54 protein-coding genes, 2 tRNA genes, 1 pseudogene and 1 riboswitch (2 of these 58 running past the window's edge) are annotated in these 57671 nt (G+C 34.1%); of the genes and pseudogenes, 6 read left to right on the top strand and 51 right to left on the bottom strand.

Annotation, left to right across the window (positions count from 1 at the left end):
• From BMY18_RS02255 to BMY18_RS02185, 15 genes are all read right to left on the bottom strand, one after another.
• On the bottom strand, positions 1 to 630 hold the 5' portion of the coding sequence (locus BMY18_RS02255) for an undecaprenyl-diphosphate phosphatase (protein ID WP_092450133.1). The gene continues 216 nt to the left of window position 1, outside the view; 630 of the gene's 846 nt are visible here — the first part of the coding sequence; it begins with the start codon at positions 628 to 630; the stop codon falls past the left edge of the window.
• 140 nt (positions 631 to 770) lie between these two features.
• On the bottom strand, positions 771 to 2111 hold the full coding sequence (locus BMY18_RS02250; protein WP_242940937.1) for an MATE family efflux transporter: 1341 nt from the start codon (positions 2109 to 2111) through the stop codon (positions 771 to 773).
• Between the two features lie 125 nt (positions 2112 to 2236).
• Positions 2237 to 2431: a hypothetical protein gene (locus tag BMY18_RS02245; RefSeq protein WP_092450131.1), complete on the bottom strand. Its 195-nt coding sequence runs from the start codon at positions 2429 to 2431 to the stop codon at positions 2237 to 2239.
• Between the two features lie 145 nt (positions 2432 to 2576).
• A complete protein-coding gene (locus tag BMY18_RS02240; protein ID WP_092450129.1) occupies positions 2577 to 2957 on the bottom strand; it encodes a YkvA family protein in 381 nt (126 codons plus the stop codon).
• A gap of 129 nt (positions 2958 to 3086) precedes the next feature.
• Complete coding sequence (locus tag BMY18_RS02235) at positions 3087 to 3887, bottom strand: ABC transporter permease subunit (RefSeq protein ID WP_170841262.1); 801 nt, start codon at positions 3885 to 3887, stop codon at positions 3087 to 3089.
• A 1-nt stretch (position 3888) separates the two neighbouring features.
• Positions 3889 to 4776 carry an ABC transporter ATP-binding protein gene (locus BMY18_RS02230; protein ID WP_092450126.1) on the bottom strand — a complete coding sequence of 296 codons (888 nt, stop codon included), beginning with the start codon at positions 4774 to 4776 and terminating at the stop codon, positions 3889 to 3891.
• Between the two features lie 27 nt (positions 4777 to 4803).
• Positions 4804 to 5322 (bottom strand): DUF3021 family protein, encoded by a 519-nt coding sequence (locus BMY18_RS02225; protein ID WP_092450124.1) that lies wholly within the window; start codon positions 5320 to 5322, stop codon positions 4804 to 4806.
• The gene (locus BMY18_RS02220) at positions 5315 to 5764 is read right to left on the bottom strand and encodes a LytTR family DNA-binding domain-containing protein (RefSeq protein WP_170841261.1); all 450 of its coding nucleotides are present in this window, start codon (positions 5762 to 5764) and stop codon (positions 5315 to 5317) included. Before BMY18_RS02220 ends, BMY18_RS02225 begins: the two co-directional genes overlap by 8 nt.
• Before the next feature lie 195 nt (positions 5765 to 5959).
• Complete coding sequence (locus tag BMY18_RS02215) at positions 5960 to 6376, bottom strand: hypothetical protein (protein ID WP_092450121.1); 417 nt, start codon at positions 6374 to 6376, stop codon at positions 5960 to 5962.
• A gap of 56 nt (positions 6377 to 6432) precedes the next feature.
• Positions 6433 to 7536 carry a hypothetical protein gene (locus BMY18_RS02210; RefSeq protein ID WP_092450119.1) on the bottom strand — a complete coding sequence of 368 codons (1104 nt, stop codon included), beginning with the start codon at positions 7534 to 7536 and terminating at the stop codon, positions 6433 to 6435.
• A 425-nt stretch (positions 7537 to 7961) separates the two neighbouring features.
• Positions 7962 to 8888 carry a zf-HC2 domain-containing protein gene (locus BMY18_RS02205; RefSeq protein WP_092450117.1) on the bottom strand — a complete coding sequence of 309 codons (927 nt, stop codon included), beginning with the start codon at positions 8886 to 8888 and terminating at the stop codon, positions 7962 to 7964.
• Position 8889: 1 nt separating this feature from the next.
• On the bottom strand, positions 8890 to 9378 hold the full coding sequence (locus BMY18_RS02200; RefSeq protein WP_092450115.1) for an RNA polymerase sigma factor: 489 nt from the start codon (positions 9376 to 9378) through the stop codon (positions 8890 to 8892).
• An 864-nt stretch (positions 9379 to 10242) separates the two neighbouring features.
• Positions 10243 to 10314: transfer RNA gene (locus BMY18_RS02195), tRNA-Gly, on the bottom strand.
• Between the two features lie 192 nt (positions 10315 to 10506).
• Positions 10507 to 11685 (bottom strand): AI-2E family transporter, encoded by a 1179-nt coding sequence (locus tag BMY18_RS02190; protein WP_092450113.1) that lies wholly within the window; start codon positions 11683 to 11685, stop codon positions 10507 to 10509.
• 42 nt (positions 11686 to 11727) lie between these two features.
• Positions 11728 to 12906, bottom strand: a complete 1179-nt coding sequence (locus tag BMY18_RS02185) for an HD domain-containing phosphohydrolase (protein ID WP_092450111.1) — start codon at positions 12904 to 12906, stop codon at positions 11728 to 11730.
• A 246-nt stretch (positions 12907 to 13152) separates the two neighbouring features.
• On the opposite strand from BMY18_RS02185, the gene BMY18_RS02180 reads away from it, so the two are divergent.
• Positions 13153 to 13989, top strand: a complete 837-nt coding sequence (locus BMY18_RS02180) for a C39 family peptidase (RefSeq protein ID WP_170841260.1) — start codon at positions 13153 to 13155, stop codon at positions 13987 to 13989.
• Here the strand turns inward: BMY18_RS02180 and BMY18_RS02175 are convergent.
• Positions 13979 to 14746, bottom strand: coding sequence for an alpha/beta hydrolase (locus BMY18_RS02175; protein ID WP_092450107.1), 768 nt, complete (start codon positions 14744 to 14746; stop codon positions 13979 to 13981). The genes BMY18_RS02180 and BMY18_RS02175 overlap by 11 nt on opposite strands.
• Before the next feature lies 1 nt (position 14747).
• Positions 14748 to 15482, bottom strand: coding sequence for an alpha/beta hydrolase (locus BMY18_RS02170; RefSeq protein WP_170841259.1), 735 nt, complete (start codon positions 15480 to 15482; stop codon positions 14748 to 14750).
• 269 nt (positions 15483 to 15751) lie between these two features.
• Here BMY18_RS02170 and BMY18_RS02165 point away from each other — a divergent pair, with 269 nt between their 5' ends.
• Positions 15752 to 16477 (top strand): ThuA domain-containing protein, encoded by a 726-nt coding sequence (locus tag BMY18_RS02165; protein ID WP_092450103.1) that lies wholly within the window; start codon positions 15752 to 15754, stop codon positions 16475 to 16477.
• 357 nt (positions 16478 to 16834) lie between these two features.
• Here BMY18_RS02165 and BMY18_RS02160 read toward each other — a convergent pair whose 3' ends face one another.
• From BMY18_RS02160 to BMY18_RS02120, 10 genes are all read right to left on the bottom strand, one after another.
• Positions 16835 to 17500, bottom strand: a complete 666-nt coding sequence (locus BMY18_RS02160; protein ID WP_092450101.1) for a DUF3887 domain-containing protein — start codon at positions 17498 to 17500, stop codon at positions 16835 to 16837.
• 56 nt (positions 17501 to 17556) lie between these two features.
• Positions 17557 to 17892 carry a PadR family transcriptional regulator gene (locus BMY18_RS02155; RefSeq protein ID WP_092450099.1) on the bottom strand — a complete coding sequence of 112 codons (336 nt, stop codon included), beginning with the start codon at positions 17890 to 17892 and terminating at the stop codon, positions 17557 to 17559.
• Between the two features lie 406 nt (positions 17893 to 18298).
• Positions 18299 to 19960, bottom strand: a complete 1662-nt coding sequence (locus BMY18_RS02150) for an ABC transporter ATP-binding protein (protein WP_092450097.1) — start codon at positions 19958 to 19960, stop codon at positions 18299 to 18301.
• Positions 19960 to 21852 carry an ABC transporter ATP-binding protein gene (locus BMY18_RS02145; RefSeq protein WP_092450095.1) on the bottom strand — a complete coding sequence of 631 codons (1893 nt, stop codon included), beginning with the start codon at positions 21850 to 21852 and terminating at the stop codon, positions 19960 to 19962. The genes BMY18_RS02150 and BMY18_RS02145 overlap by 1 nt, the downstream gene beginning before the upstream one ends.
• Positions 21853 to 22250: 398 nt before the next feature.
• Positions 22251 to 22772: a helix-turn-helix domain-containing protein gene (locus BMY18_RS02140; protein WP_170841258.1), complete on the bottom strand. Its 522-nt coding sequence runs from the start codon at positions 22770 to 22772 to the stop codon at positions 22251 to 22253.
• A gap of 70 nt (positions 22773 to 22842) precedes the next feature.
• On the bottom strand, positions 22843 to 23463 hold the full coding sequence (locus BMY18_RS02135) for a hypothetical protein (protein ID WP_092450091.1): 621 nt from the start codon (positions 23461 to 23463) through the stop codon (positions 22843 to 22845).
• A gap of 175 nt (positions 23464 to 23638) precedes the next feature.
• The gene (locus BMY18_RS02130) at positions 23639 to 23974 is read right to left on the bottom strand and encodes a hypothetical protein (RefSeq protein WP_092450089.1); all 336 of its coding nucleotides are present in this window, start codon (positions 23972 to 23974) and stop codon (positions 23639 to 23641) included.
• A 534-nt stretch (positions 23975 to 24508) separates the two neighbouring features.
• Entirely contained in the window at positions 24509 to 24655 is a 147-nt protein-coding gene (locus BMY18_RS20915) for a hypothetical protein (protein WP_170841257.1), read from the bottom strand.
• Between the two features lie 480 nt (positions 24656 to 25135).
• Entirely contained in the window at positions 25136 to 26005 is an 870-nt protein-coding gene (locus BMY18_RS02125; RefSeq protein WP_092450087.1) for an XAC2610-related protein, read from the bottom strand.
• 72 nt (positions 26006 to 26077) lie between these two features.
• The gene (locus BMY18_RS02120; RefSeq protein WP_092450085.1) at positions 26078 to 26719 is read right to left on the bottom strand and encodes a hypothetical protein; all 642 of its coding nucleotides are present in this window, start codon (positions 26717 to 26719) and stop codon (positions 26078 to 26080) included.
• A 1015-nt stretch (positions 26720 to 27734) separates the two neighbouring features.
• Between BMY18_RS02120 and BMY18_RS02115 the strand changes: the two genes are divergently transcribed.
• A complete protein-coding gene (locus BMY18_RS02115; protein ID WP_170841256.1) occupies positions 27735 to 28451 on the top strand; it encodes a site-specific integrase in 717 nt (238 codons plus the stop codon).
• Between the two features lie 98 nt (positions 28452 to 28549).
• Here BMY18_RS02115 and BMY18_RS02110 read toward each other — a convergent pair.
• The 5 genes from BMY18_RS02110 to BMY18_RS02095 all read right to left on the bottom strand — a co-directional run bounded on the left by BMY18_RS02110 (position 28550) and on the right by BMY18_RS02095 (position 32864).
• Positions 28550 to 28621: transfer RNA gene (locus tag BMY18_RS02110), tRNA-Gly, on the bottom strand.
• Positions 28622 to 28787: 166 nt separating this feature from the next.
• Positions 28788 to 30599: an oligoendopeptidase F gene (gene pepF / locus BMY18_RS02105; RefSeq protein ID WP_170841255.1), complete on the bottom strand. Its 1812-nt coding sequence runs from the start codon at positions 30597 to 30599 to the stop codon at positions 28788 to 28790.
• A 181-nt stretch (positions 30600 to 30780) separates the two neighbouring features.
• Entirely contained in the window at positions 30781 to 30903 is a 123-nt protein-coding gene (locus BMY18_RS21480; RefSeq protein ID WP_278280964.1) for a hypothetical protein, read from the bottom strand.
• Positions 30904 to 31258: 355 nt separating this feature from the next.
• Complete coding sequence (locus BMY18_RS02100; RefSeq protein ID WP_092450081.1) at positions 31259 to 31801, bottom strand: isochorismatase family protein; 543 nt, start codon at positions 31799 to 31801, stop codon at positions 31259 to 31261.
• Between the two features lie 184 nt (positions 31802 to 31985).
• On the bottom strand, positions 31986 to 32864 hold the full coding sequence (locus BMY18_RS02095) for a DegV family protein (RefSeq protein WP_092450079.1): 879 nt from the start codon (positions 32862 to 32864) through the stop codon (positions 31986 to 31988).
• Between the two features lie 147 nt (positions 32865 to 33011).
• Here BMY18_RS02095 and BMY18_RS02090 point away from each other — a divergent pair, with 147 nt between their 5' ends.
• Positions 33012 to 33827 (top strand): GNAT family N-acetyltransferase, encoded by an 816-nt coding sequence (locus tag BMY18_RS02090; protein ID WP_092450077.1) that lies wholly within the window; start codon positions 33012 to 33014, stop codon positions 33825 to 33827.
• A gap of 113 nt (positions 33828 to 33940) precedes the next feature.
• Here BMY18_RS02090 and dapB read toward each other — a convergent pair whose 3' ends face one another.
• The 3 genes from dapB to BMY18_RS02075 form a co-directional block, all read right to left on the bottom strand.
• Positions 33941 to 34696: a 4-hydroxy-tetrahydrodipicolinate reductase gene (gene dapB / locus BMY18_RS02085; RefSeq protein WP_092450226.1), complete on the bottom strand. Its 756-nt coding sequence runs from the start codon at positions 34694 to 34696 to the stop codon at positions 33941 to 33943.
• Positions 34697 to 34797: 101 nt separating this feature from the next.
• Positions 34798 to 35682 carry a 4-hydroxy-tetrahydrodipicolinate synthase gene (dapA, locus tag BMY18_RS02080; RefSeq protein ID WP_092450075.1) on the bottom strand — a complete coding sequence of 295 codons (885 nt, stop codon included), beginning with the start codon at positions 35680 to 35682 and terminating at the stop codon, positions 34798 to 34800.
• Positions 35683 to 35816: 134 nt separating this feature from the next.
• Positions 35817 to 35990, bottom strand: a riboswitch (Lysine riboswitch).
• Between the two features lie 140 nt (positions 35991 to 36130).
• Positions 36131 to 36766: a single-stranded DNA-binding protein gene (locus BMY18_RS02075; protein ID WP_092450073.1), complete on the bottom strand. Its 636-nt coding sequence runs from the start codon at positions 36764 to 36766 to the stop codon at positions 36131 to 36133.
• 243 nt (positions 36767 to 37009) lie between these two features.
• On the opposite strand from BMY18_RS02075, the gene typA reads away from it, so the two are divergent.
• A complete protein-coding gene (gene typA / locus BMY18_RS02070; RefSeq protein ID WP_092450071.1) occupies positions 37010 to 38839 on the top strand; it encodes a translational GTPase TypA in 1830 nt (609 codons plus the stop codon).
• Between the two features lie 151 nt (positions 38840 to 38990).
• Here the strand turns inward: typA and BMY18_RS21595 are convergent, their stop codons facing one another.
• From BMY18_RS21595 to BMY18_RS02025, 11 genes and pseudogenes are all read right to left on the bottom strand, one after another.
• The gene (locus BMY18_RS21595; RefSeq protein WP_330385916.1) at positions 38991 to 39755 is read right to left on the bottom strand and encodes an ABC transporter ATP-binding protein; all 765 of its coding nucleotides are present in this window, start codon (positions 39753 to 39755) and stop codon (positions 38991 to 38993) included.
• A 99-nt stretch (positions 39756 to 39854) separates the two neighbouring features.
• Positions 39855 to 40412: pseudogene (locus tag BMY18_RS21590) on the bottom strand (ABC transporter transmembrane domain-containing protein); the annotation flags it as partial.
• A 15-nt stretch (positions 40413 to 40427) separates the two neighbouring features.
• Positions 40428 to 40775, bottom strand: a complete 348-nt coding sequence (locus tag BMY18_RS21585; RefSeq protein ID WP_330385914.1) for a hypothetical protein — start codon at positions 40773 to 40775, stop codon at positions 40428 to 40430.
• A gap of 97 nt (positions 40776 to 40872) precedes the next feature.
• Positions 40873 to 42426, bottom strand: a complete 1554-nt coding sequence (locus BMY18_RS02060) for a glycoside hydrolase family 28 protein (RefSeq protein WP_092450069.1) — start codon at positions 42424 to 42426, stop codon at positions 40873 to 40875.
• A 199-nt stretch (positions 42427 to 42625) separates the two neighbouring features.
• Complete coding sequence (locus BMY18_RS02055; RefSeq protein ID WP_092450067.1) at positions 42626 to 43732, bottom strand: glycoside hydrolase family 88/105 protein; 1107 nt, start codon at positions 43730 to 43732, stop codon at positions 42626 to 42628.
• A gap of 16 nt (positions 43733 to 43748) precedes the next feature.
• A complete protein-coding gene (locus BMY18_RS02050; RefSeq protein ID WP_170841254.1) occupies positions 43749 to 45671 on the bottom strand; it encodes a family 43 glycosylhydrolase in 1923 nt (640 codons plus the stop codon).
• 20 nt (positions 45672 to 45691) lie between these two features.
• Entirely contained in the window at positions 45692 to 46414 is a 723-nt protein-coding gene (locus BMY18_RS02045) for a rhamnogalacturonan acetylesterase (RefSeq protein WP_092450065.1), read from the bottom strand.
• Positions 46415 to 46654: 240 nt separating this feature from the next.
• The gene (locus BMY18_RS02040; RefSeq protein WP_092450063.1) at positions 46655 to 47521 is read right to left on the bottom strand and encodes a carbohydrate ABC transporter permease; all 867 of its coding nucleotides are present in this window, start codon (positions 47519 to 47521) and stop codon (positions 46655 to 46657) included.
• 12 nt (positions 47522 to 47533) lie between these two features.
• On the bottom strand, positions 47534 to 49039 hold the full coding sequence (locus BMY18_RS02035) for an ABC transporter permease subunit (protein ID WP_242940936.1): 1506 nt from the start codon (positions 49037 to 49039) through the stop codon (positions 47534 to 47536).
• A 143-nt stretch (positions 49040 to 49182) separates the two neighbouring features.
• Positions 49183 to 50736 (bottom strand): type 2 periplasmic-binding domain-containing protein, encoded by a 1554-nt coding sequence (locus tag BMY18_RS02030; RefSeq protein WP_092450059.1) that lies wholly within the window; start codon positions 50734 to 50736, stop codon positions 49183 to 49185.
• A 399-nt stretch (positions 50737 to 51135) separates the two neighbouring features.
• Positions 51136 to 51789, bottom strand: a complete 654-nt coding sequence (locus BMY18_RS02025) for a YigZ family protein (protein WP_092450057.1) — start codon at positions 51787 to 51789, stop codon at positions 51136 to 51138.
• 346 nt (positions 51790 to 52135) lie between these two features.
• Between BMY18_RS02025 and BMY18_RS02020 the strand changes: the two genes are divergently transcribed.
• Positions 52136 to 54829: a transglycosylase domain-containing protein gene (locus BMY18_RS02020; protein WP_092450055.1), complete on the top strand. Its 2694-nt coding sequence runs from the start codon at positions 52136 to 52138 to the stop codon at positions 54827 to 54829.
• Positions 54830 to 55317: 488 nt separating this feature from the next.
• Here BMY18_RS02020 and BMY18_RS02015 read toward each other — a convergent pair whose 3' ends face one another.
• The 5 genes in view from BMY18_RS02015 to BMY18_RS01995 are tightly spaced (at most 52 nt apart) and all read right to left on the bottom strand, a layout consistent with a single transcriptional unit that may run on beyond the window.
• Complete coding sequence (locus BMY18_RS02015) at positions 55318 to 55674, bottom strand: SpoVA/SpoVAEb family sporulation membrane protein (RefSeq protein WP_092450053.1); 357 nt, start codon at positions 55672 to 55674, stop codon at positions 55318 to 55320.
• 15 nt (positions 55675 to 55689) lie between these two features.
• The gene (spoVAD, locus tag BMY18_RS02010; protein WP_092450051.1) at positions 55690 to 56703 is read right to left on the bottom strand and encodes a stage V sporulation protein AD; all 1014 of its coding nucleotides are present in this window, start codon (positions 56701 to 56703) and stop codon (positions 55690 to 55692) included.
• 5 nt (positions 56704 to 56708) lie between these two features.
• On the bottom strand, positions 56709 to 57170 hold the full coding sequence (gene spoVAC, locus BMY18_RS02005; RefSeq protein WP_092450049.1) for a stage V sporulation protein AC: 462 nt from the start codon (positions 57168 to 57170) through the stop codon (positions 56709 to 56711).
• Positions 57171 to 57222: 52 nt separating this feature from the next.
• The gene (locus BMY18_RS02000) at positions 57223 to 57648 is read right to left on the bottom strand and encodes a stage V sporulation protein AB (protein WP_092450047.1); all 426 of its coding nucleotides are present in this window, start codon (positions 57646 to 57648) and stop codon (positions 57223 to 57225) included.
• Positions 57648 to 57671 carry the end of a stage V sporulation protein AA gene (locus BMY18_RS01995; RefSeq protein ID WP_092450045.1) on the bottom strand. 612 nt of this gene lie beyond the right edge of the window, so the window shows 24 of its 636 coding nt (coding positions 613–636); its start codon lies off the right edge, out of view; it ends in the stop codon at positions 57648 to 57650. Before BMY18_RS01995 ends, BMY18_RS02000 begins: the two co-directional genes overlap by 1 nt.

The following is a 57671-nucleotide window of genomic DNA, read 5'->3' as shown; positions in this document are numbered from 1 at the left end:
ACTTGCACCAAACATTACAGGCACTGCTAAAAAGAATGTAAATTCTGTAGCAATACCCCTAGACACGCCAACCATCATTGCTCCAATAATCGTTGCACCGGAACGAGAAGTACCTGGAAATACTGCTGAAACTAATTGGAAAAGTCCAATTATAATTGCATCTTTATATGTAATATCTGCAATCGATATAACCCTAGGCTTTTTGCCTGCATTTTTATTTTCAACTATAATGAACCAAATTCCAACTACAATCAATGCGATTGAAACGGTCTGGTAATTATAGAATAATTCATCAATTTTATCATCCCACAAAAGACCAACAACTGCTGCAGGTATACATGCAATCAATATTTTAAACCACATTACAAATATATCTTTTTTAATTACAGATTCATTACCCTTTCTTCGAATAGCGAATGGAAATAATTTGTTCCAGAACAGTACTACAACCGCAAGCACTGCGCCAAACTGAATTACTACCAAAAACATCTTCTTAAATTCCTCAGACATATTTTGATGGAGAAATTGATTCACCAAAATCATATGGCCCGTACTACTTATTGGTAACCATTCTGTAACGCCCTCAACAATTCCTAAAATAATTGCCTTTAAAATCTCAATAATCTGCATTTCCCTCTTACCTCATTTTCTTTTATTTTATAATTGATTTTTTAATTCGTTCGAAATTCATTCTGAATATTCATTCTGAAAATTACCTTTGAAATATTTTTTATAAAACAATATTATACTATATTCTAGTAAAATATACATCAAGATTGTATGTTAAGTATCTCATTTTTTCTCTTATAATAAAAATAGTACGGAAGCTCTGCCAGAAGCATTGCAATCCAACCAATAAAGCAAGCATATGCAACACCTGTCATTCCAAATCGAGGAGCTAGTATAAATACAGCTAACACACGAAAAATCATCTGAACTAGAGTACTTATCAAGGTTATCTTCATATTTCCCATACCACGGAAAAATCCCTGGATCACATTTGTAAATGCAGGTAGTAGATAAAATATTGCCATCAAATGCAGATAACTAGTACCCATTACTACAATTTGAGAATCGCCCCCTGTTGCGAATAATCTCATAATTGGTACTGCACCAAAATAGGTTACTGCGCATATAAACACCCAGTAAATCATTTCAAGCTTAATTCCTCCGTGAAAACCCTTCATAATACGGTCCTTTTTTTTCGCGCCACGGTTTTGCGCCACGAAAGTGGTAACACTTTGTGCAATGCTTTGTTGTGGTGTAAATGCAAAATCATCCACTCTATTTACCGCATTAAAGGTCGCAATCGCATCAATACCGAGTGGATTGATTACACCTTGAATGACCAATTTCCCGATATAGAGGCAACTTTGCTGTAGTGCAGTTGCCCATGCATAGTGAATCGTCCTTTTTAGTAATTTTGTCTCTATGCGCAGTTCATTTACTTTCAAACGTAGTAACGGCACTTTTTTATAAATATAACACAGACACAATATTGCTGACACCGCTTCTGCAATTATAGTAGCAAGCGCAGCACCTGTAACGCCTAACCCGAATCCAGCAACAAAAACCATATCAAGGCATCCATTTAACACCGCTGCAATCGCTAAGAATATAAGTGGTGTCTTAGAATCCCCGATACTCTTAAGTGCGGATGCAAATGCATTATAAAAGAAAGTAAATATAAGCCCCATAAGAATGATTTGCAAGTAACTTGTTGCAGAAGCAAGAATCTCTTCTGGCACTCCCATGATGTTTAAAATTGGCCTTGCCAACAAAATTCCAACGAAACTAATAATTAATATGAAAAAAGCTCCAAATACTAATGTTGTTGCAACTTCTTTTCTAAACTTTTCCTTATCGCCAGCACCAAAAAATTCACTCATCAGTACCGATGCTCCAAGGCATATTCCTATTATAAAAAATATCATTATATTCATAACCGGATTGGCTGTACCAACGGCTGCCAATGCTTCTTTTCCAGCATATCTTCCAACAATAATTGAATCCACTGCGTTATATGTAAGTTGAAAAAGGTTACCTAAAATCAATGGAATTGTATATTTCACCAAATGGCTAGAGATACTTCCTGTCGTCATGTTGTTCATTCATCTACCACCATTTATCCAAAAGATAAAGTTACTGCCATATTTTACTTTCGTAAATTACTTCAGTAACTTTAAGATTATATTTCTTTGTATATTTTATACAATTATGAATGTACTTCTAAATTCTACTTTGCCTGTTCAAACAACATATCTTCTAATGCTTCATCACTTTCATCAATCCAAACAGCTTCCTCTATTTCATTTAGCCCAAGAAACTTAGCTAAACTTTGTGTATCATCACTTCTACTCCACTGACTTGTATATCGATGAATTTCTTCAAATTCGATTTCTCCAGATAGGTATAATTCTTTAAAATTCATTGTATTTCTCCTGTCCATTGTGTATTTACTTAAATGCATTATAAACCCAATATTGAATTTACACAACCATCCAAATGCACTTCACTTAGCTGTATGATTCAAATGCACTTAACTAAGCTATATGATTCAAATGCACTTCACTTAGCTACCTTATAATTAATTTTATAATAAATAGTATAATCATAATCCAAATTATTATAATCGGAATCGCATAATACCATTTTTTAGTCTTGCCCACGGTCCATAGTTTTTCGGATTCCGCCCTACACTGTTCAAATACATCTTTGGGAATCAACTTTATGGTTAAGGCAATCATTGCTGGTAATATAATCATATCGTCAAGATATCCAAGTACTGGGATAAAGTCAGGGATTAAGTCGATCGGCGATAATGCATATCCAACTGTCATGGCTGCAAGTGCCTTAGCATACCATGGTGTTTGCGGATGTTTAAGAGCGACATATATGACTTTAATATCTTTTATTAAATTTTTTGCTCGTTCTTTAAAATTCTTTTTTTCATGCATTAAGCAAGCATAATAAAATATGCTTGCTTAATGATCTCCAATTCCATTTTTCTATTAGTTTTATATCTAGTATTACAATTAACTTTATATCTAGCATTATAACAAACAAAACATATACATAAAAGTAAATTATAACGAAAAATCTTTTTTCGTAAACCTTACGATTCCAGCCGTAAATAATATGATTGCAATGACTGCTAATGCAATATTATAGACCGCCACGCCACTTTCCCCTGCTATAATTTGATCCTTTGGAAACAAAGTATATAACGAAAAGAACTTTAAAACGCGCAATTTATCTCCCATATTAGCGAGCATCGTTATCAAGAAAAATACTAGCGGGATCCCTGCTCCATAGGAATAGAAGTTTTTAGAATCATTAAAGAAGCAGGCCGCAAAAAATACGATTCCAGCAATTGCTAATTGTAAGAGCAGTGTACTAGCATTTAAAATAATATACTTACTATAATCTAACGCTCCTGGAAACATTGATTCGCTGCACACAATACCAAATATGGTTATTACAGTCATTAGAATAACAACTCCTGCAATCATCGAGATTGCTTGCGTTACGATAATCTTGCGCCTTGAATTAGGTGATGCTAATAAACATGCCATCGACCCACTATCAACATAATTCATAACAAGACTATTTCCAATTACAATTATAAATATCAAAGGGAATACTAACATAAGGAACCCGTACAAATATATGTTTATAAATTCAATCAGATTTGTGGCCATCCCACTCATCCCGAACGCTTGTAGCATACCTGGCATTGCCTTTTGATAATCCTCTAACATACTCATAAGTGATGGAGTATACATATATATAATAACTCCAGTATACATTCCAAGCACTGCAATAAATATGATCAAAGGCTTAAGCATTTGCAATGCATTTCTTTTTAACAAAGGAAATGTTATCATCTTATTCACCATCCTTTCCGTAAAAGTGCATAAATATTTCTTCAAGTGACTGTTTTTTAATATCCAAATCTTTTATCTCATATTTCGTTAGCTTATGTAGGAATTCATTTACATTATTTTTTACTTTTATAGATATCTGTAATCCATCAATATCGACAATATCAAAGTTTTCTAGCTTAATCGCTTCTATTTCCTTTAAACTATTTAATGTAACACTAAAAATCTTACTTCGCTTCTTTGCTAAGCTTTCCATATTTTCAATTGCAACGATTTTGCCATCTCTAATAATGGCTGTTCTGTCGCATGTACGCTCGATTTCTTCAAATATATGAGAAGACATAAATATCGTCCTACCCTTTTTCTTTTCTTCCAATATCAAGTCGATAAAACGGTTTTGCATAAGCGGATCCAACCCACTCGTTGGTTCATCTAATATGAGCACTTCAGGATTTGTCATAAATGCAGTAATGATCGCAATTTTTTGCTTCATACCTTTTGACATCTTTTTCACTTTACCACGTGGGTCCAGTTCAAATAGCTCTATCAATTCTTCAATTCTCGTCGTGTCCTTAACGCCCTTCATGGCTGCAATGAAATCAATTAATTGTCTGCCTTTCAAATCATCTAAAAATGCGATTTCACCTGCAAGATATCCAAGATGTTCTTGGATCTTAGCCGCATCCTGAAAGCAATCCAACTCAAGAATAGAACAACTCCCACTATCGGGTCTAATAAATCCAAGTAAATTTCGAATGGTTGTTGTTTTCCCCGCGCCATTTGGCCCAAGGAATCCAAAAACTTCACCCTCCTTTACTTCTATATTAACATTGAAGATTCCTTTTCCATTCCCATAATCTTTTGTGAGATTATTAATATTAATTACTCCCATCTTCATCACCCTTTCTGTATTAATTTTCTATTTATTTTCAATTGATTTTTTATTTATTTTCTTTTTAGTTACTTTATTAGTATTATTGTTATTTATGGCGGTCTTACTTATCTTAAATTCAGTTAACATCTGATTCAAGCTATTTGTTTCATCCTTATATAAAAGTTGCAATCCAAACCATAACATAGCGTAATAGATTAGCATTATCACAAGAAACACAACTTCAATCCATTCTGGTAGTCCACGATACCAATTGAAAATCCTTCCAATAATCACTGTTAGTGTTACAGGGCCTACACTCCATAAAAGCGCCCTTATTTTAAATTCCAAATCAGAATATATTTTTTCTCTAAAGAATAACAATTTCTGCATCCAAGAAATAAAATAACTGAGCAAAAACATTTCAAATATAATCTCATACGGGACATCTTTTATTCCATATACATATAATTCCAAGCCAAATAAAAACACCATAGATATTGCATGAACACAAGCAAAAAATTCCACATCTGCTTCTGATCTCATCCATTTTTTCATCTTACTCATCTGCTCTGCCCTCCTTCAAATACGCCCGTAGCATTTTTGCGTAATGCCTAGATATTACAACTTCCTCACCATTTTCAAGTGATGCAGTAATCCTATTACCCATCTCACTTTTAAATTTTTCGATATAATTTAGATTTAGGATCATCGCTTTACTACATCTGAAAAATTCCTGATACTCAAGTAACTTTTCTAATTTCTCCAAGCTATATGTAACACTACACACGTTATTCTGCAAATACGCGAATATCTTGTTATCAACACACTCAAAATAATAGACTTCACTTGGTCTAAACAGATATGTTTGATTATCGCAAATGCCTGTTAACTTCTGATATTTAAATTCCAGCAATGATTTTATCTGCTGAACTTCTTCATCTTCTTCTCTACAACGGATTATTATTTCTTTTTCACTATTTTGAGTATACTCCACGCGAATATTCATAATGATTTTCTCCATGAAAACTTACATTTTTATTGTAATTTTTCTTCCTTTATTCTTTCTTCTTTCTTTCTCTTAATTTACTTTAATTTTGTTAAAAGTGCAATGCCCGATACGGTATGAGGTTATTTTCTAGTGGTAAGATGCATAAACACCCACAGGACAAACTTTTTCTGTCTGTTCTATGGGTGTATTATCTTATTTCATAGTATTGAATTTTTCAAACACATCTGCTATTGATTTATCAGCATGCTTGATAATCTTATATTTTGCTTTACCAATTTCTATATAATTGTCACTTATAAATACATCTAAAGTTTGTTTACTATCTTCATATATAGTAAATCGATACGACCAACCAGTCGATTTTGGGTTTAGAACTCTTATCATGCTAATTTGCGAAAGATAATTTGTAAGGTAGTCAATTGCTTCATTACCGATGACCATATGCGTATTCCCAGTATTCCCGCTCATTGAGGTGATTGAGCTTATTTGGGGTGAGTCAATATCACAAAATGATTTGATTGATTTTGGTCCCATAAATATTTTAAATAAAACTAACACTATAATGACTACAATAACTATAATCACAATTGGTTTAATTTTTGCCTTCATGGCATCCCCTCCCAATTCTATATATTATGAATCAATCTCATATTAATTGTGCAAAATCAATAACCATGCGTATTCCTAAATTCAGTCATATATGCATTCATTTCATCCCATGTCATCTTACAATTGTAATTATCCAAAAACTGCTGCCAATCAGATATTAAACCTTCTATTCCGTTTTGATTAAATAAATAATAGATACTATCATCATATCCATCCACCATTTTCATTACATTTTCAAGGCCATAGGTCTGTACCAGATATGTAACGAAGGAGTTACTGCATCCCACCCCAAAATTTGTTAAATCAAGAGATGAGGTTGTATACGATCCATAAGTGAATCCATACCAGAATAATCCTTTTGTTCCTATGTTTGATTTTAATTTAGGATTGTTCTCAAACATTTTTGAATGCTCAATTACATAGTTATGAATATCTAAACCGTAATTACAGGAATTAATTCCCATTCCTAGGAAGTTTTGCATGTATTCATTAAGGCCAGTCCTCAAAGGTCCTGAGTACGATCCAGATTTCGCACTATCTTTCTTATATGTAATTAGATCTGTCAGTGCATGGACGATCGGAACAATATTATGTTCAAACATAGCACTGCTGAGCGTCATCTCGTATATATACGCCTTCGGTGTATATTCCCTTAGTCCACCATAATTAGCACCGGGCATAGTTTCCTCAAATTCCTCCAAGTATTGCAATTTCGTATATTTTTCATAATACTCTTTTCCATGAACAACTAATTTTATATAAATAGTATCTTTGCCTTTAATTTGTTGACACCAGTCTTGCTTGTTCAGTAATTTGGCAATCTCATCAATATATTTGCATACTGCATCTTCAAACGCTCCTTGTGTTTTATACACTGCATTGGTTAAGTCATACTTTTCCCAATATTTTTCTTCATATAAAAATTTAATTTTAAATCCACATGCAATTTTATCTTGAACTGAATTTGTGACTGTTGCGCTTTCTGTTGTGCTTTCAGTACTGATATCTGACTTTGATTCAGTCGAGATAACTTTTTCCCCATTTAATGTAACTATTATTGCGATTATAGATATAATCAATATTACAGCAATTAAAATCACTCCTATTAATTGCTTTTTCTTTTTTAAAATGTTTCGCATCTTATCCTTACGTTTCCCCATTATTTTACCTTCCCATGGTTTTTATGTTTAATTAAAATAAAAAAAGCCACAAAAATAAATTAATATTTTTGCAGCCACAATTTATAAGGTAGAATTCTAACTTTTGTTACCTAAATATTTTCCCCTAATAAATAGACTTTAGCATGTTAATTTATCCCCAAATTTATAATACCTTATTGTATGGGAATTATCAATGAAAATATAGGAGTCAATTTGTTATTTAGCGCGGCTAACCAAGTGCTATAATAATAAAAATAGCCTAAAATCATTTTATATTTTCAGTATTTTTCAGTGAACTATATATGGGAATTTTAAAGTTCTGTCCAATCCTCAACTATAGCTTTTAATAAATAATATAATTCTTCCTTTTTTGTCAATCTCTCACCCCACTCATAGACAAGATTTACATTTACTCTAAATTTCACTTATTCTTTTATGCAAATCTTGGTCAAATCCTCCATCGAACCACTCCACCCATCACCATCTTCATTTAATCCATGAATATTAAAAATGGAATAATTCCCTGTTTCAATCTGGGATTTTGGATCCTTTATTTGTGTAAGATTTCCATCTTTTTTCACATAAAGCATATTAATATTTTCAAAGGTGCTTTCTTCATTAAGGTTTTCTACACTTCCCGAAAAATATATATCCCACCCGCAATAATTTTTTTTATCTAATAAGGATATATCTAAATCATTAAATAAACGTTTCGACTTCTCTAAGGTTGTTTTATTCATATATATGAGAGCATTGTCAGTTTTGTATTTTCTTACCTCAATTAATAATTTATTTTTTCCCACGAAATTAGCAATAATAATCTCATAAACAGAGTGCGTTTTGGGATCATACAAATTCATGGAGCTACCTCCACGAGAGATGTTTTTAATGGACCCATCCGTTATTACGGTAATACAAATATCACTAACGACAGTTTCATCGGATAAATTCCACTTATCCGTTACAATCCTTTCGACCTCGTTAAGTACATGATTAACATCCACTGGACTAATCTCTGTGTTTTTGAAGTTGGGATCCGGAAATAGTTTACTTAAACCTTTAAAATTAGAAAGGCAAAAGAAGGTCAGAAGTAAGGTTAATACTACAGCAAATATGGAAGTAATAACTAAATTAGTTTTATTTCTCTTTTTTATAGTTTTCAGCGGATTCACTTCATCTCTATATTTTAACTGTCCGCCATTAGGAATATCACTTTTTAGATTTTCCAATTCAATTTTACAGTCAATGCATTCTTGCAAATGCTCCTCCACAGACTTTTTTGACTCAGATGAACATGCATCGTCTATATACAATGGTAATAAATCCTTTATAATTTTACAATTTTGTTTCATATTAACCCTCCTCGTTTTCCAACATTGATTTTAGTTGATTTTTGGCTCTATAATACGTTACTCTTGCCCAGCTTTCTGATTTTGAAAAAATATCTGCTATATCCTTTAACGACAGTTCACTAAAATGTCTTAACATAAACACTTCCTTATAGGGTTCACTTAAATTATGTAAAGATTTGTGAATATGCTTTAAATTGTCTTTTTGTTCAAAATACTCCGATATAGAGTAATCAGATGGGATTGTCTCTGTTAGTTCAGTTGCATTGTATTTTTTTTTATTTCTAAGATAGTCAAAATAGCAGTTCTTAGCAATGCTGCATAGCCAGACGGATAATTGGGAATTTCCTTTAAAAGATTTTAAGTTTTTATATGCCCGATAAAAGGTCTCTTGTGTAAGCTCTTCTGCGAGATGAAAATCTTCCGTTATAGTCATAAGATATCCATAGACTTGTTTGGCGTATTTTGAATATACTTCCTCAAACTCCCTCATTTGACCACCTCCTAATGATAGTTAGACGGATTAATATATAAAACGTTACAAATAATTTATGCTTTATAGTTTTTTACTGGTTTCTACTGGTTTCTACTGGTTTCTACTGGTTCTAAGTCCCAGCTATTAACAGAAGATAAAATAATAAGGTTTCCTGCAATCGGTGTTTGTCACCTCTGCAACCAATTTTATCTACTAAATTTTACCATAACCCTATTTAATTATTAATTATACACCTAAAAGTATCCTTAATAAAAAGCCAAAAATTTATTTTTAATTATTTAACTTCCCTATTTCTTTTTTAATACAGTATATATGTAATTAAAAATATAATAAAGAAGGATTGATTAATAAATACATTTAATAAAGAAAGAGAACTCATTTTGTTGACACCCACAGAAGATGTTCTGATGGATGAATCAACCGTAACCCGCATCTTTAGCCTGACCTACACTAGTAGGAAAGACTTTTTAGCTCTGATTATTCTAAGCTGTAAGCCCGACGGTCTGATGAAGTAAGACGGGGTGCACTTTACCTAGCAACGCTTAGCTGTAATTGAAAAATACTTCAAAAGCCTTACGTCTCATGTCCCCATTCAAACAATCTAATTGCCAATGCTTTATAAACATAATATTCAAAAAGGTAATCAAGGGTAATCAAACTCTATAAAAACAAAAAACGCTCAAACCCTTTTAAATACTAAGGTTTGAGCGAATAATATGAAGCGCGAGACGGCGCACGAGGTCCAGTGGACCTCGGCTATGCGTGGACCGAAGCGAAGCGTAGACAATCGAACTTCGAGTCCAGGATTGGACTCGAAAAAGGTAAGAGGACATCCATTCGGATGTCCTCTTACCTTTTTTAAGCGCGAGACGGGAATCGGACCCGCGACCCTCTCCTTGGCAAGGAGATGCTCTACCGCTGAGCCACTCGCGCGTGTTGCATATAGTTGTGTGCGTCTTACAGGCACATTTAGTAATATACTATATGCGATTAATTTTGTCAATATATTTTTCTGTGTTGAGCCCACATTTTTCTGTGTTAAACCCACATTTCTATCCATTGTTGTGGCAATTGTCACGTCAATCGTTGTTCAGTAGATGTGTACATTTCTGCTTCAACTGATTCTTATTTCCTAATTTGCGTATCATCTTTATGTATTGTCCACTTTTGTTCAGAGATTTTTCTTGCAATCAGCCTTTTATCCACTGATTCTCTAATGAGTGTATAACAAACTGAACATAAAGGAATAAATATTATCATTCCAGCAATTCCCATCAGGTTAGCGCCAATTGTTACTGCAAACAATACCCAAATTGATGGTAGACCAACAGATCCGCCTACGACATGAGGATATATTAAATTCCCCTCTATCTGCTGCAATACAAAAAATAAAATTACAAATCCAATTGCTTGAACTGGACTAATGATTACAATCAATAAGAATCCAACAATCAAGCCCACCAATGACCCAAATATAGGCACAAGTGCAGTTAATGCAATCAGCACGCCCATCATCCATGCATACGGCATTCTAAATATTGTCATTGAAACAAAGAACATCGTTCCTAATATTACCGCTTCCAGGCACTGCCCCGATAAAAATCCAGAAAATGTTGTATTTGATAATTTGCCAACATATATAACCCTATCGACAACTTTCACTGGTAATATCGCATACATGATTTTTTTAGCCTGGCGACTTAACTTTTCTTTTTGAAATAATACGTATATTGCAAATGTAAAACTAATAAAAAATGTTATTATACTACTTAAAACTCCACCAACGATTCCGAATGTTGAATCAAGAAACCCAATTGCTACATTTTGTAGAAATTTCACGGCAGTGTTAGTCATCGTATCTAAATTAATATTATTCTGGTCTATCAATCCCTTAAATTGTGGCCACTGCGTATTTAAAGACTCTAGATATTGCTTGGCATCCGCATAAGCACTTGGAATCTGTTTAATTAATGAATTGCAAGTCCTTATTAACTCTGGAACAACAACTAGCATTACAACTAAAATAATGCAAACCACGATTAATATCGTAACAAATAATGAAATTCCTCTTTTTATACTGTTTGACTTTAATTTTAACTTTCCAAACAATTTTACCTCTATCTGCTTCATAGGTACATTTAGTATAAATGCAATCGCAGCACCTAAAACAAATGGAAACAATAGGTTTAACCCTGACTGAGCAAAACCGATAATACCCGATATATTCTGTAATCCAACGTAAAACAGAATTCCCGCAAACACTACAAACAACATATTCTTATTATTTTTATATATAAATTCCACTATTACTCCTATCTCCTACCTAATGTAAATCAAATTTAACGACTATTTAATGCATGTTACAAATCCATCACTTATCATAGCTAGCATGTATTTTACTATATTTGGGTCAAACTGTTTACCTGTAAACAGTACTAATTCAGACAGTATATTATCATCTTTTAGTTTTGGTCTATAACATCTATCACTTGACATTGCATCATATGCGTCTGCAATACATATGATTCTTGCAAACAAAGGTATGTTTTCACCTTGCAAGCCTAATGGATATCCACCTCCCGCATATTGTTCATGGTGATACATTGCGCCATCCCCAATTCCCGGGATTGCAGAAAAATCCTTTAGGATCTCTCCACCAATTGTTGTATGCATTTCAATGATCATTCTTTCTTTATCTGTTAATTTTCCAGGCTTGTTCAAAACATCATCTGATATCCCTATTTTACCTATATCATGCAGTAATGCTATGTAATAAATTCTATCTAGATCTTTATCTGCTATTTCCATACGCCTGGCAATTTCTTTTGCATATTTTGCAACTCTATTGGAATGACCTTTTGTGTATGGATCCTTGGCATCAATGATATTGGCAAAAGTCTTTAACGATTGTACTATAATTCTCTTATCCTGTCTCTGCTTTGCTTTGAATTTTCTTACTCGTAATTCAAAAGCACTATATACTATAATCATCATTAATACTACAACCAACATAATTGACAATATCCAAAATAATGGGTAATGCTGAATCTCATATATTTTATGCGCATATATTGTGATATTTTTTGCATTGAAATCGGAAGGTGTATACATGACAAATCCAAATGTGATTGAATTATTCTTAAGAACATTTACATCGTAATCGACTGCTTTAATTGTTATCCAATTATCTTCCAATATATACACGCCTTTCCAAGAACTATCAATATAACTCTGTTCAGGCACCTGTATCTCTATTTTCCAATCTGTAATATCGATTCCCGTATTATTATAAAACACTCCATCATATTGAGCACCTATACTACCATACGCATCTATCCAACTTTTCCCTTGATTAAATTTTACATAGAATTCGTTATCTTTACCATCCTCTTCGGAAACGTCTTCAACAAGTTTTATCTCATCATTTTTCTGTTGCTTTACAACACTCCCTAATATCAAAAATCCTAATCCGATGGCTAAAAGTATAGCCAGAATAACGTAAATAAAGTATCTCTTTTCTCTCATAGTATCCCCCACCAATGATTTCTAAAGTAATATTTTATATTCTACCCATATTTAATAATATATAGTATTAATTATATCATAGACGTTATTATATTTCTATTTCTATTTTAATTTCTATTTAGATTTTTATTTTGCCTTAAATTTTGATTCCCTTCATTGTCCAATACTAATTAGGTTCACTCTTTTATTTATTGCAATTAATTGGTATTTCTTATATAATTTGTATATGTTTTAAGGAGGAATATATTGAATAAAATACTTAAGAAATTTATTATATTTTTAAGTCTACTGGTAATTGCCAGCGGTACCTATTTTGCATACATTCATTTTTATAAACCATGGTCAGATTCTAAAAGAGCAAGTTTGGAAGCAGATTCCAATAAAGTCCTAGATGATGAATTATATATTGAACCAGACAATATTAAAGACCTTCAGTTATCTACGGATGCAGAAAATGTAGCGCCTTCTATCGCAGCAACATCTGCAGCTGCAAATGTTAAATCCAAGCAATTGCCAGTAGAATATATCAGTCAGCTTCCAGAACTACCTACTGGATGTGAGATTACTTCGCTAGCAGAAGTCCTTAATTATCTAGGGTACGAAGTTGATAAGGAATATCTTGCCGAAAATGATCTCAAGATGATTGATGATTTAAGTGGTTCCTTTAATTCTTATTTTATTGGTTCCCCATGGTCAGAAAGTGGTTGGGGCTGTTTTGCGCCTGCCATTACGAATGCTGGTAACAAATACCTCACCAGTATCAAATCTTCTAAAAAGGCCTATAACATCAGTGGTTCTACGCTAAGCCAGCTTTTGGCAGAAATTCGAAATGGCAACCCCGTTATTGTTTGGGTTACCACTAGATTAGATGAACGTACGATATTTGATAATATTGAAATGGATAATGGCACAATTTTTAAATGGCCTGAAAATGAGCATTGTGTTGTACTCATTGGATACGATTTAAATTCACCTCAGACTGTAACCGTAGCCGACCCACTCGCTGGTGTCGTAGAGAGGACTTATTCCCAGTTTAATTCAAGATATAATGAATTGGGTAAAAGGGCCGTAGTTATAAAATAGGCAATCCCAAATAATTCAAATAGCGGACAAGTTCTTCCTCCCAAAACGGCCACACATGTCCTAGTCCTTCTATTTGGTCATAGGTATAGTCATATTTATCAGGCATCTCTTCAAAGCATTTTTTTACCATAAGATTCATATCAAGCCAAGGATCTTCACTGCCACAAGCGTGATATATCCTTGGTCGTTCTATGTCTTGAAGTGCTAGCATATGTGCCTGATATTTGACACCATATTCATTTTGATTTAAATCGGTGTCGCCAAACAAGCGAATTCTGGTTTTTGATTTCTCCGAATTATCATTCGCAAAATCGGCATCTGCTTTATCGCCTGCTGAAAATGCACCAACAGAGCCGAATTTTTCAGGATATTTCAATGCAGTATGAAGGCAACCGTATCCACCGTTTGATAATCCGCAAATATAGTTGTCTTCTCTTTTAGAGGAGAGAATCGGAAACATATTCCACATAGTCTTTGGCAATTCGTCGCCTACATAACTTCCATATTTTCCACCGATATTCATATCCACAAAACATGATTCATGGACATTGGGCAGAATTGCCGCAAATCCTCTTTCATTTACATATTCCACAATTTTAGTATGATATAACCATCCGGTATGGTCACCGCTACCGCCATGATAGAGCCATAGCGTCTTTAGTTTCTTCTCTTTGGGAATCTCGTCTGGAAGAATTACATAACATTCCATATTATATTTTAAATTTATAGAAAATATATTTGTTCGAATAACTGCCATGTCACTTAACCTCCCTTTCCTGCACAAACCATTCTATAGCTCTTTTTATGCATTGATCCCAGTAATCAAAATCATGTTTGCCCTCTGTCTTTTCCATTCTGACAGAATATCCGAGTTTTTTCATATGAGCATACATCTCTTCATTCATTTCACAGCGATTGTCCTGTTCGCCGCACATAATCAGATATTTTATATCATTTGTGGATTGTTCTGACATATAAAATAAATCATTCTTGCTTTTCACTAATTCTTCTCGTTCTCCAAATACACGTTGCATATCAATACCCTGTGGGTGGTCATATCGCTGTAGGACGTCAAGTGTGCCGCTAAAGGAAGCCACGTAGCCAAACAATTCTGGATGGTTCAGTGAATTCACAAATGCTCCATAGCCGCCCATAGACATCCCTGCAATCATGCGATCCTGCTTGCATGCTGACAATGAAAACCAACGTTCGCAAAGTTCTGGTAATTCCTGACTGATATAATCCATATAGTTTTTTCCTTGGTTTTGGTTTACATAAAAGCTATTGTTTCCGGATGGCATAATAACTGCCACATTTTTACCTTCAACATAATCCGCAATTCTTGTCTTTAATAGCCATGTGGTTTTATCACCGCCTGCACCGTGTAAAAGATAAATCGTTTTATAATTTCCATGTCCTTGTGGCATCAGTATATCAACCGATACCGGCATGTGTAATACCTTTGAATCAAAATCTGCGCTAAGCCATGCCATTTTTTCTGCTCCTTTGATAGGTTTATATGATTCTGCCCTTTCCGAACAGTATAGCATGGATTAAATGGTTTTTAAATATTGGGAATAACTGATTTTATATCTTTTTCTTGCTATATAAATGCATATTACTTATAATTTATTTATATAATCCGATATTAATTTTACATTTATGTTTACAGATTTTCTTATAGTTTGTATTACAGTTTTTCTTATGGTTTGTATTTAAAAAAATTAATAGGTGCTAAACTCAGCACATGGAGGCATAACAGATGCGCATTCTTATATATAACGAAGGACGAGATGAAAAAATAAAGCCTGAAGTTCTTCAGGTTTATCCAGACGGGATTGGTGCAATATTAGCTGATATTATACGCGAACTGCCCGATTATGAGCTACTTGATATTCTCTCAATGTATGACATTGAGGAGAAATTGACGGATGAGATATTAGAAATGACTGATGTGTTACTATATTGGTCTCATGGTGGTAACAAACAGTTTTTAGATGAATTGGCTCAGCGAATCCAATCCCATGTTCTTCGTGGAATGGGTTTCGTCGTCTTACACTCTGCCATTGGTTGTAAGGCCTTTAAATCGCTTATGGGTACAACCTGTTCCATCCATTACCGACATGATGATTTCGAACGCATGACCTGCTGCAATCCGCAGCATCCGATTGCCGCAGGCCTCCCTCTTCATATCGAATTAGAAAAGGAAGAAAGCTACGGAGAATTTATTGATGTACCAAAGCCTGATGACATCCTATATCTTGGTTGGTTTGATAGCGGCGAGGTCTGCCGAAGCGTCATGACTTGGAACCGTGGTTATGGCAAAGTAGTCTTCTTGCAACCCGGCCACGAAACAAATCCTTCCTACCATAACCCCTTAATTCAACAATTGATTCGTAATTCTTGCACCTGGGCCACCCGCACATTTCACCTCCCCAATCTCCCCACCGACTTCCACCAAGACCCAAGCCTACAAGCGAATCTTTGATTCCCTTAGCTTAGTTGCAAACTAGGTTTTAGTCTTGGTCTTGTCCATGGTCTTGTCCTTGGTCTTGTCCTTGGTCTTGTCCTTGGTCTTGTCCTTGGTCTTGTCCTTGGTCTTGTCCTTGGTCTTGTCCTTGGTTTTATCCTTGGTCTTGGTTTTGGTTTTATTCCCGCTTAGATTTAGTGTCAAACCTTATTTATTAATATGTAAATGTGAAAAAGAATTTATAATTATGCATTTCGCCGCTGACCGGCTGAGAACAGCGCCTTATGCTGTTCGAAGGAAAGGCAAGGCAAATACATAATTATAAATTCTTTTTCACTCAACACCTAAATAGGTTTTATCATGTAACTACTTTATTTACTTGTGACCATCTCCGATATCATACATAATTCCCCATAATTTCAAGTTCTTATTAAAACTTAATGTATAAATCACGCTTCTATTTTCGTATAATGCTGTAATTTCTACGATTCCATAACTATCATCTTCATTATCTTCTTGATAAACATTGGAAGATATGATTTTTTGAAATTTTCCTAAATTTTGTGCCGTTAGCGCTTTTTTCACATTCGTTATCGTTTCCAACGGCAAAGTGCTTTCTAAGTTATTTTTTATATATTCATTTTTAATTATCGTATCATCCTCCTCATTGAGAAGCGTTACGATTTTCTCTGCCATATTAACAAAACTTGTTTCTCCACTTTTGCTAAATATATTTTTAGAGATTGCTATCTCTCGAAAGATAACGATTGTACTAAAAATTCCCAATAGAACTACTACTGCTACTATAAAAAGGATAATCACTTTTTTCTTACTTGGTTTCCCAAATTCAAGCAGGTTTTCGTTAAATTCATTCGCAAGTTCCTTAGGCAATCCCATTCGCGCTTGGATTTCTTCCCATGCTTCTCCATTTTCAAGGGCACTTGTGATATCTGCCTGTAAATCCTGACATATGGCCTTCTTTTTTGCTTTGGTACACTTAAGATATCTTGAAATTTCTTTTATATATTGTCCCTGACGCATATATCCCCCATTCTACCGCAATCGTCGGTCTACAAAATTATCATTATGAGTATCTATTATTCATGCAAGATTTCTATTACTTTATCAGAAAATCCATTCCATAAGATTTTTAACGCTTCTAATGTTGCTCTTCCCTCATCTGTAATTGCATAGTATTTTCTAGATACTTCCTTGCCTGAGGGTATACTCCATCTACTAACGACCAGTCCATCATCTTCCAATCGATATAAAATAGGGTATAAGGTGCCTTCCTTCAGCGTAAACACACCATCACTTTTATCTTTTAATTCATTAATTAATTGATATCCGTACTTTTCTTCTTTGATTAGTAATTGTAGAACCAGGATCTCAAAAACACCTTTTTTTAGTTGTCGCTCATAATTTTTATTCAATTGTTCACCTCTATTACTTTGTATTGCTTATGCTTCTTTAAATTACTTTGTATTGCTAAGTACATTATATTGCAATGCATTTAGCATGTCAATACTCGCAATTATCTTTTATTGCCTTTTATTATAGTCCATATCCATTTATTCTATTTCATTACCTTTTTACCATGAATTAATTTAACTATAATTAACAACATACAAAAGATAGGTATCATCACCAATAGAATACTGGATAAATCTTTGAGCAAATAGCTTAATAAATCTTCTCAAATTCCGTCACTTTTTTGCTATTCTCCATGCTTATATGATGAACGAAAAAGGACCCATCCGAAAGGATGAATCCTCGTCTCTGCCATGTATAATCACTTTTGTCGTCTTCATTCAGCTACATTTACATCTACATTACCATCTACATTGCCACCTGCATATCCGCAGTTGCAATCGTGCTTGGGCGATGGGCGATCATAATCGTTGTTCGGTCCTTCATCAATGACTGAATCGCCTCTTGAACCAAATATTCTGACTCATTATCAAGTGCTGAAGTTGCCTCATCGAGTAAAAGAATTGGTGCATTTTTAAGAATCGCTCTAGCAATGGCAATTCGTTGCTTCTCACCACCAGAAAGATTTGCACCACGCTCGCCTGTCAGGGTATCATATCCTTGTGACTGCTTCAAAATGAAGTCATGCGCATTTGCCACCTTTGCTGCATTCACAATCTCTTCCATGGTAGTTCCCGCCCTACCATAAGAAATGTTTTCGGCGATGCTAACATTGTATAAATACGGATCCTGCGGCACGTAAGCAATCAACTCCCGAAGTTTATGTAATCCCATTTTCTCTAATGATATCCCATCAATATAGATTTTCCCCATTTCTGTGGGATAAAATCCTAGCAATAGCTTGGCAAGGGTACTCTTACCACGTCCGGAATGTCCCGTAATTGCTACTGACATTCCTTTTTCAACAGACAAACTAAAATCACTCAAAACCTTCTTATCACTCGTAGGATATCCGAATGTTATATGCTCCATTGAAACATAAGCACGTTGATCTGTCCGTTCATTCACACTTTGTTCCTTTCCATGTTCTACATAAGTGTTCGGTTCCTCTTCCACATCCAGGAATTCAAAAACTCGCTCGGTATTTACCAGGCAATTGACTAGTTCCGGCACATATCTTCCAATCTGCAAAAAATGCCAGCTAAAGATTCCATACAACATATACAAGGCCGTCAATGAACCAAGATCGACTACTCCCTCTCCAATGTAATAAACCCCAAGTCCCAAAAACACTAGCGAACAAAGCAAATTAAATGCATTGTTTAAAGCTGTTAGTAATGCTGAATACCAATTCTGTTTCTTTTCGGTCTGAGCACATTGCTGATTGGAATCATTATATTGCTGCAAAATTATATCCTTTACTGCAAATATTTTAATCATCTCAATGCCTTGCAAAATATTGGTCAGATTCTGAGTCATCCCTTTATTCATTTGGGACATTTTTGCGCTTACTCTCTTCATAGGCTTTACCATAAATGTATTCACCACCAAGGAAATAAAGTTAACGGCAAGCAATCCTGCTGTCAACTGAGGGCAAAGATAAAACATTGGAATCAAGTACACAACAACCATTAAAACTGGTGTAATAACACGTCGAAGTCTGGATCCAAATACATCTCCAGTTCTATTTGCATCATACATTAATTTTGACATAAAATCTCCAGTATGATGCGTTTCATAATATTGCATCGGAAGCTTAACAGATTTCATATAAACTAATTCAATGATTTTTGCAACTGCTCGCTTAGCCTCGTGGTTATAAATAACTGTTGAAAAAACCTGAATCACCATGACAATAGCGCCCTCCAGCAAATTTGTTACTAGAAGAAATGCCAACCCCTCTGATGATTTATTTTCAGCCATAGTGAATAAATCACGAATTAGAAATGAACTGATAATTTGAAATAGTCCTCCAAATATAGCCATAGAGAGAATAAATCCAAAATAGAAGAAGGCACGTTTTCCCATCATCGTCTTAATCAATCGAATCAGTGTTTTCGATAATTTCATTATATTTCACCCTCTTTTCCAATATCTTGTGTCTTACTCTGCGCCTCGTAAAGGTTGTAATATACGCCATTGGTTGCTAACAGCTCCTCATTGGTTCCACTCTCCACAATCTCCCCTTTTGAAAGTACCATAATGGTATCTGCATTTTCAATGGTAGACAATCTATGTGCTATGGTAATAACCGTTCTTCCCTTAGAAATACGGTCAATGGCCTCCTTTATCAGGTCCTCCGTTCCAACATCAATAGCCGAGGTTGGTTCATCCATGAGAAGAATTGGCGCATTTTTAAGAAATGCCCTGGCAATGGAAATTCTTTGCCTTTCACCTCCAGAGAGCCTAGCTCCTCGCTCCCCAGCCAACGTATCATATTGTTGTGGCAAACTAAGTATAAATTCATGAATATTTGCCATTTGACATGCTTCCTGAATTTCTTCTAGTGTGGCTCCCTTTCGACCATACACCACATTTTCGGCTATCGTTCCTGGAAATAAAAATACGCTTTGCGATACCAACGAATAAAGGTTCCTTGCCGCATCTAAATTCCAATCTTCAAAATTTCTACCACAAAGTATGTAACTTCCTAGTTGCTTTTGATAAAATCCACAAAGCAATTTAAAAATTGTTGACTTCCCTTCTCCTGAGCTGCCCACAAATGCTATATTTTCACCAGCTTTAATCTTGAAGCTGACATTTTTTAGAACTGGGTTATCATCATTGTACGAGAAATCCACATTTACAAATTCAATAACGGTTTCGCCTGAATTAACGCATGATTTCTCACATCCATTTCCAGATTCATTCTTAGATTCATTCCCAGATTCATTTCCAAATCCATTCTCGAATCCATTTCCAGATCCATTTACAGATCCATTTCCATTTCCATATCCATTCTTAGATCCATTCCCAGATCCATTTCCAACATAAGTCCCGCTAGGTTCGTTTTCCTGATTCATAATCTCTTCTAGACGCTGGATGGATACACCATTTTCGCGCGCTGTATTAAAAAGTCCCGGAAGCTCGCTCAAAGGATGAATAATTCTATCAAGCATCAAAACAAAATAAGTCATCTCACCCACGGTAATGGTACCGCTTAGCACCCTCATAAGTGCAAGTGTTGCCAAAATAATGTTTGGTAGCCAGTTAATTATACTCTGTAAAAGCCAAGCCACTGATGACATTCTGTTACGCTTAAATTCAAATTCTAGGAGCCCATCGTTGGCATCATAGATTTTCTTCTTCATCACATTCATCAGATTAAAGCTTCTGCCCACCACGATGCCTTGAATATTGTCATAAGCCGCAGCGTTTAGCACGTCGATTTTCTTCCATCTATTCCTCGCTAGATTTGCCATTCGCTTTGATGAATAATTAGATACCACAAGCACTAATGGATATCCCACCGCCAAAAATAGTACCAATACAAAATCCATCTTCCCAATTGAAATAATAATAGTAATTGCCTCAATTAATATTCTACAAATGTCAGGAAATGTTTCTGAAAAGAACTTTCCTGCTTCACCAATATCGGATATCAGCTTGTTCAAAATACTGCCTGTAGAATTCTGGTCATAGTACTTAAACTCCAGTTGCACCAATTTTCTCCCAGCTTCCTTACGAAACTGTGTCTTAATATTCACACTGAATTGAGACGCACACAAACTAGAAACCAAAGAGGCCGTAAATCCTATTCCAACAAATAGGAAGAGCTGACTCATAAAATGTGTATTGATAATGTCCGTCGCTTCTCCCGACAGCAGTGTATCAATCGCCTTGGCTATCAAACTGCTGCCCTTCACAATAACCGAGGTCAGCACATAGACTGCGATTAATTCGACTATTAGATAGGGTGAATTACGCAATGCAATCCTTCTAAATACATGATTCTTTTTCATCCCGTTTTTCCCCTCGTTCTTTATCTTTTGTGTAATTTGAAATATTTTCCAAATTCTATATTTCTAATAGATTACTTTTTCGTATGCGAATTGTCAACAACAAAAATGCTTTTTCCATTTTCTATTTATAAACGCAAAAGGCCCGCCGTGTTACGCATGCGATAAAAGTATCACCTAGGCTTGGCGGGGTCGATTGTTTATTTTATACCATTTAAATTTTCTAATTGATTGCTATGCTAGTATTTCCTTTACTAGCCCCTTCTTTTCTAACACATTATGTCCGATTATCTTCCCTACGCTAATCGTATATATCCTGATTCAGTGTAAATGAATGATTTCCCATTACACAATCCTCAATTTAAAATATGAATTACTATAGCAAAAGTATATCATTGCAATTATGAAAAGACAAGAGAATCACTCCTGTTCTGTTTTAGATAATCACTCGGTGATATTCCAAAATGCTTTTTAAATACCTTAGAAAATTGTTCAATACTAGAATAACCTAATTTATCTGCTATTTGCGATATTATATAATCACCATGCATGAGCAAACAGGTTGCAGCGTTCATCTTTGCCTCAAATTTCATTTTGATGAATGATTTCCCATAATGTTTCAATAGGAATCTTTGCGTTTGTCTTATGCCTAATCCTAATCTAGATGCCAGATTATTTAAAGTAATATCCGCGTATTCATATAAGAAATATCTATCAGTAATAATGCATCTCTTGTCATTAATATTCGATGAATTTAATTTTTCGGCATCTTGTATTCCGTTTAAATATTGGTTTCGCTTTGAATATTGTTTTCCCTTTGAATAATTTCTTACCAAGCATACAAGTATTTGTCTGATTAAGGATTCAACCTGAATATTGTAACCTAACGGCCGATTATCCAATTCATAGATTAATTGTATCAACAGTGGGTAAATAGCACATTATCTTTAAATGGTAAACAAAAAGGTAATCAAAATAAATATAATGGAAAATTCAATTAGTATTAGTTATATTATTGAGTACTCCGTACTGGTCGTATGTAATTTTAAGACCTGGCTTTGCATACATCGTTTTTGTTATTAGATTTACTAAATTCTTATTATTGATGTGTGCGGTAGCAGCTGATATGTCAGATGCAGATGGATTACCACCTTGCACAATGATGTAGTTAGTTGCACTATCATACACAATAATCGTGTTCGGTTGCATTATCATAGGAACTAGAATAGGACTTGGTGCATATGTAGGAAACTGACTTTGATTTGGGTCAGGCAGTTGATATGTCCCAGGTGAATTCGGTGTGGGATAATATATATTTTGTATCTCTCCATGCTGGTCATAATCTACCTTTATTCCAGGCTTAGCATATATACCTTGTTCTGATGTGTCCCATAAAAGGTCTGGTGAAATTTTACTCTTTTGCTCATCTGAAAGCTGTCCGCCTTGAACGTAAATTGGACCCAAATTGTTATCGTAAATAATTATTGTATTAGGCTGCATTATAGAAGGAATTCCAATTTTATTGCTAGTTTTTTTAGCACTTCCGCATGATGTTAGTAGGACAAATAGCAGGGTCATGATAATTGCGAACAATAGATTGTTCCTTATTTTCATAGTTCTATACCTTCCTAATTTATTAAATGAATATTGTAATTTATATGTTATAAAAAAGAAGGTAATTACATATTGTGGCTCCTCCCTCAAATATAATTACTCTTCACTTCGCAATCATATACAAAAGTGAACTATCTACTCTCCTGCAAATTCAAATTGAACAAACAATTATTTTTTAGGTTGTAACACATGCTATTACTCTATTAAACATATACATAGTTATCGATGCGATATTACCATCTTCTAAATACTCTATATTTACTTTATATCCTAATCCTTGAAATGGAACTTCGTTCGCTTTAACTCCACTTCTTTTATTTGTTTCCAATACAAATATTGGTTTTCTTAAAGAATAAACTCTGACCATATCAATAGTTAACATTACCCCATATAAAGTTATTAAGATTATTATTGCTGATAAAACAATCTTCAATTTCTTTTTGCAATATATAACTACTGAAAGCATTATTATTAGCAGTATTATCATTAGCAGTACAAAAAATCCCAACATTCTTTTTCCTCCTAGAAATTCAAATTTAAACTTGTCACCCCGGCAACCAGGTTTATCTACTAAATTTTACCATAATCCTATTTAATTATCCATCTAAAAGTACCCTAAATCAAGTAGCTGTAAGCCGACGGTCTGATGAGGTAAGACGGGGTGCCGGCCATGAAGATGCACAAATCACCTTCAATAGCTATTGTTATAATCGACCAGACAAAACCCTAACAAACAATTTAAAGTTTGTCTACAACATAAATTAGAATCAAAAAGAGCATCAACCCTTTACCGCAGGCAATTGCTTGCAATTGGGGATTGATACTCTTTATTTTATATATCCAATAAACCAAATAATCATTTATGGTTTGATTCAAGCATTATCTTATATCAAGTCTTGATTTAAGATGGAGCTAGGTAAACTCGATAGCTTGTATCAGCTCCATCATGACTGTAAGTTAACCAATCTGGTCTCGTTACTGATATACCAGAGTAGCCATTTCCACCACTTACTGGTGTACCTAATATTATAGGTGCAGGTGATACTTACTTTATTGCTGACTCTGTAGATACTTGAGACTGATTCTGTGACTCACGACTAGCTATTCCGCTGCAAAACCCAGCTAAATATATTATTGCTATAATTATAATTATGATTCCTACAATCATGATTATATTTTTTTTATTATACATTTTCACCACATAATAATTCGATCATCTTATTCATTAAGATTTTCGGATTATTTTTCCCCCTATTTCATATTTAATTAAATCTATAAATATATTATATTCCATATAATTCCATATTTCAACTTAAAATTTTAGCTTGTATAAGAATAGAATTCAAGTTGTCTACAACTTGGCTGACAGCAAGAAAAAAGGAAACCCAGTTATTATCTAGATTTCCTTACTAAAATATGAAGCGCGAGACGGGAATCGGACCCCTCTATGTAGTAAAAAACATTGATAGAAAGGAGCTTTCAATACATCATCTTTAAATGGTAATCAAAAAGGTAATCAAATTTTACAAATTATTGTTTTATATGTTTATTTACTTACTTTTATCTTTTCTATTATAAACCTAATGGGAAGTTGTTTTTCTTCGCTTTTTATAAAGATTGTATAAAATTTTTGCTGAAGTTTATGCTTATTAGGTATGCATGAATTATGTTGCTACTCGTCAAATTTAAATCCCAAATCATTTGATGTTTTTTTATCATTTAACCCTGATCCATAATCACTCATATACCATTTCTTGCTGCCTAATCCCCAAAATGAATTTTCATCATGATATTGTTCTGCTTGAATATTTGAATTATCAATAATTGTAAAATCTTCTATAACATTCATTGTACCATTTTCAAGTTTACTTTCGGTATAATGCCACTTTGGCTTATTAGTATTTATTTCATCATAAAGTAATTCTTCTGTTAACTCATTTGATAACAGAAACTTTCCATCAGCAAATATGTACATTCCCCAAGTATGCGAACGTGCATTATTTGCAACTATTGATAATAGTTGCTTGTTTTTTCTATCAATAGCAGGATTAAAAATGTCAGAGAAAGATTTATTTTCAACAAATCTTTGAGAGTCTTTATCCCAAAGCCAGCAATAATATAAATGGTTTGCTCTTGCACTAACGCTTGCATATAAAAACATGATATCTTTATATCCATCAAAGTTAAGATCGGTTAATCTGAAACCCAAAGTATTATTATAACTTAGAAATATGTCAGTATCATCAAAATTCATTTCTTGAAGTTTTTGATTATTAATTGCATCAAAAATTTCTATTTTATTGGCATGACAAGCATAATCATTATCACTATATCCATTTATTATGAATTTAAATTCAGGAGTATCATCAAAAACTTTTCCAGTAAATGACCTTGTATATTTTACTATTTGATTAGATGTGTCTTCTGTTTCTGATTTTGTTGTCAAACTTTCATTGCTTTGACTATTTTTTGAATTTTTTGTACAAGAAAAGAGAAATAGAGATATTACAAACAATATGATTAATACATTAGCCTTTTTCACAAAACACCCTTCCTTTCCCACTGTATAAAATATAAATAATATATACTTTGCATTAGTAAATGTATAAGTTTTTTACAGAGATTCATAAATATTATAATAGTAATAATGTATAAAAATTTGTATAAAGCTAGCACAAAACAAACCAAATATACATATGCATACTCCTAACATAAACAAAAGACTATTTAATGACGTTTCCTTATGAGATGAATATAGAATATTTGATAGACCAACTCCAAAACATACCATTAAGGCAATTATATTACTATTAACATCATTTTTATTAATATATTTACCTTTTTTAATATTATATTTTATACTAAAGTATGTATATATAATTATAACAATACTACCTACAAGTAAAAACAAAAATATAATTAATGGATATTTAAATTTTATAATAAGTAAATGAAATGCCAAATAATTACAACTAATTGATAGCTCCCATAAATAAATCCCATAAACTAGTAGTATGTTATAATAATCATGCTTGATTTTTTTTTGAAAATAAATATATACCATTCCTATATTAATTATAGAACACGTTATAATATTTATGATTTTATATTCACTAAAAAAACAACCAACATAAAAAAGAATAATATTTGTAAACATAGCATTAAAAACCCATTTTTCATCAATTGCTCTTTTATTATATTCCAAAAACGCTTTAATACTTTCCTTATTCGTAGCCTTAATATTTTCTTTATTCACAGATTCCCTACTTTCTTATTTATATAGTGGTTTGAGCAGTTTTTAGATCGGCATTTTCGTAATACTTAATTATATTAAGGATAGAGCATATATTTAGTTTAGCTATATCACAAATCTCAACTAAATTCTCTTTAATTTTTTCTTCTTGATCAGAATTAGCAATTTTAAATTCGCTACCCCTGTAACCAAGTTTATCTACTAAATCTTACCATATTCCTCTTTGATTATCCACCTAAATGTAACCCAAAAGAATTGAGATTCATTTTTTTATTATTTGACTTCCGTATTTCTTTTTTAATATATTGTATAGATAATTAAATATATGATAAAGAAGGAGTAATTAATAAAAACTTTTAATAAAGAAAGCAAAATCATTCTGTTGACACCCACAGAAGATGTTCTGATGGATGAATCAACCGTAACCCCCATCTGTACACTAATTATTAGTTTATAAGCCCAATGAATCGCAGATGCAAAACCAAAGAATAATGAAGAGATTATTCTTCCCTTTTTCACATCACTATATAGGTAATAAAGCCAAATACCAAAGTGATGTAGAAATCGTATCTTTAGCCTGACCTACACTAGTAGGAAAGACTTTTTAGCTCTGATTATTCAGAGCTGCAAGCCCGACGGTCTGATGAAGTAGGACGGGGTGCACTTTAGCCATGCAACGCTTGGCTGTTACTGAAAAACACTTCAAAAACCTTACGTCTCATGTCCCCATTCAATGGAAGACGTAGTCTGGAATTGAATGGGGATATAGCGAAAACCATTGATAAAGAAGGTGAAAACCATTTTTTAGAAGAGAGGATACAAAATGAGTAGAAGTCTAAAAATCAACTTACCTTTGCTATCAATCAGAACTTTTCTGAAGGTACTGATAAACATTCTATCAAAGCTGAGAACAAAGATATGAGTGAAAATGTATATAGCTATAATGAAAAATATCGTCTAATCGACGTCATATAACAATATGTTGCTAATTATTAAGCAAGTCTTAGAATATGCTATCTTGAAAAATTATATTGAAAATAGTCCATTAGAAAAATTTAAACTTGCATCCAATATCTTACGAAAAGATATAAAGAAGCAAAATGTTACGCAGGTTTTTATGATTGAGGAAAAGAAACAATTAGAAACCCTAATTATGAAAGATTTTATGAAAGATAAAGGTAAGACAATTCCTCTTGCAATACTTTTTGCTTTCCAAACAGGAGTACGATTAGGTGAACTCGTCTCATTAAAATGGAGCGATATTAACGATGAATATATTACTATTCAAAGGACAGAAATTCGATATCAAAAACTTAATCCAGATGGCTCAAAAGGTGCATTTATTATAGACATTAAAGATAGTCCAAAAAGTATCGCAGGCAATCGAGATATCTATTTAACACCTAAAGCCAAAAATGTTCTCAGACTCATTAAAACATCGAACATCCAAAACAATTATGATAGCGAATTCATTTTTTTCTATGAAAAAGGACGAATGCATGAACGATGCGTTGATAATGCTATTAGAAAGTATTGCAAAAAGTTGAATATCAATATTAAGAGCATGCACAAAATTCGAAAGACATTTATCTCCACCTTAATTGATAGTGGACTTAATATCGATGAGATTCGAAAAATTGCGGGCCATGAAGATGCACAAACCACCTTCAATAGCTATTGTTATAATCGACTAGACAAAACCCAAACAAACAATTTGATTGCCAATGCTTTATAAACATAGTATCCAAAAAGGTAATCAAGGGTAATCAAACTCTTTAAAAACTAAAAACGCTCAAACCCTTGTAAATACTAAGGTTTGAGCGAATAATATGAAGCGCGAGACGGGAATCGGACCCGCGACCCTCTCCTTGGCAAGGAGATGCTCTACCGCTGAGCCACTCGCGCGTGTTGCATATAATGATGTGCTGTTGTTTCGCACCTATAGTAATATATTATATGCAAGCAATTTTGTCAATAGAATTCTGTAATTTCCACAAACAATTTATAATTCTATTTAGATTACTAAATCTAAAATTTACTTATTGTACTTGTTTTACTATCTTCATTTCACTTAAGGGTATTGCTCAAACTCATCCAACAACCCTTCAAATACTTTAAGTGCTTCCTTCACTGGCTCTGGCTTTGACATATCTACGCCGCAAAGTTTCAACAGTTCAATTGGATGCATCGAAGAACCACCACTTAAGAATTGGAAGTAGCCATCAATTGTTTTTTGATCCCCTTGCAGTATTTTTGTTGATATTGCAATCGCCGCGGAAAAACCTGTCGCATACTGATATACATAAAATGGCGTATAAAAATGTGGTATTCTTGACCATTCTAATTCGATCTCATCATCCATTTCCATATCAGGTCCAAAATACTGCTCATTTAATTTGCGGTATGTCTTACAAAGTAAGTCAGCATTCAAGATTTGTCCTTCTTCAGCCATTTTGTGTGTTGTCATCTCATATTCCGCAAACATCGTCTGTCGAAATAATGTGCCTTTGAACTGCTCTAGAAAATGATTGATCAGGTACATCTTCTCTTTGACTTCTGTACAATCTTTTAACATATAGTTAATCAACAACGCTTCGTTACACGTTGACGCCACCTCTGCTACAAATATTTGATACCCGGCATATACATGTGGCTGATTCCCATTTGAATGATAAGTGTGAATTGCATGACCCATCTCATGAGCCAGTGTAAATACATCATTCAAGCTATCAGAATAGTTCAGAAATACATATGGGTGTGTGCCAAATGTTCCCCAAGAAAATGCTCCGTTTCGTTTACCAGCACTCTCCCTTACATCTACCCAACCACTGTTGTATCCTTCTTCTAATATCTCAATATACTTTGTGCCGAGTGGAGCTAAACCATTTTTCACAATTTTCTTAGCTTCCCCATAAGTGACTTTCATCTTATAATCACTTACCATTGGTGCATAGACATCATAAAAATGAAGCTTCTCCACGCCCAGTGCTTTTTTACGAATAGATACATATTTGTGCATCAATCCCATATTATCGTGAACGGTCTGTATTAGATTCTTATACACCTCAACTGGTATAAATGAACCACTGAGATTCATTTCAATTGTCGATTCATATTTTCTTGTATTGGCATAAAATATTGCCTGCTTCACATTCGCATTGTAGGTCGCCGCCAACGTGTTCATATAGGCTGCATATTCCTTATACAAAGTAGTAAATGCATTCTTTCTAACTTCACGATTGCTGCTTTCCATAAATGTGCTGTAACGACCATTGGTCAGCTCAACTTCATGGCCATCTTCATCCTTAATATTACCAAATCGTACATCTGCATTATTGAACTTTGAAAATATTTCGTTCGGCGCACTTGCGATCTGTCTTGCATTTGCCAGAATTTCTTCTTCCTTATCAGACAACGTATGCTCTTTTTCAAGCAGCAAATCCTCAATGTAATGAACGAATAAGCTCATAACATCTTCTTTCAAAAATCCCATTAACACATCTTCTGGTATTTCTAATATCTCTGGTACCATAAATGCATATTTTGCGCCTGCTTTTACAGCAATCCCCTGTGCCTTCCCTGATAATTCCTGGTACACTGGATTCGTAGTATCCTCATAATATTTCATAAATGCATACACATAAACCCGTTCTAGTATCCAATCACAGCCATCAGATTCTTTCAATGCCTCATAAAGATTACTAGCCGATTGCCCAAGCTTACCTTTATACTCACAAGGCATCTCAATCATCTTTTCCAACTTCAAAAAATCCGTCTTCCAAGCCTCATCACTAGCGAAAATATCCTCTATCTTCCATTTATCCTTTGCCTCAATCTCTTGCCTAGTTTTCAACCTCTTAACCGCTTCACTCAATATCCCCATACCAAATACTCCTCCTATATTTTATTCATATCTATATTTCTTGACTTCTATATTTCTTCACTTCTATATTTCTTGACTAATATATTTCTTCACTTCTATATTTCTTCCAATAATATATTTTTTCACATTCATATTTCTTCACTTCACCACTATATTTCTTTCACTTCCATAGTTTTCATTGCTATATTTCTCCGTTGTCATAACTTTCCCGGTACAATTTTTCCACCATATATTTTTCTGCTTTCGCTTTTTCCGCCATAGGTTTCAATGCCATAGCTTTTCCACTATATATATTTTCTGCCACGTTTTTTTCCGCCCTAGATTTTAGTCTCAAAGCACCTGTCAAAATGTACTCGATGAATATTGATTTGATTTTGATTTTTTTCTAAAAGTGAATCGTGAATATTAATTTATAATTATGCTTTCCCGCAGACCGGCTGAAAGCAGTGCTTATATTTTTTACAAGACTCAGATGAAAAATCGAACAAAGTGAGATTTTTCATCATCTCTGAGGCTTGCAAAAAATATACTGCTTGAAGGAAAGGCAAGGTAAAGTATAATTATAAATTAATATTCACTCAACACCCCCATCAAAAAAATCCAACCTCAAATCAACATTTCCTCACACCTCCCATAGCGTGTCTTGCCACTAAAAATCTTCACCTTATGAGTTTCGAAATATACTTAAAAGTTTCATTTCCAGCTCTTTCACAAAGTTCAAAAAGAATTGCCTCATATGTTGTGATCAATGCGCCTTCTTTTTCTGCTCTAACTAATGCTGAAAACATATCCTGCTCTTTTCTTGATGCAATACAGTCTTCCACTACAATTACGTTGAAACCTAATTCTAAAAGATCAATCACTGTCTGCAATACGCATATATGCGCTTCGCAGCCGCAAATGATTATATTTTTAGCATTTGTTTCCTTGATTGCTTTCATAATCGCTTCATTTCCTACACCGCTAAATGTTATCTTGTCAAATGCTTGAAATTCGCCAACTGCTTCACTGATGTCGTCAATTGTATTTCCAAGACCTTTTGTGTACTGCTGCGTAACAATCATTGGAATTTTAAGCGATTTTAATCCATTAATCAGTATTGCCGAATTCTCTACAAATATTTCTTTTTCATTCATAACTGGAAGTAGTTTTTCTTGGTAATCAATTATAATTGCCATTGTCTCATTTGCTTTAATCCTCATTATTCCTCATTTCTGCACTTGCTTTTGCAAGTTACAATATCCATTTTTCTATTATAATCAGATATTTTTTTGGTTTTTTAAAATTACGATTATAATTTTTTATAAATTATATTTTCAAAAAAGACCTTCCCCCACATTGCTGTGCCAAGATAGGCCTTAATTTAACTATTACTCTATTTTTATTTTAAATTAATTCTTCAGGAATAGCCTTTGAACAAGCCACTGCAAGTGCACCAGCTCCAATATGACAAGCAATGCTTAATGACATTGGATCTATATTAAACTGCATATTAGGATATGTATTTTTAAGTTCTTCTGCCCAATCGGCTGCTTCTTGTGGATTTCCACCATAGGCTGCTTCTAAGTATACTTTACCTTCCGATACTGCATCTTTGAATCTGGTATCAAAGTCGTTTTGAATGGCCTTAAGCATTAATTTTTTAGCAGATGACTTTCCTCTGGCTTTTGCGTAAGCATCAAGCTTATCTCCTTGAATTTGAAGAACTGGTTTAATGTTAAGAATTGTTCCTATCGCCGCCGCTCCAGGTGTAATTCTTCCACCTTTTTTTAAATATTTTAAAGTTTCTAGTGTTATGTATATACTTGATTCCGATTTTTCTTTTTCGAGTATTTCCTTAATCTGAGCTGCTGTCTTGCCTTTTTCGGCAAGCATCTTGGCGTCTAAAACAGAGCGTTTTTGTGTAACTGATATTCGCTGATTATTAACCACTTCGACTTTTTCATCATAGTCACCCGCTAGCATAGTTGCCGTCTGACAAGTACCACTAAGTCCGCTTGACATTGGAATAAAAATAATTTCATCATGCTCTTTCAATAATTCATCCCACATCTGTGTAAGTTCTCCAATTGAAGGCTGTGATGTTGAAATATCTGCATCTTCGCTTAATCTTTTATAGAATTCTTCTTGTGAAAGGTTAATTCCTTCTAAGAACATTTCCCCATTAATATAAAAAGGCATTGGTATTACATAGACTCCTATGTTTTTTGCTTGCTCTTGTGTAATACCACTATTACTATCTGTTAAAATTGCTACTGAGTTCATATATAAGTACCTTTCTAAAATAAAATTTCATATTTAAATGTAATTCAACTATTTTTATTGTACCTTATCTTTGTATTTGCTACAATAGCTTTATGAATATTTAAGGAATTATCATCTCTTTTATATTCAACAAAAAGGAGCATAACTTTGAATATTTTAAAATTAAATCAATTAAATGACATACAACTTTCAGATATTTCTGAATTGGCAAAACAGAGTGGAAACTATAATCCTTACTATGAAAATTTTGCTGCTACTGGAGAAAACTGCTTCTTTCTATATTATGAAGACAAGATTTTAGTTTCATTTTTATCATTTCTCTCCTTTCCAAGCACAAATTCATATGTAAGCAGTGATATAAGTACTTCTGCAAGTGCAAACGATTGCCTAATGGAATCTGAAATAACCGCAATGACCGTTCCTTGTAAACGCCGCCAAGGATTATTTTCTCAACTATTCAAGTGCGCGCTTACCGAGCTTAATATTTTAGGTATCACTAATATATACTGTGCCGTTCCATTAGAATATCAAGAATCTAGCCTTTGCAAATGTTTATCTCATATTGAATACTTGCAAAAACTTGACGTTGATTCTTCTAATATATTTTCCAGTGATATACCAAAACATTTGCAGTTCAACTACACTTTTTCTGAGGAATCTGATGTTCCTATTGCTTATCACCTCCTTGAAAAACATTTTCTGAGGCGTTCGAAGGTTATCGGTATCTGTCAACTTAGTGAGGAATCACAATTTACGAATCTGTGGGGCGTAGAAATCAAAAAGCCATATCGCAATCAAGGATATGGCCTTAAACTTATGAATTTTATTATTCATGATTATTTTAAATGCACCTCAAAACCACTGATTTTAAATGTTACTAGCAAAAACACTTCTGCCTGCAAGCTCTATAGTCGTTGTGGTTTTAAAATAATGGAACAGATTGAATACTACCGTCTAACTTAATCGATCTAGCTTAATGGCACTAACTTAATCAATCTTGCTTAATTATCTAACTTAATCGAGCCAACCTAATCGATCTTACTTATACTAACAGTCTTAATCTATCTATTCAATTCTCATCCAATTACATCTTTCATATCATAAAATCCAGCTGGTTTTCCAGCTAAGAACTTCGCCGCTTCAATTGCGCCTTTTGCAAATATTGATTTTGAATATGCAGTATGCTTGAATTCTAAAACCTCATCTTCACCAGCAAAAATAACTTCATGCTCTCCTACGATTGTACCGCCTCTAATGACAGAAATTCCGATTTCTTTTGGATCTCTCTTCGCATTTTCCTGCGTTCTATCATATTTGTAAAAATAGTCGTCTGGAAGAACTTCTTTGATTGCATCTGCAAGTGCTAATGCCGTACCACTAGGAGCATCCACCTTCTGATTGTGGTGTTTTTCAACTAATTCAACATCAAATCCAGCGGGAACAAGTATCTTTGCTACTGCTTGTAATAATTTAAACATTATATTAATACCAAGAGACATATTTGCAGATTTTAAAATTGCTACCTTTTTACTTGCCTCTTCAATGTTCTTGATTTGTTCATCTGACAATCCCGTTGTACATAATACAGCTGGTACGCCCTCTTTAACAGAATATTCTAATAACGAATCCATTGCTTTAGGTGATGCAAAATCTATGATTACATCAGCTTTTACAACGCAACTATCCAATGAAGAAAATACTGGATATGAGTTACGTCCATCATCATATGGATCAATCCCTGCAACTATCCTTGCGTTTTCATCATCTTTTAGAAGATTAGTGATGACCTGACCCATCTTTCCATTACAGCCGTGCATTATAATTCTTATCATATCAATATATCCTTTCATTTGTCTAAATTATCTCTTCTATTATAAATGTATTTATATTATTTATAATAAAGGTCTTTTTATGCACTTTCATCTATCTTTCACTAAATTAATTTGTACTTCTTCATTGCATTTTTGAGTTTTTCAGCATTCTTATCTTCCATAGGTGTTAGTGGCATTCTAAGTGGACCAACTTCCATTCCCATAAAATTCATCGCTGTCTTTACTGGAATTGGATTTACTTCGCAAAATAAAGCATCAATTAATTCAATTGCTTCTAATTGAAGTCTAATACTTTCCGAAACATCACCTTCAAGAAATTTCACAACCATATCATGTGTCTTTTGGGGCGAAATATTTGATAGCACGGATATAACTCCGCTTCCTCCAAGCGACATAACTGGAACAATCTGATCATCGCACCCAGAATACAAATCAATACAACCATCTGCAAGTGCCATAAGCTTCGCCACCTGGGAAATATCTCCTGTTGCTTCTTTGATTGCGACAATATTTTTCACTTCTTTTGCTAGTTTAACAGCTGTTTCTGGCAAAATATTGCAGCCAGTTCTACTAGGCACATTATACATAATAATTGGTAGGCTAACCGAATTCGCAATTGCTCTATAGTGTGCAAGCAATCCCTTTTGTGTTGCTTTATTATAGTATGGAGTAACAATAAGCAGAGCATCTGCTCCTGCTGTTTCGGCTTCCCTAGATAAATATATCGCTGTTTCAGTAGAATTTGAACCTGTACCTGCAATAACTGGAACCCGTTTATTAACATGTTTAACAGTATATTGGATACATTCTAAATGCTCCTCATGTGTGAGTGTCGAAGACTCACCAGTAGTTCCACAGATTATAATTGCATCTGTGCTATTGTTAATCTGAAAATCAAGAATTTCTTCTAATTTAACATAATTAACTTCTCCATTTTCATACATCGGTGTGACAATTGCAACACCTGCTCCTTTGAAAATTGCCATATTAATTCCTCCTATTATAGATCTATTATAGTGGTATTTATCCTATAAAATCAACTCTTACTATTAATAATATTCGAAAACTAAAAAGAGTTGACCACGGGGCCAACTCTTAAAGAACTAAGTGAAATATTATTTCTTTAAGTAGCCCTCCATCAATTAAGATGACAGTCATACAGATATTAACTGCATGCCCAGCATTAAGAATTCAGGTTTCTTAATACTTCGGCGCTATTCCCTTTCACCTGCCATCAATTGTGTCTGACACATACAGCAACCTACTATTGAACAACGCGACCTCTACTTTTAAATTTATTTTAATATAACACTTGTCTAAAGCTATGTCAACAAAAGAAATTATGTTAATTTATTATTGATAATTTATTATTCTTATTCTAAATCTCAAGTTTGTGCCACAGGCACAAATCTTGCAAGCGAATCTCTGATTGCTTTATTCTCTATCTACAAGCTCAAGTTTGCTTACTGATACTTCATAAGCAATTCTTTTTTCTAAATCTTCTTCACTCACTTTTTTAGTGTACTCTCTACTTTGAACCCTCCCCCAAACAAGCATATGTGCTCCTACTTCAAGTGAAGCTGCATATCTGGCATTTCTCCCCCATGCGATGCAAGGTATGTAATCAGATTTCCCATAAGGACGATTTACCGCAATTAAAATGTCGGCAATTTCTCTTCCAAGTGGTGTTTTCCTATAAATAGGTGGTTTACAAATATATCCATCCAAATATATTTGATTCGATTTCACTTGCTCCTCAGGCGCCTCTTCCACAAATTCAAATTCCCTTACAAATATTGAAAGTACTAATCTGTTTCTTGTTCCTTCATGCCGATTGTATGAACGGAACTGTCCTATTGCTTCAATTGTAAGCCCTGTAAAATCTTTGGTAATATCAATTAGCCTTTCTGAAATCATAAGTGGTACAACATCTGCCATAGCACTTAATCTGTTGACCGATACGTCAACTACATAAAATCCTTCCCCAAAAACTTCATGGCTAAACTGGAATCCTGATATAACCTCCCCGATGATACATACTCTGTTGTTCTCAATAACCTTATCAATCATTTCGTATTTCTCCCTTCGTTTGCTACTAATGTGCTTTATATTTTTTTAGTCTTAATATGTATATGTGTTTATTGATGAAAATATTACAATTTTATTATTAATTTGCATATTATTATATATATATGTACTGAAATTATACAGTATACAATATTTCTCTTGCATTCTTCTAGATTTGTGATAGAATTAATAAGTTATGGTTACTATATATTTGTAGATTTAGTTGTTTAAGGAAGGATTATTCGAATGAAAATGAAACGTGAAGATATAAGAAATATTGCAATTATTGCACATGTTGATCATGGAAAGACTACATTAGTTGATGAGTTATTAAAACAAAGTGGAACATTTAGAGCAAACCAAGAGGTTGCTGAACGTGTAATGGACTCAAATGATATTGAGCGTGAACGTGGTATTACAATACTTGCGAAAAACACGGCAATATTTTATAAAGATACAAAAATTAACATTATTGATACTCCAGGACATGCTGATTTCGGTGGAGAAGTTGAACGTGTACTTAAGATGGTTAATGGTGTTGTATTAGTTGTTGATGCTTATGAAGGCGTTATGCCACAGACAAAGTTTGTTTTAGGAAAAGCTTTGGCTTTGGATTTAAAAGTTATCGTCTGTATTAATAAAATTGATCGTGCAGAAGCAAGACCTCATGAAGTTATTGATGAGATATTAGAATTATTTATGGATCTTGATGCAAGTGATGAACAGCTTGACTGTCCATTTATATTTGCTTCAGCAAGAAACGGTTATGCTATGGCTGAGATAGATGATCCAAGAGAAAACATGACTCCACTCTTCGAATCAATCCTTGAAAACATTCCTGCTCCAGAAGGTGATCCGGATGCAGATACTCAAGTACTTATTAGTACTATTGATTACAATGACTATGTTGGACGTATTGGTGTTGGTAAAGTTGATAATGGCCAGATTCGCGTTAATCAAGAAGTTATGCTCGTTAATGCACATGATGAAAGCAAACTGAAACGTGTTAGAATTACGAAGCTATATGAATTCGATGGTTTAAATAAAGTAGAAGTTCAAGAAGCTAACATTGGTTCTATCGTAGCAATATCAGGTATTGCAGACATTCACATTGGTGATACTCTATGTTCACTTGAAAATCCAGTTCCAATTATTTTCCAGAAGATTTCTGAGCCAACACTTGCTATGGACTTTATTGTTAATGATAGTCCTCTTGCTGGTAAAGAAGGAAAATATGTTACATCAAGGCACATTAGAGACAGACTGTACCGAGAACTCAACACTGATGTAAGTCTTCGTGTTGAAGATAATGAAGGCACAGAAAACTCATATAAAGTATCTGGTCGTGGAGAACTCCATCTTTCCGTTCTTATTGAAAATATGAGACGTGAAGGTTACGAATTTGCAGTAAGTAAAGCAGAAGTTTTATTCCATTTAGATGAACGTGGCAAAAAGTTAGAGCCTATCGAAATGGCATATATTGATGTTCCAGACGAATTTACTGGTACAGTTATTCAAAAATTAAGCCAAAGAAAAGGTGAGCTTATTGGTATGTCACCACTCAATGGTAATTATACAAGACTTCAATTCTCTATCCCTTCAAGAGGTTTGATCGGTTATCGTGGAGAATTCCTTACAGACACTAAGGGAAATGGTATTATCAACACAACCTTTGAAGCATACGAAGAATACAAAGGCGAAATCCAGTACAGAAAACAGGGCTCTCTTATCGCATATGAAGCTGGCGTAGCTGTTACTTTTGGTTTATATGGCGCTCAAGAACGTGGTGTTCTTTTCATTGGTGCTGGCGAAAAAGTATACGCAGGTATGATCGTTGGTCAGAATGCTCGTGCTGAGGATATGGATGTAAATGTATGTAAGACAAAGCATTTAACAAATACTCGTTCTTCAGGTGCTGATGATTCATTAAAGCTTGTTACACCTAAGGTTCTTAGTCTTGAAGAAGCATTGGATTATATTGATACTGATGAGCTTTTGGAAGTTACTCCAAAATCTCTTAGACTTAGAAAGAAAGAACTTGATTCTACTAAGAGATACAGACAAAAGAGAAATTAATTCATATATTATTTTTATACAGCAAAAAACACATCGGCCGAATGGTCGATGTGTTTTTTTGTTATTATTTTAATTTTGATCTTAAACGATTAACTTTGAAGAACTTTTGATCGTATAAGATTATCTTTAAATAAACTTTAATCTTATTTGATTAACTTTGAATAACTTTCATTTTATAAAATTCGCCTTTTAATTCCATCAATTCATCAAATGTACCATATTCAATACATTTGCCTCCATCAATTACTGCGATCTTATTGGCATCACGAATTGTTGAAAGTCTGTGTGCAACAATAAATGTTGTTCTACCCTTTGTCAAGTTACCAAGTGCTTCCTGAATCAGCTTCTCTGATATGCTGTCTAGTGCTGATGTCGCTTCATCTAAAACGATAACTTTAGGATTACGTATTAACGCCCTAGCAATTGCAATACGCTGTCTTTGCCCTCCTGAGAGCTTTCCACCGTGTTCACCAACCATCGTATCAAGACCATTCGGTAATGAATTAATCAATTCCCTAAGGTTAGAAGCATCTACAACCTCCTGTACCGTAGCATCTTCAAGATCATTCATACCATATGTAATATTATCTCTTATCGACCCAGAAAATAAGATTGACGTTTGAGGTACAACGGCAATATGCTTTCTATAGGTTCTCAAATCAATATCTTTCATATCTCTTCCATCAATCAGAACTTGTCCACTTGTTGCTTCATTAAATCCGATAACAAGGTTAAGAATTGTTGATTTACCCGCGCCAGATTCGCCTACAAATGCTATGGTTTCACCTTGTTCAACGGTCAGATTAAAGTTATCTAGGACATTGGTTTCACTTTTATTATATCTAAAAATTACATTTTTAAATTCAAATTTGCCTTTGACTTCGTTGATTTTTTGTTTTCCTTCATTCTTCTCCACATCTTCTTCCAGAAGAACTTCACCAATTGAGTTTACTGATTCCACACCTTTTGCAATTGTTGGAATCAAAGTAACAAGTGCAGATACCTGATTTACAATTGTCGCAAAATAACTTTGATACAAGGTTATATCACCTGGTAAAATCTTACGACTAAATGCTAAATAACCTGTAAATGCCAAACATCCAATCTGAAAGATCTGAAATACGGCCCATCCAACTGATCCAAACAGTGACTGAATTAGATCTAGTTTATAACCTTTCTCGGCTACGGTAAACAGCTGTCCACTCATCTTTTTCACTTCTTCTTCTTCGAGTGCATGTGCTCTCGTGACTGGAATCAATTCTACCATTTCCATTACACGTGCAGAAGTCTCTTCCATTTCCTGGCGAAACTCACTGTTTCTCTTCTTCATTATGCTTCTAAATGATACCAATGTAATTGCAGCAACTGGTGTTGTCAAAAGGAAAAACATGAACACCGTCATGCTTCGTGTTATTGTTACAATCAATGCAACCCCTACATTTAATACAATATTTAGTATTCCTAAAAACATCTGAGTGGAAAGTGTCTCAACGGCCTCAACATCTCTCATTATCTTTGACTGCAGTCGACCTGACTGAGTCTCTTTATGATAGGAAATTGATAATTGTTGAAGTTTTCTTACGAGTGCTTATCTAAGTCCTCTTTCTGCATATCTGGTTGCCTGGCTCTTATACTTCGTATACAGGTAATTCATTGGAACATTTAAAACAATAAGGACGACCATTATGATTGAATTTATAAATATATTTCTCATAAGATTGGGAGCATTTGTTGTTATATCATTTATTATATTTGCTGTTATGATTGGCAGCACCAATACTGGACTATGCTTTATAAAAAAGAAAACTACTGCCAAAAAAAACTTAGAGTAGTTTCCTTTATATATTGCGACCAAAATTTGTAATGGATGACCCTTATGAGTTTTATAGCACTCAATAAACCATTCATCTACTGCCTTTGGGGATGTCATTTTCATGTTTACACTTCTTTCTTGCTTTACGATATTCCTAAACCATATATTTCATTATGATATGTTTCTTTTTGAAATTTTTTTTAAATACTACTTCACAATATTATTTCGTAATTTTATTCACATTACCTGCGATAACCGATTCGCCGACACAGCCTGTTATATTCACATTTTTAAGGATTAATTCCTCAATATTGTTAACAACAATTCCTTTTCTACAAGATTCCTCACACCCAAGCATCATTGCTGCAGTCCCTGATTGTGCATCCTTGGCATATGAAATATTAATATTTTCAAATGTGACTTTTTTGATCTTCTGCTCTGGAAGTCCATAAATATAAGCTCCAGCAACATGACAATTCTTAGCCTCAATATTTTTAAATGTCAGTCTATCAATCGATGGTGTTCTGTCATCAACTGGCAATGGTTCCTTTGATGCTACATAATCTGTTTTTCCATCTGGATCACAGAAATAGAAGCTGTTTACAACAAATGGCGTCATTACATTGTCCATATCAATATTTTCGAATGAAATATTATCTAGCACTGAATCTTTACCACGGCCGCGTCTAGTTTTAACACGAAGTCCACGGTCCGTATTAAGAAATAAGCAATCAATAATATGCACATCTTTAACACCCGCTGCGATCTCACTTCCAACGGTTACTGCACCATGTCCATCTCTCATACAACATTGTCTTACTATCATGTTAGATGTAGGGACCTTGTATTTCTTGCCCATAAATATCTTACCTGACTTGATTGCGATACAGTCATCACCTACTGAAATGTATACACCTAGCACCAATACATTTGTACATGATTCTGGATCAAGGCCATCTGTATTATGTGAGTTAGCTGGATTTAATATTTTAATATCAATAAAATTCAAATCTTGTGAAAAATATGGATGCAATGTCCATGATGGCGAATTCTGAACCGTAATTCCATGAAGCGTAACATTCTTGCAGTGATTAATAAAAAACAACCTAGGTCTCCAAGCAATATTTCTAACCTTTGGATTTTTCCACCAATTTTCAAATGACGTACACCCGTCAATGACACCTTCACCAGTAATCACAACATTTTCAACATGAATGCCCGTTATAATTGCAGAGAACATATCGAGTGGATTACCTTCCCAAGTGCCTAAATTGTATTCATCCGTTTCATCATAGCTTTCAATCACGCCTGGAAGAATTGGAAACTTGTCTCTTTGTGTAAATGCAGAAAGTACTGCATCTTTAGCAAGTTCTATCGTTATATCACTCTTCAAAAAAATACTTGATATCTTAAATGTACCAGCAGGAACTAAAATTCTACTATCCTTTGGGGACGCCATTATTGCACATTGAATTGCATTTGTATCATCATGAACGCCATCACCATATGCGCCGAAATCTTTCACATTAAGTGTTATGTATTCCCAATCTGTTTTCACTCTTACATCGCCAAATTCCTTGCCCTCATAAACCGCTTTAATCACATATTCAGTATTGGGTTTTAAATTATACAATGAAGTAATGACTTTATCACTGTCCATAAATTTTTGACCATTTACATATATTTCATACTTTTTTTGTGAATAGAATTTCCCTGATTCGGTAAGTTCGACAACGACGCTTCTTCCTGTCTTCGTTACTAATTTTAATTCCATAAATTTTTCTCCTATCGGTTTAACCAACATCTATATTTTTATGAATGTCCATCATTTATATTATATGGTACGTAAAATTAATTTTAAAATTATTGTTTTTCGTTTTTAATTATTTTTAATTCTTAATTCTTATTTCTTTATTCTTATTTCTTTATTCTTATTTCTTTATTCTTATTTCTTTATTCTTATTTCCTTATTCTTATTTCTTTATTCTTAAGCTTTCTGAATATGCCATTATAAATGGGCCTACGCCTTTATGATCATCATAAATCACTGGCTCATTGAAATAGTACTTTAGTGTTCCGTCTCTCTTTTCTTTTCCGCCAAGTCCTGCAACACCACAAATTCCACCAAGTTGCAATTTCTTATCAACTTCCTCTAATCTAGTGTCAATAAGTGAATTTAAAATATGAAATGCATTATCTTCATATTTTTCCGACAATAATACTTTCATTCTACAAGCCTTAAGAATTGCATATGCAATCTTTACAGAACCCGATGTTTCAAGATAATTGCCTTCTGCGTCAGCTTTATCAACTATTTGATAAAAAAGTCCTGTTTCTTTATCTTGGTACTGAAGAACTCCTGCAATCGCTTCTTTGAATAGAGATTGCAATTCTCTGTAGTACTCATAAATCGGCTGTTCCATTACTGACATAGTATCAATGATTGCTAGAAGATACCAACCGATTGCTCTGAGCCAGTGATTTGGAGATACTCCAGTCTCTTTATTAGCCCATGGTTGTTCTTTTAGTGAATCATATGCATGATAATACAATCCTTTTTCTTCATTAAAAATATATTTCCTAACATTTTTAAATTGTGAAATAATATCATTATAATGTTCCTTGCCGCCAAACTTTGTCTCATACTGCATATAAAATACTTGACCCATATATAGACCATCAAGCCAAACTTGATTCGGATAAATCATCTTGTGCCAGAAGTTACCTGCTTCAGTTCTAGGCTGTTTTCTTAATTGGTCCATTATGTTTTCAATTGCAGTTCTATACTTCTCATCACCAGTTTCTTCATATGCAAAAAACAATACAGTTCCTGTACTTACATTATCAATGTTATAATCCATATTATTATAGAAATTGATAGATCCATCTTCATTAATATACTTTTTTAAATAATCAAGTATAAATTTTTTGTAATATTCTTCAGCAGTAACCTCATACATCATGATTGCACTCTTTAAAACGCAACCATCTTCATAATTCCACTTATTATCTTTTGCGCTCTTAAAATTATCAATATATTCTTTGATAAATTTTTCTACTTTTTCATTTGTGTTATTCACGTTTCGTCCGCCTTTTCTAATCGTAATTAAAGTAATCAAACTCTACAACCAAATCATTGCTTTCCTGCTGTATATTTTTTCCTGCAAATGCATACATGCCAACCATCGCACCCGTAAATCGTTTACCCTTTTCAAGGCCTTCATCACATAGATAGTTTACATTATTAAGAATCAAGACACTTTTATAACTATTACCGTCGAAGCTTACCAATAATTCTCTCCTAAGATAATTTGCTATTACTTTTAAATATATAAATTCTTTATCTTTATCAATTGGGAAAGTCTGTGATTTTCTATTTTGATCTCCAATATGCTCCACTACTTGAAGTACGAATTCTTCATTGCTATTATTATTAAATACGCCAAATTTCAAGAACGTATTTTCATCATAAAAACAAGTGATACCAGCATTTTGTCCAGTATTTAGCTTTGGCGTCTTCATCTTACAAACTGCTGTAAATTTGAAGCTTTGTTGTCTTCTAAGAACTACATTCCTAGCATCTATAGAATCAAGGTCCCACTTACTACCCCTAATTTTTAGATAGCTGTCTGCTATTGAATATCCATCCTGTTCTGGTGCTCTTGGAAACATCCAATCTAGGCCTAGTTTTTCGTCAATAAAATCGTCATTTGTAACTGTATCCCAGACACACACTGGAAGATTAGGTTTTTTTTGCAGTGTACTAGGACCTTTAAGACCATTTACAATTGGCCATTCATCCATCGTCCACGTAATTGGATCTAGTGCTGTCTCTCTTCCAAGAATACTGTATCCATCACCAATCATTCTTCCACATAAATACACCATGTACCACTGGCCATTTTGTGTCTGTACTGGTTTGCCATGTCCACAACGCTGTATTGCAGCACCAGCATCATTTTGACTCATGATAGGATTATAAGGGCAAGGTTCATAGTTCCCCTTTAGGCTCTTTGAACGTGACACTGTAACTCTGTGGTCAGCCCCAGTTCCACCCTCGGCCTCGAACAAATAATAATACCCGTCCTTCTTTAATAAATGAGGACCTTCTGGCGCTCTTTTAAAATCACCATAAAACAAAAGATCAGCCTCCGAAATTTGCATGGTTGCCTCTTTATTCAACTCAAATATCCTTGCGCCTCTATTTAGAAGCATATATCTTTTACCATCATCATCATTAAAGATAGATGGATCAATACCATCTTCATCAATAATTGCAGGCTTACTATAAGGACCTTGTGGCTTATCGGATGACATAACCATCTGTTTCCTATAAACAATACCGGTATCATTCAAACGATAAGTTACTGCAATATAATACTTTCCATCATAATATGAAATATCTGGTGCCCAATAGCCCCTACCGCCTTCTAGTCCATCTAATTCTGCCCATTCAGGATCTGCTATTGCATGTCCAATGATTTTCCAATTCACTAAATCTTTTGAGTGTGAAATAGGAATACAAGGGAAATATATAAATGATGAATTAACCATATAGTAGTCATTATTAACTCTAACAATAGATGGATCAGGAAACATTCCTGTTCTGATAGGATTTCTATACATATTATCCAGAGAAGTTCCTACTACGGACTCGAAATATCTTTCCATCGCAAAAAGCTTCGAATCATGCGCAATATCAAATGGAGTTATTAAGTTGAAATCACCAATAACCGGCGACATCCCTACTTTTTCCACTAAATATTTAACTAAATTCGTATTACCAGACATTGCTGCGTAATGAAGAATATTTCGATTGTCTTTGTCAACAGTATTCATACTTGCTCTTGAATATTCAACAATATATTTTACTATTTGTTCATTTCCAGTCTTTGCAGCCAAAAATGTCATATTCAAACCATTATCATTCAAATCATCTATTCGTGTTGGGTCTTTCTCTAATATCATTTTAACTTGTTCGTATCTTTCTAATATAATTGCATCTTCTAATTTATTCATATTTCCTCCACTTTTTATTATTAATCTTTTAAAAGTTCCGGATTCTCATTATCTTCATCTAGGTCCAACAATAATTCCTTATAGATACCACCCAATTGCTTAAGTTCTTCTGCAACTATCATACAAAATCTATAAGCACCTTCGTATCTTAAATGTGAATTGTCTTCTTTTCCATCTGGAAAATTTGGATATTTTCCTGCTGGTACATGATTGAACCATTCCTTACTTACTTCAATTCCAACTTCCGCAATTAATTCCTTACTCTTAGCGCATAAATCAATTACTGGTACACTTAACTTTTCGCCAATCTGAATCATTGCTTGTGGGTATTCTAAATGTGTATTATCCACTAATGTCTTACCATCTTCATTAAATAACCGTCTATATAAAGGTGTTATCAATACCGGATGCGCACCATGTTTTACTGCTACAGCTATAAATTCTTCAAGATTTCCCTGATAGTCTCCAAAGGCATCTGTATGTCTTTCTTCATCGGGCTTCTCATCATTATGTCCAAATTGAATGAACAAAAAATCACCTTTATTAATTTTTTTATCAATTGCGGCAAGTCTTCCTTCACCTATAAAACTTTTTGTACTTCTACCATTCTGTGCATAGTTTTCAATTCTAATATTACGCTTTACAAACAAGCCAAAAGCTTGGCCCATTCCAGTCTGTGGAAAACAAGTATAATCATTTTGTTTCACAGTAGAATCACCTGCCCAGAATATTCTCTTTTCCATAGTATTGTCTCCATTCATACACATATTCACGCTTTTACATTTATTTTGCAAAACGCTAACGTATAGATTATACAATACTTATTCCTATTAATCCACTTTTTTACTGGAAAATCATCTAAACATTACAGATTTCTTGTTTTTCGCACAAAAGAAAACGCAAAAAGAGGACGCAAAAAGGAGCTACCTTAGGTAACTCCTTCTTCATATCTTATGATTAATAAATTCTCTAAATTTGCTAAATTATTCTTTAACAGCTCCAACATTAACACCTTGTACAAAGTATTTTTGGCAGAACGGATAAATAATCATAAATGGTAATATAGCAATAATAACAGCAGCGTTCTTAGTCGTATTCGCATCAATATCGCCGACATTAGGTACATCACTGTCCATAACCATGCTACGTAACTTTACCTGGAAATTGAAAAGTTTAGGTGAAGTGATATAAATTTTAAATGCTGTGTAATCATTCCAAAACTGTACTGCATACATCAAACCAATTGACGCTAAAGCAGCTTTTGAAAGAGGAAGTACAATTTTATAGAATATCGCAATTGGTGAACATCCATCAATAGATGCTGCCTCAAGCAAACTCTGTGGAATACCTTCAAAAAAGTTTCTCATCAATACTAAGTTAAATACATTAATTGACAATGGCAAAATAACAACCGCCAAATTATCAAGCAAATGCAGATTCTTCATTACAAGATAAGTAGGAATCATACCACCTTCAAAAATCATTGTAAACAGTAATATATAAGCTAATAAATTTCTTCCTGGCATATCAAACTGAATAAGAACATAAGCTCCTAATGTTGATAATAAAAGTCCAAGTGCTGTACCTACAATTGTAACAATACAAGAAACCAAGAACGGTGTATATAATGATGCATTGGTAACAATTGTATGATATCCACCTACTGTAAGCTTTCTTGGCCAAAAAGCCAAACCATAACCAGCCAAACCATCAAATGAATCCACAACAACTTTCCAAATTGGTAGCAATATACAAATAGAAATGATTATAAATGCTATTACATTCACAATAGGGAAGACTTTGATTTTTTTCTTTCTTTTTCGATTAACTATTACTTGTTCTTTACTCATCCTCTTTCCCTCCTATACAATTCCGCGTCCGCGGACTTTTTTACTTGCAAAATCACAACCGAGTACTAATACCACACCAATTAAAGAGTTAAATAAACCAACGGCTGTTGTATATCCATAGTTTACTGTACCTGCTTCAAAGGTTTTCTGATAAATATAAGTCTGAATAACATTCGCAACAGGGTCAACCGCATCGTTTTGTAATACAAATACTGATTCAAATATTTTCATAACTTTTGCTAAATTAAGAATAAATACTGTTATTATTGTGTTCATCAATGCTGGTATTGTAATAAATTTCATTCTAGACCAACGATTAGCACCATCAATCTGAGCTGCTTCATATAATTCAGGACTAATTCCTGACAAAGTAGCTAAGAACAAGATAGTTCCCCAACCGGTATCCTTCCAAATATTAATTACAAAAAACGTTGCTTGCCAATATCTTGTATCGCCTAAGTAAAATGGAACGTCATTAAACGTTGCAAAAACATGCATTTTAACAAGAATTGAATTAACAAGTCCAGATGCATCAGGAGAAAGAATCAACTTGAACAATGAAGCAACTACTACCCATGACATAAAATGAGGTAGGTAAACAATTGTCTGTACCGTTTTCTTAAATGTAAGATTTGATATCTCATTTAATAATAATGATATAACAACAGCAGCACCGGTGTTAAGTAACAGCTTAGTGACACTTAATATAATTGTATTTCTAAATGCATTCCAAAAGAAGACATCTTTCGTTGCCATTGCTGCAAAATGCTTAATACCAACATAGTGAGGATTTGTAATTATATAATCTGTAAAGGCAAAACGTACACCTAACATTGGCCAATAATTAAATAATAAAACAAAAATCAAAACTGGTAAAAACATAAGATAAAACCATCTATAAGTTTTAATTTTAACCCAAATATTTTTGTTCATTGAATTAGACAAATATCTTGGATCAACTTTAATTTCCCGTTTAAAATACTTCAATACATCAAAAAAGCAACCTGCAATTGCTATAATAACACCAATTATTATCACATATACACCGATTCCAATTGCATACACTTGGGGATCCGCTAATAAATCTGTAAGATTATGTAATTTAAAAGGTTTAGTTCTGCCAACATATTCACAATATGGTGATGCAAAGAATGCTACACCAAATATTACAGCTGCAACAGATGTAGAAATAATTGAAAGTTTTTCTTTTTTGATAGCAATAAGCACAATTGAAACCACAAGTGCTAGCATAAATAGATACCAATAAGCTATCTGTTGAATATTCATAAAGCTATAGGCTACTTCAATACTATCTGTGTTGATTTTTACAACATTGTTCGTTGGATCTATGTCCTGAACAAAAGGCAACAAACCGCCAATGAACGTAAGGCATACACCAAATATTGCTATTACTTTCGTATTCGTAAATGCCTGTTTTTTGGCCTTAGCACCACATTTCGGGCACACTTTAGCATGTTTTGCTAATTCTGCATGACAAGACTTGCATTGCATCTTCATACCTTCTTTCCTAATAATATAGTGTGTAATTTCTCAATTCTACATTAATAAAATATGTTATCAATAACAAAGATTTGCTTTCGGATGGCACGCCACCCGAAAGCTATCTTGATTATCACTCATATTATATTTTAGTAGCAATACTATTTGTATGATTCTAGAACTTCTTTAACTAATGATCCAACTTTTGTGTTGTACTCTGTCATACCTTCATCAACTGTTTTAGAACCATTAGCAACTGCAGCAATTACATTATTACGTTCTTTGTTAATATCAACAATGTAAGCGCCTAATTTAGGTGTCATTTGAAGAAGAGATGCAACTGTTGATTGCTCATTAAATGCTGCTTCTCCATCTATTGCGATTTTTGCTATAGATGCTTTACCTGGATCTCCGTTAGGGTATGAACCAAGAGCAAGTGTAGGATCCATAAAGTTCTTTGACATAAGTACTGTAGGAGTTTCAACATTAGGTAACATATGGAATTGTCCTTCTGTATAAGCTACTCCAGCTGTCTTATCATCTTTAACTGTTACAGTTTCTGCCTTAGTATCCCAATGTGTACCCTTAGCGCCATATTCCCAAGCTGTTTGGATATCACCACCATCAAGCATTGTCTCTAAGAAATATTTGAAAATACCTTCTGGATTCTCAGCTTCTGTTGTTATAGCCCAAGAAGGTGAAACTCTTTCAATATAAGTTCCTAATTCTTTGATAGGTTTAATAGCTATTAATTTGTCATCAAGTTTTTTAGCAGCTAATTGTGCTCTAAGAGTTTCAGCCCAAGCGCCAGCCCAGTATGTGAATACTCCTGATGCATCTGCGTTCCATTTATCACGAGCAAGTGTTGTTGTATAAGCTACACTACCCTTATCAAGTACGCCATCTTTAACTGCTGTAGCGATTCTTGCAAGAGCATCCTTCATAGCTTGTTCTGTAAATCCATCTACATACTGACCAGCTGAATTTTTGTAGAAAGTATATTGTGCTTGTTGATAAAATTCTGGTAAGTAGTTCGTATATGGTACTTCGCCGCCGATATATCCAGCTGAAGAAATAACTGTTTTGCCTTCTTTTGCTGCCATTTTCTTTAACATTTCATAATATGTAGCAAAATTCATTGTGCCTGAAATGTCAGCTGCTGTCATGCCAATATCTGTTAACCATTTTTCTTTAACATATGTAACACATCCATTACCACGAGTTGGTGCAAATCCGTACATTGCTAATGCGCCATCTTCTCCGCCAACCTTAAGTGCTTCCATTAACTTGTCAGCTCCTGCAACAAGTCTTCCAGATGACTTAAGTTCTGAATTGTTGTAAGCTTCTGTCATATCCCAAAGGAAACCATTAGATGCATATAAAGTAAGGTAATCTGAAGACAATAACACAACATCAGGACGTGTATCATCTGAATTAAATGCATTCGCAACAGCATCATAGTAACCAGCGTGATCAGGACGTACCCATTCGATGTTAAGTTGACCATTGAGTGTATTCAAATAATCATAAAATTCTTTTGCGCCGTTTGTCTCTTTAACAACTGTACCATCGACCATAACTGTAAAGCCAACTGGCTTTGTTATTTCTGATGATTTTGATACTTTTTGATCTGTTGTGCTTCCACAAGCAACTAATCCCATAACCGTTGTAAGTGTAAGTCCAACTGCAGCAAGTTTTTTAACTGTGTTTTTCATAAAAATAAAACCCTCCTTTTGGTTTTGCGGGAACAAATACTCCCAAAAATCAATCCACTGAATTTTTTTTGATTGATGTTTGTATAATAACATTTTTGTGTGATTTTAACAAGAGAATTTTTAATAATTTTTGTATTTTATTTGAACAAATTGTGAATACTAGAGATTTACTACGTTTTTCGGGCTTATTGTTCATATTTGTTTTATCTTATTTTGCTAAATGCTAAAATTTTATCTATTCATTTTTATTGGAACTAGCTTGATTTATAGTTAATTTGCATAATATTTTTAATTTTATTAATGGTTTTTTATCTAAATATCACTATAGAAAATCATAATTGCAATTTCAAATTGCCTTTTTTGTGCTTTATTACAAGTGTTAATTTTTTGTTCATAATATTAAAGTTTTATAAACTTTCCATTATCATGTGTAAAACACTGCATTCCTTGGTTTTCCAACACTACTTTGCCCGCCAATGACTCTGTTATTTTTTTCTCAAACTTGTCAATATTGTGAACTGAAATCACAAGTGTTATTGATACAATATCTGAATACTCAATCCCTAATATATCCACGTTCATCTGTCCCGCAATATATTGAACTTTTCCTAAGCCATTATAATCCGTAACTACCTTTAATATATTTCCAACCTTTTTCTCAAGAATAGTACTATTTTCAAGGCTGATTTTTGATACTTGCCCGTACGCTCTTACCAATCCCCCGGTTCCTAGCAGTGTACCCCCAAAATATCTTGTCACTATTATTAGACAATTGTGTATTTCGCTTCTTAATATCACATCTAATATAGGTTTTCCTGCTGTTCCAGAAGGCTCACCGTCATCGCTGCATCTTTGTATTTCATTATTATCACCCAGTACAAATGCGAAACAATTATGTCTAGCATCCCAATACTTTTTTTTAACTGCATTTATATATGAAGAAACTTGTTCCTCATTCTCTATATTATATACATTTGCTATAAATCTAGATTTTTTTTCTACTATTTCGCCTGTACCAGATTTATATATTATTTTATAAAAGGAGTCGTTCATGTTTTTCCCTTCTTTATGAATTTAGAAGTCTTAATTGTACTACTTTACAAATTTTTGCTACTATATTAAAAGTATAGCATAGCCCCTATGTATAAGTCATTTTTATTTGTCAAAAATATACATATATGATATAATGTCTGCATTCATGCAAATATAAATTATAATTTATATGCGTAAAATAATAACCAAAAATATATTTTTAAACTTTGACTTCGCTGTTTATTTTTTGCGATAGATTCAAAGCCTCGTAGAACATGGTACTTTAGCTAATACGATCACGAAAGTAGGCTCATGACTATTTTATGAAATTAACATGTTTTATACGAGATAAAGGAGGATTTCACCTATGGATTATGGCAAAAAAGGAGTAAGAAAAAAGAAAAAACTTCTTAATTCTGCGACAAAAAAAATTGGTACAAAAGCTGGCGTTACTGCATTTAAAATATTACTAATCTGTGTAGTTACATTTATTGTTGGAGGCTCATGTGTCGTTTTAGGCATGGTCAAAGGCATTATTGATACTGCACCTGAAATCACAACCATTGATGTATCTCCATCAGGATACGCAACCAAGATATATGATAATGGTGGCGGTGAGGTACAATCATTAGTTGCATCCGGTTCAAATAGAGTTTCAAAGAATATTGATGAAATCCCTCTCATTCTCCAACATGCTTTCGTTGCAATTGAAGATGAACGTTTTTATGAACATAATGGAATTGATATTAAAGGTATCTTTAGAGCTGCTTCTATAGCAGTTACTTCTTTAGACTTTTCAGAAGGTGCAAGTACTATAACGCAGCAGTTGCTAAAGAATAACGTATTTAATGCATACAACGAAAGCACTGCCGAAAAATTCAAGCGTAAGATTCAAGAACAGTATTTAGCAATCAAACTCGAAACTTACATGGATAAAGATATGATTCTTCAAAATTATCTTAACTCAATTAATCTTGGCAATGGTTATCTTGGTGTAGAAGCTGCTGCAAATGGTTATTTTAACAAAGATGTATCAGAGCTCACTATCTCTGAATCTGCTGTTATTGCTTCTATTACACAAAACCCAACAGGCTATAATCCTGTAAAGCACGCTGAAGATAATCAAAAGCGACAGACAAAAGTTTTAAGCAACATGTTAGCACAAGGTTATATTACTCAGGAGCAATTTGACGAAGCCATTGCTGATGATGTATATTCTAGAATTCAGGATATACATCAAGAAGATAGCTCTACCTATTCATACTTTACAGATGAATTAATTAATCAGCTTACTGATGATCTGGTTTCTCAAAAAGGCTATACAGAAGCACAGGCATCTAACTTAATATACAAAGGTGGTCTATCCATCTATTCAACTCAAGATTCCACTATGCAAGATATTGCAAATTCTGTAGTCAATGACCCGTCGCGCTATCCTGTTTCGACTCAATTTTCTATATCATATGCACTTTCAGTAAAGAATGCTGAAGGGCAGATTACGAATTATTCACAGCAGACATTGCAGAAGTATTTTCAGACTACTGGCGGGCAGGCTAATTTCATGCTCACTTATACGAATGAAGAAAAAGCACGAGCAGATGTCGCCGAATATCAAGCCGCCGTCGTTGGCGAAGGTGATACAATTGTTGGCGAACCTTCACTATCACTTACACTTCAGCCTCAGATTTCGTTTACATTGATGGATCAGCATACTGGATTCGTTAAGGTTATCATTGGCGGACGTGGTGAAAAGACGGGAAGTCGTACACTTAACCGAGCTACTGGCACATCAAGACAGCCTGGTTCTGCAATGAAGCCGATAGCTGTATATGGTCCTGCACTGGATATGAATGCAATCACTCTTGCAACGCCAATTGATGATGCACCTTATTACTACTCAGGTGCCGAAGCACAGCTTGTTACTGATTATGATAAGAAATATCTTGGTCTCACCACTGTAAGAGATGCAATCGCATGGTCACGAAATGTGCCGGCTGTTAAAGTCCTTACTTCAATTACGCCACAGGTTGGGTTCAATTATGCATTAAAATTTGGTTTGTCTACTTTGATCTCTCAAAAGAATGCAATAAACGGTTACAGCGATGTGGTTCAATCACTGGCACTTGGTGGAATAACAAAGGGTGTTACCAACATTGACATGACTGCTGCATACGCTGCAATTGCAAATAAAGGCACTTATACAAAACCAATTTACTATACGCAAGTTTATGATCACGATGGTAACCTGCTCCTTGATAATACAGTTCCTGAAACTCACGAAGTTTTAAAAGAGACTTCAGCATGGCTTTTAAATGAGGCAATGCAATCTGTTGTCACTGATCCACAAGGTACCGGCAAGGCCGCAAAACTTTCTAATCAACCCGTATCAGGCAAATCTGGTACCACCAACTTTGATGGCGATAAATGGTTCTGTGCATTTACTCCATATTACACAGCTTCCATATGGATTGGATATGACGATAACTCTAAGTTACCAAGCACAACAGAATATAGCCATGTTGCAATCTGGCAAGCTATCATGAGTCAGATACATGCAGATTTACCAACCGGAACATATGAGCAGCCAAAAGGCATCGTTCAGCTTCAAGTTTGCTCCCAATCCGGAAAATTAGCTGTTCCTGGCCTGTGTGATAGTGATCCAAGAGGCAGCAAGATAATCACAGAATACTTTGCAGAAGATAATCAACCGACCGAAACTTGTGATGTCCATAAGCGAATTACGATATGTAATGTTTCCGAACAAATTGCAAGTCCTTACTGTACTAGTACGACTACTAAGGTTGTTATTAAAAAAGCCACAGCCAACGTTCTTAACCCTACCGATGCAGCAAAGTACACCGTTCTTGATGAAGATAAAGCTTATTGCGTTACAGATGCCTTTTTAAGCGCGTTGTGTACAATTCACAATAAAGCAGCAACTACGCCCGCAGCCACACAGCCCGCAACCACAGCAGCTACTACCGCTGCTACTACCGCTGCTACTACCGCTGCTACTACCGCTGCTACTACCGCTGCTACAAAAAAACCCGTCACCCGTTAAATTAAAACAATAATATAAACCCAAAAAGATGCCAAGTTGAGAGAACAACCCTCTCAGCTAGACATCTTTTTTCATTACCCAATCCATATACACCCCACACCAGCTATAAACCAAACCCTTCTTTTATTATAAAACAAACTACGATGAAATCCTCATAATCCCACCCCAACAGATCTTTCCAGTCTTCCCATTCATTTTCATTGCTTTTCAAAGCTTTCCCATAATTATGATACAACGCATAAAAAATCACTTGATAAACTAGCCGTGAATATTAATTTCTGATTATCCATTTATCGCAGACCGGCTGAGAGCAGTGCTTATGTTTGATCAAGACTCAGATAAAAAATGAGCGTAAGCGAGTCTTTTTATCATCTCTGAGGCTTGTAAAGAACATACTGCTTGAAGGAAAGGCAAGATAAATAGATAATCAGAAATTAATATTCACTCACCACCTCAATTGATTTTTCACCCCTATATCATAATTCACCTTACTTCTTCATTTTGGGGTTACATATTATCGAAGCAATATATGAAAAAATCAATGCACCCGAAACCCCAACCGCGCATGCTGTAAATCCACCTTTAAAAAGGCCTAATATTCCATCGAGTTCTACAGCATCTTTCATGCCCTTCCATAATACATTTCCAAAGCCTAAAAGGGGAACTGTTGCTCCTGCTCCTGCAAACTTAACAAATGGTCCATATACGCCGACTGCACCCAGAAACACACCGCAACATACTAGTAAAACCATAATTCTTCCAGGCATCATTTTCGTTTTTTCCATTAATATTTGAACTACAACACAAATTAATCCTCCAATTATAAATGCTTTGATAAATTCCATTAAAGACACCTCCTCTTAATTACAATGTTCTAGCATTACAGCATGGGCTATACCCGGTACACTTTTCCCTTCATTGAAGCTAACTGTAGAAAGTAGGGCACCAGTAGGTACAAATAATACTCTTTGCCATTTTTTCTTCTTAATATTGTCTAAAATATATGAACATAACGTTACTGCGGAACATCCGCAACCACTTCCACCAGCATGTGTGTCCTGACTATTTTGGTCGAAGATTTCTATACCGCAATCTGTATATTTACCACTGATATCATAGCCTTTTTCTTTTAACAAATCGATTAATATTGTTCTTCCAACATACCCTAAGTCTCCTGTTATTATCATGTCATAATAGCTTTCATCAATTCCAAAATCCATAAAGTTTTGATATATCACACTGCTTGCTGCTGGGGCCATACAAGCGCCCATGTTCATAGAATCTTTTACACCGAAGTCAACAATTTTACCTGTTGTTGTTCCAATTATTCTAACATTTGACTTGGTTTTTCCAATTAAAACAGCTCCACAGCCCGTGACCGTCCAAGATGCCGATAATGGTCTTTGAGATCCATATTCTAAAGGGAAACGGAACTGTTTTTCTGCACTTGCAAAGTGACTTGATGCCAATGAAATTACCTGTTTTGCATATCCTGCATTAACTGTCATTGCACCCAATGCCATTGCCTCGCCCATTGTTGAGCATGCACCATATAACCCAAATAACGGGATATCAAATTGCATCAGTCCAAATGATGTCGCTATTAGCTGTCCTAACAAGTCACCTGCAAACATATATTTCACATCTACCTTGGATACCCCGGATTTACCAAGCAATATCTCCACTGCCTCTTTTTGAAGACAGCTCTCAGCTTCTTCCCAAGTATTCATTCCAAACATTGGATCTTCACTTACTCTATCAAACATCTTTCCAAGAGGACCTTTGCCTTCTTTATCTCCCACTACAGATGCACCGTCAATAACATAAGGTGGCTCTTGAAATAAAATACTCTGCTGACCTTTTGACTGTTCCAAATGAATCACCTCATTTTCAATATAATATAATAAATTACCCCAGCTACCCAGGAGCTTAATATTCCATATAATATTACGGGTCCTGCAATTGTAAATATTTTGCAGCCAATTCCAAATACTTGTCCTTCTTTCTTATATTCAATCGCTGGTGCTACCACAGAATTTGCAAAACCTGTAATAGGCACCAGACTTCCAGCTCCACCCCATTTCGTTAGTAATGGGTATAAATTTAATCCAGTTAATAATATACTTAAGAAAATTAGAGAAAGAGTTGTAAACGATGCAGATTTATCGTTGCTCATACCTGCATTTGTAAATAACGTCATAAATATCTGACCTATCATACATATCGTTCCACCAGTTATAAATGCTTTAATACAATTTAAAAAGCAACTATGTTTAGGTGTTACATCAGAAACATACTTATTATATTTTTTGTCATGTTGTTCTTTTAATACATCTGCCATAATACTCCTATCTGTCCGCATAATACGAATTTCACTCGTTTGCAAACGTTTTTTATTTTGGATACAAAAAATAGAAATACATAAGTGATCCTATTCCTTTTCCGATAGCAAGAAACAAAATTATATAACCTAATCCACTCGAGATTCTTATGCGTCGTATAAATATCGGTAACGCTTTAATTGTCTCAGCTAGACAAACCAAAAAACTACCTATGAATATTCCGGAAAACAGTCCAAAAATTGCGCACGCTATAATTCCAACATGAATAACAAGTTGAAAAATCACTAATATATTTCCAATTGTCGCACCTAAAATGATCATATCTTCATACAATTTTATGTGCTTTGCCGTACGCGTGACTTTTGCAAATCGATTCATTACTCCTACAATTGTTAAAACAGCAAAAAAACCTGATGCAGAAATAGCACCGCCTGCAAACCCGAATATTCCTAAAAGAATAATTCTTAGCATGTACATTAGCAGTTTCCTTCTTCCTTATT

Source organism: [Clostridium] fimetarium (assembly GCF_900111235.1).
GTDB classification, from domain to species: domain Bacteria; phylum Bacillota; class Clostridia; order Lachnospirales; family Lachnospiraceae; genus Clostridium_N; species Clostridium_N fimetarium.
This window is presented reverse-complemented; position numbering and strand designations above follow the sequence as displayed.

Bases quoted from the DNA above. Each gene is read 5' to 3' on its own strand.
- BMY18_RS02250 (WP_242940937.1), bottom strand. From the start codon at position 2,111: ATGAACAACATGACGACAGGAAGTATCTCTAGCCATTTGGTGAAATAT.
- BMY18_RS02245 (WP_092450131.1), bottom strand. From the start codon at position 2,431: ATGAATTTTAAAGAATTATACCTATCTGGAGAAATCGAATTTGAAGAA.
- BMY18_RS02240 (WP_092450129.1), bottom strand. From the start codon at position 2,957: ATGCATGAAAAAAAGAATTTTAAAGAACGAGCAAAAAATTTAATAAAA.
- BMY18_RS02235 (WP_170841262.1), bottom strand. From the start codon at position 3,887: ATGATAACATTTCCTTTGTTAAAAAGAAATGCATTGCAAATGCTTAAG.
- BMY18_RS02230 (WP_092450126.1), bottom strand. From the start codon at position 4,776: ATGGGAGTAATTAATATTAATAATCTCACAAAAGATTATGGGAATGGA.
- BMY18_RS02225 (WP_092450124.1), bottom strand. From the start codon at position 5,322: ATGAGTAAGATGAAAAAATGGATGAGATCAGAAGCAGATGTGGAATTT.
- BMY18_RS02220 (WP_170841261.1), bottom strand. From the start codon at position 5,764: ATGAATATTCGCGTGGAGTATACTCAAAATAGTGAAAAAGAAATAATA.
- BMY18_RS02215 (WP_092450121.1), bottom strand. From the start codon at position 6,376: ATGAAGGCAAAAATTAAACCAATTGTGATTATAGTTATTGTAGTCATT.
- BMY18_RS02210 (WP_092450119.1), bottom strand. From the start codon at position 7,536: ATGGGGAAACGTAAGGATAAGATGCGAAACATTTTAAAAAAGAAAAAG.
- BMY18_RS02205 (WP_092450117.1), bottom strand. From the start codon at position 8,888: ATGAAACAAAATTGTAAAATTATAAAGGATTTATTACCATTGTATATA.
- BMY18_RS02200 (WP_092450115.1), bottom strand. From the start codon at position 9,378: ATGAGGGAGTTTGAGGAAGTATATTCAAAATACGCCAAACAAGTCTAT.
- BMY18_RS02185 (WP_092450111.1), bottom strand. From the start codon at position 12,906: ATGAGAGAAAAGAGATACTTTATTTACGTTATTCTGGCTATACTTTTA.
- BMY18_RS02175 (WP_092450107.1), bottom strand. From the start codon at position 14,746: ATGGCAGTTATTCGAACAAATATATTTTCTATAAATTTAAAATATAAT.
- BMY18_RS02170 (WP_170841259.1), bottom strand. From the start codon at position 15,482: ATGGCATGGCTTAGCGCAGATTTTGATTCAAAGGTATTACACATGCCG.
- BMY18_RS02165 (WP_092450103.1), top strand. From the start codon at position 15,752: ATGCGCATTCTTATATATAACGAAGGACGAGATGAAAAAATAAAGCCT.
- BMY18_RS02160 (WP_092450101.1), bottom strand. From the start codon at position 17,500: ATGCGTCAGGGACAATATATAAAAGAAATTTCAAGATATCTTAAGTGT.
- BMY18_RS02150 (WP_092450097.1), bottom strand. From the start codon at position 19,960: ATGAAATTATCGAAAACACTGATTCGATTGATTAAGACGATGATGGGA.
- BMY18_RS02145 (WP_092450095.1), bottom strand. From the start codon at position 21,852: ATGAAAAAGAATCATGTATTTAGAAGGATTGCATTGCGTAATTCACCC.
- BMY18_RS02135 (WP_092450091.1), bottom strand. From the start codon at position 23,463: ATGAAAATAAGGAACAATCTATTGTTCGCAATTATCATGACCCTGCTA.
- BMY18_RS02130 (WP_092450089.1), bottom strand. From the start codon at position 23,974: ATGTTGGGATTTTTTGTACTGCTAATGATAATACTGCTAATAATAATG.
- BMY18_RS20915 (WP_170841257.1), bottom strand. From the start codon at position 24,655: ATGTATAATAAAAAAAATATAATCATGATTGTAGGAATCATAATTATA.
- pepF (WP_170841255.1), bottom strand. From the start codon at position 30,599: ATGGGGATATTGAGTGAAGCGGTTAAGAGGTTGAAAACTAGGCAAGAG.
- BMY18_RS02100 (WP_092450081.1), bottom strand. From the start codon at position 31,801: ATGAGGATTAAAGCAAATGAGACAATGGCAATTATAATTGATTACCAA.
- BMY18_RS02095 (WP_092450079.1), bottom strand. From the start codon at position 32,864: ATGAACTCAGTAGCAATTTTAACAGATAGTAATAGTGGTATTACACAA.
- dapB (WP_092450226.1), bottom strand. From the start codon at position 34,696: ATGATAAGAATTATAATGCACGGCTGTAATGGAAAGATGGGTCAGGTC.
- dapA (WP_092450075.1), bottom strand. From the start codon at position 35,682: ATGGCAATTTTCAAAGGAGCAGGTGTTGCAATTGTCACACCGATGTAT.
- BMY18_RS02075 (WP_092450073.1), bottom strand. From the start codon at position 36,766: ATGATTGATAAGGTTATTGAGAACAACAGAGTATGTATCATCGGGGAG.
- typA (WP_092450071.1), top strand. From the start codon at position 37,010: ATGAAAATGAAACGTGAAGATATAAGAAATATTGCAATTATTGCACAT.
- BMY18_RS21585 (WP_330385914.1), bottom strand. From the start codon at position 40,775: ATGAAAATGACATCCCCAAAGGCAGTAGATGAATGGTTTATTGAGTGC.
- BMY18_RS02060 (WP_092450069.1), bottom strand. From the start codon at position 42,426: ATGGAATTAAAATTAGTAACGAAGACAGGAAGAAGCGTCGTTGTCGAA.
- BMY18_RS02050 (WP_170841254.1), bottom strand. From the start codon at position 45,671: ATGAATAAATTAGAAGATGCAATTATATTAGAAAGATACGAACAAGTT.
- BMY18_RS02045 (WP_092450065.1), bottom strand. From the start codon at position 46,414: ATGGAAAAGAGAATATTCTGGGCAGGTGATTCTACTGTGAAACAAAAT.
- BMY18_RS02040 (WP_092450063.1), bottom strand. From the start codon at position 47,521: ATGAGTAAAGAACAAGTAATAGTTAATCGAAAAAGAAAGAAAAAAATC.
- BMY18_RS02035 (WP_242940936.1), bottom strand. From the start codon at position 49,039: ATGAAGATGCAATGCAAGTCTTGTCATGCAGAATTAGCAAAACATGCT.
- BMY18_RS02030 (WP_092450059.1), bottom strand. From the start codon at position 50,736: ATGAAAAACACAGTTAAAAAACTTGCTGCAGTTGGACTTACACTTACA.
- BMY18_RS02025 (WP_092450057.1), bottom strand. From the start codon at position 51,789: ATGAACGACTCCTTTTATAAAATAATATATAAATCTGGTACAGGCGAA.
- BMY18_RS02020 (WP_092450055.1), top strand. From the start codon at position 52,136: ATGGATTATGGCAAAAAAGGAGTAAGAAAAAAGAAAAAACTTCTTAAT.
- BMY18_RS02015 (WP_092450053.1), bottom strand. From the start codon at position 55,674: ATGGAATTTATCAAAGCATTTATAATTGGAGGATTAATTTGTGTTGTA.
- spoVAC (WP_092450049.1), bottom strand. From the start codon at position 57,170: ATGGCAGATGTATTAAAAGAACAACATGACAAAAAATATAATAAGTAT.
- BMY18_RS02000 (WP_092450047.1), bottom strand. From the start codon at position 57,648: ATGTACATGCTAAGAATTATTCTTTTAGGAATATTCGGGTTTGCAGGC.